This window comes from Algisphaera agarilytica (assembly GCF_014207595.1).
Classification (GTDB): domain Bacteria; phylum Planctomycetota; class Phycisphaerae; order Phycisphaerales; family Phycisphaeraceae; genus Algisphaera; species Algisphaera agarilytica.
Window position 1 is genome coordinate 3,712,578 of sequence record NZ_JACHGY010000001.1, and the last position, 56,454, is coordinate 3,769,031.

General features: G+C 61.5%; 53 protein-coding genes and 1 tRNA gene (2 of these 54 running past the window's edge). 31 read left to right on the forward strand and 23 right to left on the reverse strand.

Annotation, left to right across the window (positions count from 1 at the left end):
• The 11 genes in view from phnE to HNQ40_RS16125 are tightly spaced (at most 10 nt apart) and all read left to right on the forward strand, a layout consistent with a single transcriptional unit that may run on beyond the window.
• Window positions 1–672, forward strand: partial view of a phosphonate ABC transporter, permease protein PhnE gene (gene phnE, locus HNQ40_RS18670; protein ID WP_184678838.1) — the 3' portion only. It extends 366 nt beyond the left edge of the window; the window shows 672 of its 1,038 coding nt (coding positions 367–1,038); its start codon lies off the left edge, out of view; its stop codon occupies window positions 670–672.
• Between the two features lie 7 nt (window positions 673–679).
• Window positions 680–1,429, forward strand: coding sequence for an HAD family hydrolase (locus HNQ40_RS16080; RefSeq protein ID WP_184678839.1), 750 nt, complete (start codon window positions 680–682; stop codon window positions 1,427–1,429).
• The gene (gene phnF, locus HNQ40_RS16085; RefSeq protein ID WP_184678840.1) at window positions 1,426–2,175 is read left to right on the forward strand and encodes a phosphonate metabolism transcriptional regulator PhnF; all 750 of its coding nucleotides are present in this window, start codon (window positions 1,426–1,428) and stop codon (window positions 2,173–2,175) included. The genes HNQ40_RS16080 and phnF overlap by 4 nt, the downstream gene beginning before the upstream one ends.
• On the forward strand, window positions 2,172–2,684 hold the full coding sequence (gene phnG / locus HNQ40_RS16090; protein ID WP_184678841.1) for a phosphonate C-P lyase system protein PhnG: 513 nt from the start codon (window positions 2,172–2,174) through the stop codon (window positions 2,682–2,684). The genes phnF and phnG overlap by 4 nt, the downstream gene beginning before the upstream one ends.
• Window positions 2,684–3,274: a phosphonate C-P lyase system protein PhnH gene (gene phnH / locus HNQ40_RS16095; RefSeq protein WP_246403306.1), complete on the forward strand. Its 591-nt coding sequence runs from the start codon at window positions 2,684–2,686 to the stop codon at window positions 3,272–3,274. The genes phnG and phnH overlap by 1 nt, the downstream gene beginning before the upstream one ends.
• Window positions 3,271–4,482, forward strand: coding sequence for a carbon-phosphorus lyase complex subunit PhnI (locus tag HNQ40_RS16100; RefSeq protein ID WP_184678843.1), 1,212 nt, complete (start codon window positions 3,271–3,273; stop codon window positions 4,480–4,482). The genes phnH and HNQ40_RS16100 overlap by 4 nt, the downstream gene beginning before the upstream one ends.
• On the forward strand, window positions 4,479–5,393 hold the full coding sequence (locus tag HNQ40_RS16105) for an alpha-D-ribose 1-methylphosphonate 5-phosphate C-P-lyase PhnJ (protein ID WP_184678844.1): 915 nt from the start codon (window positions 4,479–4,481) through the stop codon (window positions 5,391–5,393). The genes HNQ40_RS16100 and HNQ40_RS16105 overlap by 4 nt, the downstream gene beginning before the upstream one ends.
• On the forward strand, window positions 5,390–6,310 hold the full coding sequence (locus HNQ40_RS16110; RefSeq protein ID WP_221435584.1) for an ATP-binding cassette domain-containing protein: 921 nt from the start codon (window positions 5,390–5,392) through the stop codon (window positions 6,308–6,310). The genes HNQ40_RS16105 and HNQ40_RS16110 overlap by 4 nt, the downstream gene beginning before the upstream one ends.
• Window positions 6,307–7,071: an ATP-binding cassette domain-containing protein gene (locus HNQ40_RS16115; protein ID WP_221435585.1), complete on the forward strand. Its 765-nt coding sequence runs from the start codon at window positions 6,307–6,309 to the stop codon at window positions 7,069–7,071. The genes HNQ40_RS16110 and HNQ40_RS16115 overlap by 4 nt, the downstream gene beginning before the upstream one ends.
• Before the next feature lie 10 nt (window positions 7,072–7,081).
• Window positions 7,082–8,236: an alpha-D-ribose 1-methylphosphonate 5-triphosphate diphosphatase gene (locus tag HNQ40_RS16120; RefSeq protein ID WP_184678845.1), complete on the forward strand. Its 1,155-nt coding sequence runs from the start codon at window positions 7,082–7,084 to the stop codon at window positions 8,234–8,236.
• Window positions 8,237–8,245: 9 nt separating this feature from the next.
• Window positions 8,246–9,031 (forward strand): metallophosphoesterase family protein, encoded by a 786-nt coding sequence (locus tag HNQ40_RS16125; protein WP_184678846.1) that lies wholly within the window; start codon window positions 8,246–8,248, stop codon window positions 9,029–9,031.
• 475 nt (window positions 9,032–9,506) lie between these two features.
• On the opposite strand, the gene HNQ40_RS16130 is transcribed toward HNQ40_RS16125, so the two are convergent.
• A complete protein-coding gene (locus HNQ40_RS16130) occupies window positions 9,507–10,049 on the reverse strand; it encodes a hypothetical protein (protein WP_184678847.1) in 543 nt (180 codons plus the stop codon).
• A 385-nt stretch (window positions 10,050–10,434) separates the two neighbouring features.
• Between HNQ40_RS16130 and HNQ40_RS16135 the strand changes: the two genes are divergently transcribed.
• The 3 genes from HNQ40_RS16135 (at window position 10,435) to HNQ40_RS16145 (ending at window position 12,801) form a co-directional block, all read left to right on the forward strand.
• Window positions 10,435–11,019 carry a plasmid mobilization protein gene (locus HNQ40_RS16135; protein ID WP_221435586.1) on the forward strand — a complete coding sequence of 195 codons (585 nt, stop codon included), beginning with the start codon at window positions 10,435–10,437 and terminating at the stop codon, window positions 11,017–11,019.
• Window positions 11,020–11,326: 307 nt separating this feature from the next.
• Window positions 11,327–11,539 (forward strand): hypothetical protein, encoded by a 213-nt coding sequence (locus HNQ40_RS16140; protein ID WP_184678849.1) that lies wholly within the window; start codon window positions 11,327–11,329, stop codon window positions 11,537–11,539.
• Window positions 11,540–11,649: 110 nt separating this feature from the next.
• Window positions 11,650–12,801 carry a hypothetical protein gene (locus HNQ40_RS16145; RefSeq protein WP_184678850.1) on the forward strand — a complete coding sequence of 384 codons (1,152 nt, stop codon included), beginning with the start codon at window positions 11,650–11,652 and terminating at the stop codon, window positions 12,799–12,801.
• A gap of 276 nt (window positions 12,802–13,077) precedes the next feature.
• Here the strand turns inward: HNQ40_RS16145 and HNQ40_RS16150 are convergent, their stop codons facing one another.
• The 4 genes from HNQ40_RS16150 to HNQ40_RS16165 all read right to left on the reverse strand — a co-directional run bounded on the left by HNQ40_RS16150 (window position 13,078) and on the right by HNQ40_RS16165 (window position 16,879).
• Complete coding sequence (locus HNQ40_RS16150) at window positions 13,078–13,842, reverse strand: hypothetical protein (protein ID WP_184678851.1); 765 nt, start codon at window positions 13,840–13,842, stop codon at window positions 13,078–13,080.
• The gene (locus HNQ40_RS16155; protein ID WP_184678852.1) at window positions 13,839–15,446 is read right to left on the reverse strand and encodes an RNA-directed DNA polymerase; all 1,608 of its coding nucleotides are present in this window, start codon (window positions 15,444–15,446) and stop codon (window positions 13,839–13,841) included. Before HNQ40_RS16155 ends, HNQ40_RS16150 begins: the two co-directional genes overlap by 4 nt.
• Window positions 15,418–16,665 (reverse strand): tyrosine-type recombinase/integrase, encoded by a 1,248-nt coding sequence (locus HNQ40_RS16160; protein WP_184678853.1) that lies wholly within the window; start codon window positions 16,663–16,665, stop codon window positions 15,418–15,420. Before HNQ40_RS16160 ends, HNQ40_RS16155 begins: the two co-directional genes overlap by 29 nt.
• 140 nt (window positions 16,666–16,805) lie before the next feature.
• Window positions 16,806–16,879, reverse strand: a tRNA-Met gene (locus HNQ40_RS16165).
• Between the two features lie 382 nt (window positions 16,880–17,261).
• On the opposite strand from HNQ40_RS16165, the gene groL (HNQ40_RS16170) reads away from it, so the two are divergent.
• From groL (HNQ40_RS16170) to HNQ40_RS16200, 7 genes are all read left to right on the forward strand, one after another.
• The gene (gene groL / locus HNQ40_RS16170; RefSeq protein WP_184678854.1) at window positions 17,262–18,956 is read left to right on the forward strand and encodes a chaperonin GroEL; all 1,695 of its coding nucleotides are present in this window, start codon (window positions 17,262–17,264) and stop codon (window positions 18,954–18,956) included.
• Window positions 18,957–19,052: 96 nt separating this feature from the next.
• Window positions 19,053–19,361 carry a co-chaperone GroES gene (gene groES / locus HNQ40_RS16175; RefSeq protein ID WP_184678855.1) on the forward strand — a complete coding sequence of 103 codons (309 nt, stop codon included), beginning with the start codon at window positions 19,053–19,055 and terminating at the stop codon, window positions 19,359–19,361.
• A gap of 122 nt (window positions 19,362–19,483) precedes the next feature.
• A complete protein-coding gene (gene groL / locus HNQ40_RS16180; RefSeq protein ID WP_184678856.1) occupies window positions 19,484–21,097 on the forward strand; it encodes a chaperonin GroEL in 1,614 nt (537 codons plus the stop codon).
• Between the two features lie 160 nt (window positions 21,098–21,257).
• Window positions 21,258–22,385, forward strand: coding sequence for a molecular chaperone DnaJ (gene dnaJ, locus HNQ40_RS16185; protein WP_184678857.1), 1,128 nt, complete (start codon window positions 21,258–21,260; stop codon window positions 22,383–22,385).
• Between the two features lie 15 nt (window positions 22,386–22,400).
• Window positions 22,401–23,009 (forward strand): nucleotide exchange factor GrpE, encoded by a 609-nt coding sequence (locus HNQ40_RS16190; protein ID WP_184678858.1) that lies wholly within the window; start codon window positions 22,401–22,403, stop codon window positions 23,007–23,009.
• 197 nt (window positions 23,010–23,206) lie between these two features.
• Complete coding sequence (locus HNQ40_RS16195) at window positions 23,207–23,569, forward strand: FmdB family zinc ribbon protein (RefSeq protein ID WP_184678859.1); 363 nt, start codon at window positions 23,207–23,209, stop codon at window positions 23,567–23,569.
• Window positions 23,569–24,117 (forward strand): hypothetical protein, encoded by a 549-nt coding sequence (locus tag HNQ40_RS16200; protein WP_184678860.1) that lies wholly within the window; start codon window positions 23,569–23,571, stop codon window positions 24,115–24,117. Before HNQ40_RS16195 ends, HNQ40_RS16200 begins: the two co-directional genes overlap by 1 nt.
• Before the next feature lie 9 nt (window positions 24,118–24,126).
• Here the strand turns inward: HNQ40_RS16200 and cysN are convergent, their stop codons facing one another.
• The 3 genes from cysN to cysD are packed head-to-tail and all read right to left on the reverse strand — an operon-like array spanning window position 24,127 to window position 27,416.
• Window positions 24,127–26,052, reverse strand: coding sequence for a sulfate adenylyltransferase subunit CysN (gene cysN, locus HNQ40_RS16205; protein ID WP_184678861.1), 1,926 nt, complete (start codon window positions 26,050–26,052; stop codon window positions 24,127–24,129).
• 31 nt (window positions 26,053–26,083) lie between these two features.
• Window positions 26,084–26,452, reverse strand: coding sequence for a four helix bundle protein (locus HNQ40_RS16210; protein ID WP_184678862.1), 369 nt, complete (start codon window positions 26,450–26,452; stop codon window positions 26,084–26,086).
• Between the two features lie 52 nt (window positions 26,453–26,504).
• Window positions 26,505–27,416, reverse strand: a complete 912-nt coding sequence (gene cysD / locus HNQ40_RS16215) for a sulfate adenylyltransferase subunit CysD (RefSeq protein ID WP_184678863.1) — start codon at window positions 27,414–27,416, stop codon at window positions 26,505–26,507.
• 316 nt (window positions 27,417–27,732) lie between these two features.
• Between cysD and gcvH the strand changes: the two genes are divergently transcribed.
• From gcvH to HNQ40_RS16250, 7 genes are all read left to right on the forward strand, one after another.
• Window positions 27,733–28,110, forward strand: a complete 378-nt coding sequence (gene gcvH / locus HNQ40_RS16220; protein WP_184678864.1) for a glycine cleavage system protein GcvH — start codon at window positions 27,733–27,735, stop codon at window positions 28,108–28,110.
• 92 nt (window positions 28,111–28,202) lie between these two features.
• A complete protein-coding gene (locus HNQ40_RS16225; protein WP_184678865.1) occupies window positions 28,203–29,144 on the forward strand; it encodes an amidohydrolase family protein in 942 nt (313 codons plus the stop codon).
• A 68-nt stretch (window positions 29,145–29,212) separates the two neighbouring features.
• Complete coding sequence (locus tag HNQ40_RS16230; RefSeq protein WP_184678866.1) at window positions 29,213–29,827, forward strand: hypothetical protein; 615 nt, start codon at window positions 29,213–29,215, stop codon at window positions 29,825–29,827.
• Window positions 29,827–31,620 (forward strand): alanine/glycine:cation symporter family protein, encoded by a 1,794-nt coding sequence (locus tag HNQ40_RS16235; protein WP_184678867.1) that lies wholly within the window; start codon window positions 29,827–29,829, stop codon window positions 31,618–31,620. Before HNQ40_RS16230 ends, HNQ40_RS16235 begins: the two co-directional genes overlap by 1 nt.
• 84 nt (window positions 31,621–31,704) lie before the next feature.
• Complete coding sequence (locus HNQ40_RS16240) at window positions 31,705–32,838, forward strand: undecaprenyl phosphate translocase family protein (RefSeq protein WP_184678868.1); 1,134 nt, start codon at window positions 31,705–31,707, stop codon at window positions 32,836–32,838.
• A 47-nt stretch (window positions 32,839–32,885) separates the two neighbouring features.
• Window positions 32,886–33,878 (forward strand): UDP-glucose 4-epimerase GalE, encoded by a 993-nt coding sequence (galE, locus tag HNQ40_RS16245; RefSeq protein WP_184678869.1) that lies wholly within the window; start codon window positions 32,886–32,888, stop codon window positions 33,876–33,878.
• 252 nt (window positions 33,879–34,130) lie between these two features.
• Window positions 34,131–36,572, forward strand: a complete 2,442-nt coding sequence (locus tag HNQ40_RS16250) for a bifunctional diguanylate cyclase/phosphodiesterase (protein WP_184678870.1) — start codon at window positions 34,131–34,133, stop codon at window positions 36,570–36,572.
• 6 nt (window positions 36,573–36,578) lie between these two features.
• Here the strand turns inward: HNQ40_RS16250 and HNQ40_RS16255 are convergent, their stop codons facing one another.
• From HNQ40_RS16255 to HNQ40_RS16285, 7 genes are all read right to left on the reverse strand, one after another.
• A complete protein-coding gene (locus tag HNQ40_RS16255) occupies window positions 36,579–36,737 on the reverse strand; it encodes a hypothetical protein (RefSeq protein WP_184678871.1) in 159 nt (52 codons plus the stop codon).
• A 69-nt stretch (window positions 36,738–36,806) separates the two neighbouring features.
• Complete coding sequence (gene mreD / locus HNQ40_RS16260; RefSeq protein WP_184678872.1) at window positions 36,807–37,361, reverse strand: rod shape-determining protein MreD; 555 nt, start codon at window positions 37,359–37,361, stop codon at window positions 36,807–36,809.
• Between the two features lie 18 nt (window positions 37,362–37,379).
• Entirely contained in the window at window positions 37,380–38,261 is an 882-nt protein-coding gene (gene mreC, locus HNQ40_RS16265; RefSeq protein ID WP_184678873.1) for a rod shape-determining protein MreC, read from the reverse strand.
• Between the two features lie 105 nt (window positions 38,262–38,366).
• Window positions 38,367–39,446 (reverse strand): rod shape-determining protein, encoded by a 1,080-nt coding sequence (locus HNQ40_RS16270; protein ID WP_315852780.1) that lies wholly within the window; start codon window positions 39,444–39,446, stop codon window positions 38,367–38,369.
• Between the two features lie 209 nt (window positions 39,447–39,655).
• Complete coding sequence (locus tag HNQ40_RS16275) at window positions 39,656–39,796, reverse strand: hypothetical protein (protein WP_184678874.1); 141 nt, start codon at window positions 39,794–39,796, stop codon at window positions 39,656–39,658.
• A gap of 73 nt (window positions 39,797–39,869) precedes the next feature.
• Window positions 39,870–40,709, reverse strand: coding sequence for a hypothetical protein (locus HNQ40_RS16280; RefSeq protein WP_184678875.1), 840 nt, complete (start codon window positions 40,707–40,709; stop codon window positions 39,870–39,872).
• Window positions 40,710–40,954: 245 nt separating this feature from the next.
• Window positions 40,955–41,941: a HEAT repeat domain-containing protein gene (locus HNQ40_RS16285; protein WP_221435587.1), complete on the reverse strand. Its 987-nt coding sequence runs from the start codon at window positions 41,939–41,941 to the stop codon at window positions 40,955–40,957.
• Window positions 41,942–42,070: 129 nt separating this feature from the next.
• On the opposite strand from HNQ40_RS16285, the gene trhA reads away from it, so the two are divergent.
• Entirely contained in the window at window positions 42,071–42,727 is a 657-nt protein-coding gene (gene trhA, locus HNQ40_RS16290) for a PAQR family membrane homeostasis protein TrhA (RefSeq protein ID WP_184678877.1), read from the forward strand.
• 15 nt (window positions 42,728–42,742) lie between these two features.
• Here the strand turns inward: trhA and HNQ40_RS16295 are convergent, their stop codons facing one another.
• The 3 genes from HNQ40_RS16295 to HNQ40_RS16305 all read right to left on the reverse strand — a co-directional run bounded on the left by HNQ40_RS16295 (window position 42,743) and on the right by HNQ40_RS16305 (window position 48,484).
• Complete coding sequence (locus HNQ40_RS16295) at window positions 42,743–46,780, reverse strand: tetratricopeptide repeat protein (RefSeq protein WP_184678878.1); 4,038 nt, start codon at window positions 46,778–46,780, stop codon at window positions 42,743–42,745.
• 61 nt (window positions 46,781–46,841) lie between these two features.
• Window positions 46,842–47,546, reverse strand: a complete 705-nt coding sequence (locus HNQ40_RS16300; protein WP_184678879.1) for an exosortase-associated EpsI family protein — start codon at window positions 47,544–47,546, stop codon at window positions 46,842–46,844.
• A gap of 11 nt (window positions 47,547–47,557) precedes the next feature.
• A complete protein-coding gene (locus HNQ40_RS16305; protein WP_184678880.1) occupies window positions 47,558–48,484 on the reverse strand; it encodes an exosortase/archaeosortase family protein in 927 nt (308 codons plus the stop codon).
• A 181-nt stretch (window positions 48,485–48,665) separates the two neighbouring features.
• Here HNQ40_RS16305 and HNQ40_RS16310 point away from each other — a divergent pair, with 181 nt between their 5' ends.
• Complete coding sequence (locus tag HNQ40_RS16310) at window positions 48,666–49,598, forward strand: RluA family pseudouridine synthase (RefSeq protein ID WP_184678881.1); 933 nt, start codon at window positions 48,666–48,668, stop codon at window positions 49,596–49,598.
• Window positions 49,599–49,624: 26 nt separating this feature from the next.
• On the opposite strand, the gene HNQ40_RS16315 is transcribed toward HNQ40_RS16310, so the two are convergent.
• Window positions 49,625–51,598, reverse strand: a complete 1,974-nt coding sequence (locus HNQ40_RS16315; RefSeq protein WP_221435588.1) for an FHA domain-containing protein — start codon at window positions 51,596–51,598, stop codon at window positions 49,625–49,627.
• Window positions 51,599–51,656: 58 nt separating this feature from the next.
• Window positions 51,657–52,415: a class I SAM-dependent methyltransferase gene (locus tag HNQ40_RS16320; protein WP_184678883.1), complete on the reverse strand. Its 759-nt coding sequence runs from the start codon at window positions 52,413–52,415 to the stop codon at window positions 51,657–51,659.
• A gap of 98 nt (window positions 52,416–52,513) precedes the next feature.
• Between HNQ40_RS16320 and HNQ40_RS16325 the strand changes: the two genes are divergently transcribed.
• Complete coding sequence (locus HNQ40_RS16325) at window positions 52,514–53,053, forward strand: glycine cleavage system protein R (protein WP_184678884.1); 540 nt, start codon at window positions 52,514–52,516, stop codon at window positions 53,051–53,053.
• A 36-nt stretch (window positions 53,054–53,089) separates the two neighbouring features.
• On the opposite strand, the gene HNQ40_RS16330 is transcribed toward HNQ40_RS16325, so the two are convergent.
• The 3 genes in view from HNQ40_RS16330 to HNQ40_RS16340 are tightly spaced (at most 36 nt apart) and all read right to left on the reverse strand, a layout consistent with a single transcriptional unit that may run on beyond the window.
• Window positions 53,090–53,461 (reverse strand): hypothetical protein, encoded by a 372-nt coding sequence (locus HNQ40_RS16330; protein WP_221435589.1) that lies wholly within the window; start codon window positions 53,459–53,461, stop codon window positions 53,090–53,092.
• Between the two features lie 36 nt (window positions 53,462–53,497).
• The gene (locus tag HNQ40_RS16335) at window positions 53,498–53,782 is read right to left on the reverse strand and encodes a hypothetical protein (protein WP_184678886.1); all 285 of its coding nucleotides are present in this window, start codon (window positions 53,780–53,782) and stop codon (window positions 53,498–53,500) included.
• On the reverse strand, window positions 53,779–56,454 hold the 3' portion of the coding sequence (locus HNQ40_RS16340) for an MGH1-like glycoside hydrolase domain-containing protein (protein WP_184678887.1). It continues 21 nt past the right edge of the window; only the last 2,676 of its 2,697 coding nucleotides appear in the window; the start codon falls outside the window, past its right edge; the stop codon is at window positions 53,779–53,781. Before HNQ40_RS16340 ends, HNQ40_RS16335 begins: the two co-directional genes overlap by 4 nt.

Consider the following 56,454-nt stretch of genomic DNA (forward strand, 5'->3'; position numbering starts at 1 on the left):
GACGCGATGCAGATGATCAACCACGAGGTGACTATCGAATACCTCGTTCAGCCTATCGGCTACCTCGGCCGGGTCGCCATGCTGATGATCGAGACGATCGAGATGGCGTTCTGGGGCACGGTGATCGCGGTGTTGGTGGCGATCCCACTAACGTTTTTTGGAGCCAAGAACTACACGCCGTGGATCGGTTTGTATCACCTTTCGCGGGGCATCTGCAGCTTCAATCGCGCTATGCCGGAGCTGATCACCGCGTTGTTCTTCGTGTTGATGTTCGGCTTTGGCCCGATCGCGGGTATGGTCGCGCTGGGGTTGCACACCAGCGGTTTGCTGGGCAAGTTTTTTGCGGATGACATCGAGAACGCCGACCCCGGGCCGCAGATGGCTTTGGCGTCGACCGGTGCGGGCAAGCTCAAGGTGATCCGCTTTGCGGTGTTGCCGCATGTGCTGCCGCAGTTTGTGGCCTACGTGCAGTACATCCTCGAACGCAACGTCCGCACCGCGACAGTGCTGGGCATCGTCGGAGCCGGGGGGATCGGGCTGGAACTCAAAGGCCGGTGGGACATGTTCGCCTACGGCCACGTCACCACGATCTTGCTGGCGATTTTCGTGACCGTTTACCTGCTCGAGTGTATGAGCCAGTATCTCCGTAAACGCCTGATTGATACCGACTGAACCGCTTATGAAGACTGCTCGCCTTGACTCTCTGGAAGAACGCTTGGTGCGTTGGCCCGCCGCCGCGGCCGAGCCTCGGCTGATCTTATTCGATATCGATCGCACGTTGCTCGACACCTGTGGCGGGAACCGTCGGGCGATGGAACGCGCGGGACGCACCGTGTTTGGCGAGCGTTTTGATCTCGAAGGGATCGACCGGTCGGGCCGGCTGGACTCGCACATCTTGATGGATGCGGCTTACCGGCTCGGCCAACACTTACTTGCCGAGCAGTTCAATCAGTTCCGGACGCAGTATGCGATCGAACTGGAAAGCGAACTGGACGGCCAACGCGTCATGCCCGGAGCGGTGGCTTGGGTTAAGCGGTTAGCGGAAATCGAAAACGTGACGCTAGGACTGGTGACCGGCAACTTCGCCAGTGCGGCGGCGGTGAAGATCCCCGCCATCGGCCTGGACTTCTCGGTGTTCAAAGCCAACGGCTTCGGGGGCACCGGTGAACGCCGGGCCGATCTGGTCGGCATTGCCCGGCTACGCTGCCCCCAAGCCAAGATCGAGTCGACGCTGATCATCGGCGACACGCCCCGCGACATCGAGTGTGCCCGGGCCAACGGCTGCCCGAGTCTGATCGTGGCGACCGGGGATTATGATGCGGATCAATTGCGTGAAGCGGGGGCTGAGGATGTGGTCAGCGACCTGACCTCACCCGAGGCCACGCGATTCATGAACCTGTTCTTGCGGGGCAAGGAGGCCGACGCATGACCAAGAAATCTGCCGTAAACCTCAGCGCGAACGAAGACGCCCCACAGAAGCAGGCGCGCTACGAAGCGATCGCAGCGATCCTCCGGGAAGAAATCATCGCGGATCACAAGCCGGGCGACTTTCTGGAGACCGAGTCGAGCTTTGCGGAGCGGTTCGGGGTGAACCGCCACACCATCCGTCGGGCGATCGATGAATTGGTATCTGAGGATCTGGTTTGGCGTCAGCAGGGTCGGGGGACGTTGGTGCTTCAGCCGCCGATGGATTACCAGATCCACAGCCAGACCCGGTTTACCGAAACCGTGACATCGCTGGGGCATCAGGCCCGATCGATCGTCATCGGGCGTAGGATGACCGCGGCGTCCGAGGGCGTGGCTCGTTGGTTGAAGATCGAGCCGCTCAGCCGGGTGGTTCAGCTCGATGCACTGCGATTGGTCAACGATCAGCCGGTGTTGCTGACCACACACTTCTTTGCCGCCGATCCTTACGAGCCGCTGTACTTGGAATACGACGGCGGGTCGTTGCACGGTGCGTTACGCGAAAAATTCGGCGTCGAACTCAAGCGTATGGAAAGCCTAATCACCGCGCGTCTGCCGATGGACGAAGACGCGATGGCTCTGCGGCTGTCGCCCAAGCAGCCGATCTTGCGGGTCAAGAGCCTGAACGTCGAGGTGAGCAGTGGCCAGCCGGTGGAGTATGTGATCTCGCGTTTCCGGGCCGATAGTGTGCAGTTGAAAGTAGAGCCGTGACCCAAGCCAGCACCACTTCAATCGATGGATCGATCGACCGTTCGCGTTGGGCGGCGGCGTTGTTGCGTGTCGAGGAATCACGCGTCATCGCGTTGGCTGAGACCTTGGCGGAACGGCACGGGGTACGCATGAAACGTGTGCCTAAGTCGGGGCTGGCGATGATGCGGCTGCGCGACTCGGTGCAGAGCCAGGCGTTTAACCTCGGCGAGATCCCGCTGTCGTCGGCCCACGTTGTGTTCAACGGGCCGAACGGCACCGAACACGAAGGGGGTTGCCAGATCATGCGCGACCATGAGGCGTTGGCGGTGGCGATCGCGGTGTGTGACGGCGTGTTGGCGGCGGAAGTGGAGGGGACTTCGGAAGTTGCATCGCTGGTCTGCGAGGGCGCAGCGGTATCCCGGGAGGATGCGGCGGTGCGTCGCGGGATGCGTGAGCGCAGCCGGGTGTCGTTTGCGTTGATGAACCAGCAAGACGAATCCGGCAGCGCGGAAGGCGGGGCCGACGCGTGATGACGCTCGATCCGATCTGGCAGCCACCTCTCCAGCAACGTGTCTATCGCGCGCTGCTCGAGGCCCATAGCTTCCCCGGACGGGTGATTGATTTGCCTGTCGAACTGGGCGATCAACCCGCCACGCTGGCGGTGTTGGCGACGCTGCTGGATACCAGTACGTCGTTCTGTGATGCGGACGGCCTGATCAGTCCCGAGGACCAGCTGCGTCTCGAAGCTCCGTCGGCCACGGCCGATGACGCCGACTTTGTGTTGTTCCAGGCCGACTTGGCTCCGCCCGATGGGTTTAAGCCTCGTCTCGGCGATGTGTATCACCCGCACGAAGGGGCAACGCTCGTGTTGGGCGGCCGTTCTATCGTTGAAGGGCACACCCGTTTCGAGTTGTCGGGCCCGGGTGTAGAGTCCACGCAACCCCTGAATCTCACTGGTTTCGACACGGCCTGGTTCGCCCAACGCGAGCAGTGGATCTCGGCCTACCCCACCGGGGTCGACCTGATCCTTTGCGACGCGTCACGCATCACAGCCATACCTCGGACCACGATGATGCGGTCGCTTATCGAAGCTCCCTCAACAGAAGGGGGGCGGGCATGAGTTACGTGGCCATCAAGGGCGGCGAGAACGCCATCCGCGAAGCGGCCGAGCTGTTGCAGGTGCTGCGTACACGCGGCAGCACGGAAGGGCAACCGCCGCTCTCACCTCAAGCCATCGAGCGCCAGCTCCACTTTCTGCACAGCCAGGTGATGAGCGAAGGCGGGCTCTACGACACGCAGCTCGCGTCGTTGGCGGTGAAGCAATCGCTGGGCGATCCGATGGAGGCGGCTTTTCTGTTACGTGCTTCCCGCTCGACCCGGCCGCGCATCGCCAACACGCCGGTGATCGACACCCGCAAGATGCGGCTGATCCGGCGGATCAGCTCGGCGTTCAAGGACATCCCTGGAGGCCAGATGCTTGGCCCCACGCCCGACTACACCCAGCGATTGTTCAACTGGGAGTTACTCGATGAATCGGGTGAGTCGTTCCGCAACAAGCTGATGCAATGGACTGACGGGCTTGATGTGGATTCAACGGAGTCGGCCGAGGAGTCGCCTCTGCCCAAGGTCCTGGATTTCCTGCGGGAGCAGGGCTTGGTCGATGACGCTCCCGAACCCTGTGATGAACCGTTCGACATCACCCGCGAGCCGTTGGTGTTTCCGGTCGATCGCTCGGCGGCACTGGCTACGATGACCCGCGGACAGCAGGGCGGTATCGTCGCACTCGCCTACTCGAACATGCGGGGATACGGTGATGTCCACCCGACCATCGCCGAGCTGCGCGTGGGCTACGTGCCCGTCGAGCTGCCGCACCCCGTCACAGGCGAACCCACCGAGGCGGGCGAGGTGTTGATCACCGAATGCGAAGTCATCGCGATGTATGAGCGATCCGACGAAGCCTCGACCCAGCGCACCGGCGTCGGCGACACCGTCGAGATCGACCCGGAAGCCCCGCCGCGTTTTACCCTCGGCTACGGCGCCTGCTTCGGGCACAACGAAGCCAAAGCCATCGCCATGGCCATCCTCGACCGCTCGTTGCAGAAGGGCATGCGTGACGGTCCCTCCAACCCTTCGGAGGACCCCGAGTTTGTGCTGCTGCACATCGACGGCATCGACGCCATGGGCTTCACCGTCCACTACAAGATGCCGCACTACGTGACGTTCGCCTCTGACCTGGATCGACTCCGCAAGACCCAGCAACAACACGCCGACAAAAAGCAGTCGACTGAAACCGAGTCGCCTGTTGCGGAGGAGGTGGCCTCGCCATGAGTTTGGCTGAACTCCAATCCCCGCAGCACCGCGAACACACCTTCGGCCTGATCGACGAGACGGCCAAGCGTGAGATCCGCCGAGCGACGCTGAAGGCGGTGTGTGTGCCGGGCTACCAGGTCCCGTTCGCGTCGCGCGAGATGCCGTTGGCCCGCGGGTTCGGCACGGGGGGGTTGCAGCTTACGCTCTCGATGATCGGCGAAGACGACACACTCAAGATCATCGACCAGGGCTCGGATGAATCGGTCAACGCCTGCAACATGCGTGACCTGATCACCCGCGTCTGCCCGGGGGTTGAGCCGACGTTCAAGACCGAAGACGCCAGCATCGTCCAGACCCGCCACCGTATCCCCGAGACGCCGATGCGCGAAGACCAGACGCTAGTGTTTCAGGTACCTTACCCCGACGCGTTGGTCGTGGTCGAGGCCAACGAAGCCCGACGGGTGCAGATGCACGGCGAGGCCGACTACGCCCGCCTGTTCGTCAAGCTCTACGAAGACATCGTGCAATACGACGAGATCACCCTCAGCCACCGCTACCCAACCCGTATCCACGGCCACTACATCATCGACCCGTCGCCGATCCCACGCTACGACGTGCCCAAGCTGCACCAATCCAAACAGCTCAACCTTTTCGGGGCCGGACGGGAGAAGAAGATTTACGCCGTCCCGCCGTACACCGACGCCAAGCCGTTGGAGTTCCAGGACGTCAATTTCCGCGTGGAAGACCACCTCGACGATGGCGGCCGTCGCTTGGTCTGCTGCAAGTGCGGCGCGGACAACACGTTCCTCGATGAACTGGTGCTGACTGATGGCAGCCGGGCTTATGCCTGCAGCGACACCGAGTATTGCCGCCGGATGGTACAACAGGCCAAGGCCGCATCTCAGACGGCGAGAGGTGGTGTTTCATGATCCGTTCGATCCCAGTGCCGACCGATGTCGAGCAAGGCCTGCCGCCTGTGCTTGAAGTCGATGGGTTAACCAAGGTCTACGGCCCGATTGGCCCACGCACCCTGGAACACACCGGCCCCGACGCGCCGGGCGGCGGCACGAATATTTGCCCCGACACCGGCAGCGTCGTAGCGCTCAACAACGTTTCGCTTAAGCTCTACCCCGGGCAGATCCTCGCGGTCATCGGCGAGTCGGGCAGCGGCAAGTCCACACTGCTCAAAACGCTCTACCTCGACGAGCCGCCCACCGATGGCTCCGCCTTGTTCCGCGACCCCGGCTTGCCCGGCAACACCTGGGACCAGGCCCACGACCTGTTTCTCTACAACCCCGCCCAGGCCCGCCGCCTCCGCGACCGCCATATCGGCATCGTGCGGCAGAACCCCAAGCTGGAGTTGAATTTCAACATCTCGGCGGGTGGCAACATCGCTGAACGCGTCCTTGCCGCGAACGCCGCTGAGTTGCAGGGGCATCCGCACTACGGCGATATCCGGCAACGCGCTCTGGAGTTGCTCAGCGAAACCCAAGTCCCCACCGCCCGCATCGACGAACGACCCGGCAACTTCTCAGGCGGCATGCAGCAACGCGTCCAGATCGCCAAGGCCCTGGCCATCCAGCCGCCGGTGCTTCTGCTCGATGAGATCACCACCGGCCTCGACCTGTCGGTGCAGGCCCGCATCATCGACCTCATCCTCGATCTGCACGACCGCCTCCAACCCGCAATCCTTCTGGTGACCCACGACATCAGCGTCGTCCGCACCCTCGCCAGTCAAACCATCGTGATGCGTTACGGCCAGATCGTCGAGCAAGGCCTCACCGATCAGGTCCTCGAAGACCCTCAGCACCCCTACACGCAGGAGCTGGTGAACGCCGCGCTATGATGCCCACCGACGTCTACCAAGACCCCGAGCCCGTTCTCGAAGTCCGGAGCCTGGCCAAGCGATTCACCCTTCACGAACGTCAGCGCACCATCCAGGCGTTCGAGGGACTTTCGTTCACCGCCCACACCCACCACCTCGCCGCGATGGTCGGTGCGTCGGGTAGCGGTAAGTCCTCAGCACTCAAGTGCATCTACCGTACCTACGTCTCCGACCAGGGCGCGATCCTCTATCGGGCGCATGACGGACGGACGGTTGACCTTACCACGGCCGACGAGCAGACCGTCCTCGACCTCCGTAAGGGCGAGATCCGCTTCGTCAGTCAGTTCTTGAAGTCTTTGCCCCGCAAGACCGCGTTGCAGGTCGTGGCCCGCCCGCTGGTCGAGCAAGGCATCGAATACGAGCAAGCGATGCAACACGCCCGGGAAGCGCTAGAGCGTGTAAACCTCCCCGCCCGGCTGCATGAACTCCCGCCCTCCACGTTCTCCGGCGGCGAACGCCAACTGGTCAACCTCGCCCGTGCATTGGTCGTGCGTCCACGGCTTTTGTTGCTGGATGAGCCGACCGCCAGCCTCGACCCCCGCTCGACCGACCGTATGGTCGAGATCATCCGCTCTCTCAAGCAGGAACCCATCGCCATCCTCGCGGTGTTCCACAACCCGCAGATCGTTCAGTCACTCGCTGACTCCACCATCGAGATCGCGGGCGGGATCACCTGGGACCATGCGGCCAAAGCCGTGTCCGAACAAGCCGCCCTGGATTAATCGCCACGATATGAGCCGTACCACCCTCATCCATCACGCCCGCTTGGTGCTGCCCGACCAAGTCATCGACGACGGCTCGCTGTTGATCGAAGACTCCACCATCGCTTCGATCTGCCCCGACTCCGATGTTGCCGACGAACACATCGATGCCCGCGGGCAGGTGCTGATGCCCGGCATGATCGACCTGCACTCCGACGCGATCGAATCCGAGATCGAGCCCCGCCCCGGCGTCATGTTGCCCACAACGTTTGCCATCCAGCAGATCGACCGCAGCAGCGCTGCGTTGGGCCTCACCACGGTGTACCACTCGCTGTCGTTTTCTGGCAAAGAGCTCGGCCTCCGCAACGATGAGCTAGCCGCCAGCGTCGCAAGGGCGGTTCACGCATACGCCCAAACGCTTCACCCTTGCATCGATAACCGGGTCCACGCCCGCTACGAAGTCACGAACGACGCCGCGATCTCGGTGCTGCAGGAGTTGTTGGCCGAGGAAGTGTTGTCGTTGCTCTCGCTGATGGACCACACGCCCGGCCAAGGCCAGTTCCAAACCATGGAGTCTTACCACAATTACCTGGCCAAGCGCTACGCCTACGACACCGAAGCCCTAGGCACGGTGATTGCCGAGAAGCTGACCGCCGCGGACGGCGCCTGGGAAAGGGCCACGCAACTGGTCGAGGCTGCCAAGCAGCACGACGTCCCGTTGGCTAGCCACGACGACGACTCCGCCAGCCGGGTGCAGATGATGATCGACCTCGGCGTCAGTCTCTGCGAGTTCCCGATCAATGCCGAGGCGGGCGAGGCCATCAAAGAATTCGGCGAACACGCCCTCGTCGGTTCGCCCAACGTCTTCCGTGGCGGGAGCCAATCCTCGGGGATGCGGGCGATCGACGCCATCGAAGCCGGCCACGCCGACTGCCTCTGTAGCGACTACGTCCCCAGCACGATGCTCCCCGCGGTGTGGCGGGTGTGTGACGAGCTAGGCCACTCGCTGCCCGAAGCGGTGCGGTTGGTCACCCTCAACCCCGCCGAAGCCGTGGACCTCCACGACCGTGGCCTGCTCGCCCCGGGCCTCCGGGCTGACCTGCTGCTCGTGAATGAAGACGGCGAATACCCATCCGTTACCCGCACCTGGTCCCGGGGCCGGTGCACGTTCCGATCCGATGCGTAGATTATTGTCGTGACCACCCCCGACCCCAGCCCGCTCAAGATCGGCCTCGTCACCGACATCCATTACGCCGATACCGCCGCTAACGAAAAACGCGATACGCGTGCCTCCCTGCACCGTGTCCGCCAAGCCATAGGCGACTTTCAGACACACGACGTCGATGTCGTCGTCTGCCTCGGCGACCTCATCCATTCCGGGCCGGACGTTGAGGCTGAACGTTCATATATGCAGACGATCGTTGCGGAGCTACGGCGCGTTGATCGACCGATCTACTTTTGCCTCGGTAACCACTGCGTGGATCGTTTAACCAAAGCCGAAGCACTTGAAATCATCGGACAGCCCACCGCCACGTTCGAAGCCATCCATAAAGGCATCCGCATCTTAGGTCTGGATACCTGTTTTAACCCCGAGGGCTCGTCGTACGGCCGGCTCAATAGCGATTGGCGAGTTGCCGTGCTTCCCGAAGCTGAACTGGACAAACTCGAACAATCCATATCGAAGAACACTTCCCCTACACTTCTCTTCTCCCACCATCGTCTGGACGCGAACGACGATTGGTCACTTCGTAACGCGGAGGAAGTCCGCCGCAGGATTGGCCCCCACAAGCATCTCTCTTATGCCGTGCAAGGCCATGCCCACCTCGCCGATTTTCGATCGATCGGGCATCAGGGTTTCCTTACGCTGATGCCGATGGTTTACTCTGACCCCAAGCTCAATGCATACTCAATTCTGACCGTAATGTCGTCTCAGAGTATTGCACTGCAAGGTTTCGGTAATCAGACTTCTTGGAATCCATAGACAAAGCCGGCTCTATGGCTCATCAAGAACCAAAGGGCTTTGGTCTCGACTTTCCCTTTACGGTTCAACAACCGTTACTGCTGGGTATCGGCTGCAATATCAGGGTAGGTCCACGGACAAATGAACAGCTGAGCCGAGACTTGTAAATGCCAGGTTAAAGGGACATCTTTACGATGGAAAAATTTGTGAATCTATGAAAAAAGACCAGCCCAGAGGGACTAGTCTTGTGTAGGAAATAGCGGGGAGTGGATTCGAACCACTGACCTCCGGGTTATGAGTGGAATTCACCCGAATAGCTAAGTCGTTGGGATGTCCGTAACTGCAAGCAACCTCAACGGGTTACAACCGCCGAGCTGGTGCCCAATTATACCATTATTCCCATGTTTTTCAGGGTACAGGGGCCAGCTTAGGGTACAAATTTCGGTCCCTAAAAAGGCCTACCTCCGGTGTATTGCCCCGACGAAACTGACAGAGATTAATGGGAGGTGGGAGTTATGCTCGTTTGTTCTATCACGGTATTGGGCTCAGGTATGTCCGGTTGATTTGGGGTGAATGCAACAAGAGTAAGCCCGATTAATCCGATGGCGATTGCCAGCGTATACCACGGCCCCCAAAGCTGGGACTGTTCTTTCGCATTGATTGTTAGATCAGGTGCATATGCTCCGTCTTTAGTGAATCCCAAAGCTTCATTGATGTTCTTCAGAGTGTCCCTTGCTTCGATACGGCGCTTCGCGCTAAAGTGCAACAAGATGGCGCCGGATGCGCAGAGGATGGCAACCAAGCATACTAATAGTGTCAGCGTGACCCCGTTGCTGATGGGGCTTGTCGCTAGCCAACTTCCCACCGCAACTTGGATAGTTATTACGCCAGAGAAAATTTTCAAGTCAAGGGCTGTCATGTACCTGAGCAGCTCAACATGATCCTCGTAGCGCATCTTTAACGCATCGAACTTCTGCTCCGCGGTAAGTTCCATTGCTTTTGGATTGTTTTGCATCTTGGATTCCATGTCTTTAGTCATAGGGCATTCATCAAAGGAGCTTGCGCTAGAGCCCGTCAATTCACTCGAGGTTTAGCTGTACTAAGCGGGCACGCAAGGAACATAAATTCTGAATAGATGAACTGGAGAAGGGGGCTTGGTTGCCGCTTTCCACGTCTGCACCACTTTCAGGGTGCGCTTTCTGCGTGTGAGTGCCCATGAACGATGTAGTGGCTCAAATCGGGGGAGCCCGGTTTTTAGCAATCAGCCAAGTGATTCCCCTGTTAAACAGTCTATGAGGCTTTGCCTGCCATTGATGCGAAACATCTCGTCGCAATTACCACACTGGCGGTGAAAGCCATTTCGGACGATTTGCTATCCGAGAAATGCGATATTCCACTTGAACTGCAATGTAATGCATTGTAATATGTTGCAACTCAAGGAGCTCCTAATGGAAAAGACAGAAAATCGTACAGCCAGTTACAGCACCAGATTTAGCCCCCAGCAGCGTGATGTCATTGATGAAGCTGCGAAACTTTCAGGGTGTTCGGCAGCCAAGTTCATTCGAGAAGCTGCGGTGGCCCGGGCTACCGACACTGTGAACGCCTCCGAGGAAGCTGGAGCTGTTCTCAAGCGCCTGGCAGCATTAGTTGTGGAACAGCTGCAGAATCCGGGAGTTCGTGAGTTCTGGCATGATGGGCCGCCTGAAGTGACGAACACAGTGAAGGAGGAATGGAGGTGGGACAGTTTTGCTGGTGAGGATGGCTACGTGGAGAGGCGGTACCGCGAAGAGACGTTAGTGCAAGCGGGGTTTCGAAAAGAAGACGTCCAGCCTCTTTACCTGGCCGACGAAGACCTTTCGCAGATCGAGCTCGCGCTAGACTGCGCAGGGACTGAGTTTGTCGGCATGCTGTTGGATGCTTGGAAAAAACCGCGAAGAAACCAGATTGCTTTTGCACCTCGGATACGGAAGAGCAACTTGGCGGGGACTGAGGAGGATAGTGATGCCTAGCGATAAGGAGTATCGGGTATTTGATTTTGGTAGGTATGGGCAGGCGTTGGCCTTAACGCGTGGCGAACGTTTAATCAATGTGGTGGCTATTGAATCTAGCACAAAGACCAATAGCATCAGAACTGGAAAAGCATCTGCGGATTTAAGAGATCGAGTTTCTAAAGCTTTGCGAAGTCGCTGAGCAACTTAATCTAGCCCACCGCAAGCTGTCTTGATTGATCGCCAGCCATGGGCCTTGAAGGTGCAGTAAGCACCAGAAAGGACAGCCATGGCTGTTGTTGTAGTTAGTGGGAATCGGTGGCATCGGATGCTGCCAACCCGTGTCACGCGTAGTTTGCGTTGGCGGTATACCGTCACGCAGCAATCGGATGGGCGATGGATCGGTGCGGTCTACGCGCCCCATGTCGGGAATCAGTTCCTAGGGCCATTCGATGATGTCGTCGAACTCTTAACCCGTGCGGGCGGCATCGTCCGTGACGATGTGCTGATCCGTCAGTTGGAGAACGGGGGTGTGAAGTGAGTAGCCCTAAAGACAAACATCCTCATTCAGATGGTGAGCCGGGCGGAGACGGGGGCGGGGGGCCCCGCGATTCTCGCGGGGGGCCGACACCGGCACCGTACGGCTCCAGCATGGGGGACGCTGTAACACCCCATGCTCTAATTACAGATGAAGGTCCCAAAGACTGGCGGTTCCTACTGGCTGGTTTCGATACGCTCGACCTGGGGCTCTACGTCGCGTGGGATGACGACTGGTGGGAAGGGATCATTAAGAACCTGAATTACTACCAAGCCGAAGCTCGGATGGGCAAGCCTGCGGTGTGGAAGGATACAGAAGCTGGTCCGTGCCTCATCCTGCCTCGCGGCAAGGGGGCCAATTACAAATGGCACCTCCAGTTCCCCGATATGCACATCTTCATTGCCCCGTTCGACAAACCCAAGAACCTCCCGAACGTCTACGTCAGTCCGACGGCGAAGTCGCTGTGGCTCCGCGGTGTGGATCAGGTCGTTGAGTCGGTCGTCAACCTCATTCAAGAAATGCACGGTCAGGTCTGCCAAGTCCAAGTCAGCCGAGTGGACCTAGCTGCCGACTTCTACATCGAGTCTGGCATAACTCTGGACTTCTTGCGGTCTCACCGCGTCAGTCGGACTCGCTCGACAAACCACTACGAGAACGACGGTGTACTAGAGACCTTCTATCTCGGCCGTAAGTCAGCGCCGATCCAAGCTCGCATATACGACAAACTCAAGAAGACCCTCAAGAGTCCAGAGTCTGCCTTCTTTCTCGCCCTGTGGGGCGGGCCTGTGCAGGCGTGGCGCGTTGAGTTCCAGCTACGGCGGGCCTTATTACGGCAGATGGGTATCAACTCCATCGACGACCTGAAGCAACAAGCCGGTGGACTGTGGATCTATCTGACCGAGCAATGGTTCTCGCTTCGGCTACCGGACAACGCCAACTCCAAGCGACGCACGGTTCACCTCTGGTGGCACCACGTTCAGCGGGTGGCGGACCTATTCGGCCCGGCCTGCGCGATCTCGCGGGATGCTTTAGACATTCCCAAGGTCCCGGCCGACTGGTATGTCGCTCGCATTGCTGGCTGCATGGCTCCTTTGGCAGCCCGGTTGGGCATATCCGATTTAGACGAAGCCATACGCTACATGCTCGCAGATGTTCGAGCCAAGCTGGGCGAGAAGGACTGGGACGAAGAATATGCTCGACAGCGCATCCGTATGCAGGAGAATCCGGACAGCCCGGGGATCGGGGGCAGTGATGTCCCGTTCTAAATCCAAAATAAAGCCAAATGAGATATCAGTTTATCTGTCACCGAATGAACTCGCACAGAGGTGGCGTTGTTCTCGGTCAAGCGTAGATCGCATTACAAGCCGAGCATGTCTTACGCGCTTCTATTTGGGGGAAGGACGAAATGGAATCCTACGGTATCTAAGAGAGGAGGTTGAAGCTTATGAATTAAGCAGGCGTACTTAGTTTTGTAGCGCAATCCGCTTGCAATCCAATTCTTTAATATGCCGCCCCGGTTATGCAAGTCCGCCGGGGCGGTCCTAAAATCGGGACTCGCCGATCTGAACATCATTCAAAAATAAAAAATCGCGAAATGTATATGAGAGTTCGACTATGGACTTGTCTCCAGAAAGAGATCTAAGCAAGCTTTGCGTAGGGAATTCGTAAACAAATCCCAATCTTGTATTTAGAAACGCGACGTTTTCCCATGTATCACCATCACGCATGAAACGCAGAAGTATGTAGGTAACAACTTGACGGATGTCCTTTGAAGTTAAGTTGCGGTTGACAGCTTTGACTTCAACAAGGAAATGGCTTGTGGCTAAATCAATTTGTACCGGGGACAGAAAGCCCGCACCAGGCAGATTCAGAGCATATCTGGCAGTTGCTGAATCGGCGAGGCTGGCTCTGTAGACCTCCTGCCGATATGCCAAGCGCATCGCTTCGCGTACTTCCAGGGAAGAAAGTCCATCCGAGAAATCTACGATCTCGGTGGAAAAACGCTTGGCTGATTCAATTGCAAGAGATGATGCTGTGCCGAGCATTTCCGGGTCATTGACCACGTCGGCTACATGCACAAATTGTTCGTAGGCGATACGCGCTATGTGGTAGCCTGTTTCAGCTATAACGGCGGGGTCGCGTGTTTCAGCTGACATCTCAACAGGCCCCAAAGGTTTGCCATCCTCAATGAGAGCTCGCTGGGAATCACATGTGTTGATTACATGAACTACAGACGGCGTAAGCATCGGCAAGAGTTCATTCCAAAAACTCTTGAATTTTTGACTGAGTAATCTTTCGTCAATCATACTGTTATGCCTGCCGTGTCCGGACGACTGCTGAACCAATCACGTATTAGTAATTCTTTGGAATTCCAACTCCACTTCGAATTTTTTCTCCAATGGCTGCCCTCATCGGTCAAGGCATAAGACGAAATGATTACAGCCCCGCGTTCCCAAGATGTTAAATCTGAGAAGCGTGCCCGCAAGCTTGTGAGCCAATAATCCCGCTTCCATTTTGCCATCGCAAGAATTATGAGGCGGCGGACCAAAGGGTTGCTATGCGTGTTATATATCGAAACTAAGAATTGCTCTTTCTTATCGGTATAGTCGAAGGCCAAGCACTGTATGAAGTACATTAGATGCAAGTCTACGTCTAATTGCGGAAGCTTAGCATCAATTAAATCATGCAGAAGAATGTCGATTTGATTTCTCTGAGTATTCGATAAGTTCGGAATAGTTGATCTTACAACGCGAAGCACTGTCGATAAGACTGGGCTTAGCGTCGATAAGTTGTTTCGGTCTAGGATTGTCTGCAATGCGCCAGTTTGCAACGTATTGTTAGGCAGTAATCGTACTGCGTTAAGCGCTTGCTTTGTGACACTTGTATCCACTACGGTTTTATTGAGTTCACGTGCAAGAATGCTAAGAATGTCAATTTCGTTTATTGCTGAGCGTAGATTCTCGTAGTCTTCTTCCGCGGTCGGGGAGTAAGGGTCAAACCGAATTGATATGTTAAGTAGCTTGTCTTCGTCAGTAATGATAGATGTGGCGCGAGACTGATCGAATGGGCGCGACATCTCGATAAATTCTGCTTGTGTAAGTATTCGCGTCTTCGATTTCTGTAGCGCCAAGCCTTCCAGCTTTAGTTTGTCCGACAAAAACTTAATTGTCCCATAAGCTTCGGCATCAGAATCGCAAAAGAACGTGAAGTCATCTGCATAGCGAGCGTAACTTCGATTTAGATCGACAGCTAGATGTTGGTCTATGTTAACAAGCGACAGCTCGGCAAGAATACGGGATGCTGGTCCGCCAACAGGCAGTCCATATGAGAAGCCGTTAGAAAATATCGCAAGAAGTTTCAGTATCTGTGTTTTTGTGTCGCTGTTGATACCCAACCGCTGTAGTAAGTTCTCGATCCTATGGTGCGATATTCGAGGGTAGAAATCGGCTATATCGGTCACCAGTACAACCGCATGGTCCCGCGCTAGTTGGAGGCAGTGCTCCTTGTATTGCCGCCAAGAAACATCAGAAAATATTTTACTGTCACCGTCATTCCAGGCGTATCTATATGAGTACACTTGGGCATTGGTGATTGGAGAGCGCGCTGATTCAACTTCATCGGCTATGGATAGCACTAACGCGAGATAGTAGGCATTCCAGTACGGATCGATTTGAGTGGTCCACCGAAATCCTGTGTAGCCTACTTGCGATAATGCTTGGATGAATCTGGGTGGATCGTCGGAAATCGCGCGGTCAAAATCTGCAAACATGCCTTCTAATATTGCAGCACATTCATTTTCTTTTTCGTGAAAAATGTCCTTCTCATATGAGAAAGGAAACACATCTGTATCCCCATATTTCCCTATATTTTTAATTGAACGTTTAGCTGCTTCTGCGAATAGCAATGGCATTGCTCATCTCTGTTTGGGGGTGGAGGTTCTTAGGTGATAAGCCTGGAAATTCAATTTCGCTCAGCATCGTTTCGGGCGCAAGACTTGCATAATGTCGGCGACATATCTCGGGCGAATTACCCATAAGCGAACTCACTTTGAACAGGCTTACACCGTTTTGGGCAAGCTGGCTGCCGAAAGTATGCCGGTAATCCAAACAACCCCATTGAAGGCTTAGATCTTTGTTCACTCGCCGCAAGTCCCGCGAAAACCCATCCCCATCCCACCAGCACCCCATCGGTGATGGGAAAAACCACCCCCGGAAGCTGTCGGAGGTCTTGGGTGAGTGGGTTGCGGGTGGTGAGTAGCGGTCGAGGAAGGATCGCAACGCGCGGCTGATCGGCACCACCCGATTGACTTTCGTCTTGGGCTCCCAGAATCGTCCGTCGATGGTTTTTGCTCGTAGCCGGATCAAGCCGTGCCCCCCATGTCTTCTGGAAAGGTCTACATCGTCTAGTGTAAGCCAAAGCAGCTCTTCACGCCGTAATCCTGCGTAGATGAGGGTCGCAACCATCTTCTGCATCTGGGGTTTGAAGCGCAGAGCATCGAGCTGTTCGTCGATCTGGGTAAGGCTGAGGTAGCGGATTTGCGGGGCGTGCTCCCGGTGTCGTTCGACCTTGGTGGCGGGGTTGATGTTGCCCGGCATCCGGATGATGCCTTGATCCATCGACCAGTTGAACAGGCGGCAGACGATCTCCCGGTAGCGGTTGGCCGTCTTCGGGGCGAGCCCACGGCTACGGACGTGGCTGTCGATGAACTGCTGGATGTCGGCGGTGGTGATGGCCTCGAAGTGGTTCGCCTCGATGATGCGGGCCCGCCGCCGTCGATCGCCACCTTCCTTGACGGGGCGTTTGCGGGTCTTGGCCGACGGGTTGCGACTGGTGATGCGTACCGCCTCGCAGCATTCCCCGAATGCTTCTCTTAAGTAGTAGACGTCGGTCTGGGCTGACTTGGCGGTCTTAACGGTGCGGATGTGCTCGACATATTGCTCGACCACCTTACCGATGGGCGTGCGGGTCGGCAGGGGGTTGCCGTTGCCCTGGGCTTGGGTGTTCTCGATCTCGCGTAGCTTGGCTTTTGCGATCTGGAGCGAGTCGGTTTTCAGGGTGCGGCGGACTTGTCGGCCACCGATGTAGAGCTGAGCGTAGTAGATGCCGTTGCGTTTCTTGAGCGATGCCATAGGTGATCTCCGGGCTGTGGGGGACAGGTTCCGGCGAGTCCTAAGGTTTGGCGGGTAGGGGTCAGAACGGGGTACATACTGCCCATGTTTACCAACAAAAAAAGGACTCGCATTGCTGCAAGTCCTTTCATCAAAACGAATAGCGGGGAGTGGATTCGAACCACTGACCTCCGGGTTATGAGCCCGACGAGCTACCAGGCTGCTCTACCCCGCAATCTGGGTCGATGACTATAGACATCGGCTACTGCAGTGTCAAATCTTCGTGAATCTCACCCGTGGGCCGGTCGACTCGCCCGCCGTATTGGGGAAAACCGGGTAGGCAGGGACTGACAGACATCGAAAGGGGGGGCTGTCAGAGTGACAGCCCCCGCGGCCTGATCTCGCCGAAGATCGCTGTTTAGGGGGCTTTGCGGACTGATTTTCGGGGTTTCTGTGCTTGGAAGACTATCCGCGATTGGCACAGGGCTTGCCATATGTATATGGATATCTCCGCGCTCCGGCTCGGAGCTGACTTCGTAGGTGAATGAACAGCCTCGGCATGTCGCCGCAGCGGCGCCACGATTTGGACCCTCATTTTTGAAACTGGAGTGATACGAATGGCCGTGAAGGACCTGACGTTTGAATCTGAAGCACGGGCAAGCCTGCTCGCGGGAGTTGAGAAGCTCGCCGCGGCGGTGAAGAGCACCCTCGGCCCCCGCGGCCGGAACGCGGTGATCGACAAGAGCTGGGGCGGCCCGACCGTCACCAAGGACGGCGTGACCGTCGCCGAGGAGATCGACCTGGTCGACAAAGCCGAGAACATGGGCGCTCAGCTCGTGAAGGAAGCCGCCAGCCAGACCTCGGACAAGGCCGGCGACGGCACCACGACCTCGACCGTGCTCGCCGAGGCCCTCTTTAAGGAAGGCCTGCGTCAGGTCACCGCTGGCGTGGACGCCAACGCCCTGGTCCGCGGCATGAAGAAGGCTGTGCTCGCCGCCACCGAAGAAATCCAGAAACAAGCCAAGCCCATCAAGGGCAAGGGTGACATCACCAACGTCGCCACCATCTCGGCCAACAACGACCCCGAAATCGGCAAGATCATGGCCGACGCCATGGAGAAGGTCGGCCAGGACGGCGTCATCACCGTCGAAGAAGGCAAAGCCCTGGACACCTACGTTGACGTCGTCGAAGGCATGCAGTTTGACCGCGGCTACCTCTCGCCGAACTTCATCACCAACCCCGATGACATGCTCGTCGAGCTCGATAAGGCTCTGATCCTGGTCTACGAAGACAAGATCAGCAGCATCCAGAAGCTCGTGCCCCTGCTGGAAAAAGTTCAGGGCGCGAAGAAGCCGCTTTTCATCATCGCTGAAGACATCGAAGGCGAAGCCCTCTCGACCCTGGTCATCAACAAGCTGCGTGGCGTCCTGAACGTCTGTGCGGTGAAGGCCCCCGGCTACGGCGATCGCCGCAAGGCCATGCTCGGCGACATCGCCGCGCTGACCGGCGCCGAGCCCATCATGAAGGACCTGGGCGTTGATCTCGACACCGTTGAGCTCTCGCAGCTCGGCATGGCCAAGAAGATCACAGTTGACGCCGACAACACCACCGTCATCGAAGGTGCGGGCAAGTCTTCGGACATCCAGGGCCGTATCGCCCAGATTCGCAACGAGATCGCCACCACCACCTCCGACTACGACCGCGAGAAGCTGCAAGAGCGTCTCGCCAAGCTGGCCGGCGGCGTCGCCCAGATCAATGTGGGTGCTGCTTCGGAAGCCGAACTGAAAGAAAAGAAAGCCCGCGTCGAAGACGCCCTCCACGCGACCCGCGCTGCGGTCGAAGAAGGCATCGTCCCCGGCGGCGGCATCAGCTTCATCCGTGCCCTCAAGGCCCTGGACAAGGTCGAAACCGTTGGCGAAGAATCGGCCGGCGTCGATACCGTCCGCAAGGCCCTGACCGTGCCGCTGTTCACCATCGCCGAGAACGCCGGTGAGCGTGGCAGCGTGGTCGTCGCCAAGGTTGCTTCCCAGAAGGGCAGCAACGGCTTCGACGCCCTGAAGCTGGACTACGTCGACCTCGTTGAGGCTGGTGTCATCACCCCCGCCAAGGTCGACCGCACCGCGTTGGAAAACGCGATGAGCGTGGCCACCCTGCTGCTGACCTGTGACTGCGTGGTCTCCGAGGCCCCGGTTGAAGAAGCCGCCGGTGCCGGTGGCGACCACCACGACATGGGTGGTATGGGCGGCATGGGCGGCGGCATGCCCGGCATGGGCGGAATGGGTGGCATGGGCGGTATGCCCGGCATGATGTAAAGCCGCTTGCGGCTTAGCCCGTTCCATCCGGTCAACAGACCGTTTCTTTGTAATCACACACGAATTTAAAACAACCACTCACTGGAGTAGAAACCCATGGCCACCGCCACCAAAACCAGCATCAAACCGCTCGACGACCGTGTCCTCGTGAAGCCCACCGAGGCCGAGGAAAAAACCGCTTCGGGCATCTACCTGCCCGAAGGCGCCAAGGAAAAGCCCCAAACCGGCAAGATCGTCGCCGCGGGCCCCGGCAAGCTCAACGATGACGGCAGCCGCAACAAGCTCACCGTCAAGAAGGGCGACACCGTCCTCTACGGCAAATATGCCGGCACCGAGATCGATGTCGACGGCGTCACCCACATGATCATGCGTGAGTCCGAGTTGCTCGGCGTCATGGAGAAGTAAGACCCCGCGGCATCTGCCGTGTTCCACTGGTCTGCTAACTGGTCTGCGTCCAGACCAGACCACCAAAACCAGACCACTTTCAGACCAGAACCCAACCACCCCAACCACGGAGCCACCCCAAGATGGCCAAGAAGCAAATGATTTTCGGTGCCGAAGCGCAAGCCGAACTGAAGAAAGGCCTGCAGCAACTCGCCGCGGCCGTGAAAGTCACCATGGGCCCGACCGGCCGCAACGTTGTCATGCAGAAATCCTTCGGCGGCCCCTCGGTCACCAAGGACGGCGTGAGCGTCGCCAAGGAAGTCGAGCTCGAAAGCCCCTTCCAGAACATGGGCGCCAAGATGGTCGTCGAGGTCGCCAAGAAGACCGCCGACAAGGCCGGCGACGGCACCACCACCGCCACCGTCCTCGCCGAAGCGATCTACAACGAAGGCCTCCGCCACGTCGCCTCCGGCGCCAACGCCATGGCCCTCCAGCGTGGTATCAACGCTGCGGCCGAAGCCGCAGCCGAAGCCATCCAGGCCCTCGCCACCAAGTGCAAGGGCAAGGACGACCTCCAGGCCGTCGCCACCGTCTCGGCCAACCACGACGCCGAGATCGGCAGCCTCATCGCCGAAGCCATCCACAAAGTCGGCAAGGACGGCGTGGTCGAAGTCGAAGAAGGCAAGTCCGCCGACACCACCCTCGACTACGTCGAAGGCATGCAGTTCGACAAGGGCTACCTCTCGCCGTACTTCATGACCGACCCCGCCTCGCAGGAGTGCGTGCTGGAAGATCCCCTGATCCTGGTCCACGAAAAGAAGATCAGCAACCTGCCCGACCTGCTGCCCCTGCTCAACAAGGTGGCCATGGCGCAGAAGCCGCTGCTCATCATCGCGGAAGACGTGGAAAACGAAGCGCTCGCCGCGCTCGTCGTGAACCGTCTGCGTGGTGTGCTCAAAGTAGCCGCCGTCAAAGCCCCCGGCTTCGGCGACCGCCGCAAGGCCCTGCTCGGCGACATCGCCACCGTCACCGGTGCAACCTTCGTCAGCGAAGACCTGGGCGTTCAACTCGAAACCCTCGAGATCGAATCGCTGGGTACCGCGAAGAAGATCACCGTCGACAAGGACAACACCACCATCATCGAAGGTGCCGGCAAGAAGAAGGACATCAACGGCCGGATCGATCAGCTCCGCTCGCAGATCGAAAAGACCACCAGTGACTACGACCGCGAGAAGCTCCAGGAGCGCCTGGCCAAGCTCACCGGCGGCGTCGCCATGATCCGCGTCGGTGCCACCACCGAAACCGCGATGAAAGAACGCAAGGACCGTGTCGACGACGCCCTGGCCGCGACCAAGGCCGCTGCCCAAGAGGGCTACGTCCCCGGCGGCGGCGTGTCGTTCGTGCGTGCGATCGAAGCCGTGGAAGCCAAGCGTAAGTCCGCCAAGGGCGACGCGAAGATCGGCTTCGACATCGTGGCGGCCGCCCTCGAGGCCCCGCTGCGTCAGATCGTGGAAAACGCTGGCGAAGACGGCTACGTCGTCGTCGAGCAGGTCCGTGCCGCCAAGGGCAACAAGGGCTACAACGCCGCCACCGGCGAGCACGTGGACCTGGTCAAGGCCGGCATCATCGACCCGGCTCTGGTCAGCCGCACCGCGCTGCAGAACGCCGCGTCGGTCTCGGGCCTGATGCTCACCACCAACGTGCTGATCAGCGACTTCGATGAAGACGCCGAAGCCATCGCGGGTGCGGTCCACTAACCGACCCGCCCGCAGCCCCGACCCTCGAAGCCCAGGGGCGACCGTCTCTGGGTTTCTTTCGTAGGGTGGACACCGCCCACCAGACCAACCGCAGCCCTTGTCGTTGTCACGGTGGGCCGTGCCCACTCTACAGAACCATTGCCCCTCCTCGAATTTTCTTATGGCCACCCAGCGCGACTACTACGAAATCCTCAGCGTCGAGCGCACCGCCAGCGGCGACGAGATCAAACGCTCGTACCGCAAGCTGGCCATGAAGTACCACCCGGACCGCAACCCGGACGACGCCGAGGCCGAGGCAAAGTTTAAAGAGTGCGCCGAGGCGTACGAGGTCCTTTCCGACAGCGAGAAGCGTCAACGCTACGACCAATTCGGCCACGCCGGGCTGAAAGGCCAAGCCGGCCACGACTTCAGCCACATGAACGCCGGGGACATCTTCTCGATGTTCGAGGACATCTTCGGCGGCGGCATGGGCGGCGGACGTGGCCGTCGTCGCGGTCCCGGCGGCGCACAACGCGGCTACGACCTCGAGACGCAGACCGAGATTACGCTCAACGAAGCCTTCACGGGCACCACCACGGATATCGAATTCACCCGCCAGGACGTCTGCGACACCTGCAACGGCACCGGCGGCAAGCCCGGCACGGAACCGTCCACCTGCACGATGTGTGGCGGGGCGGGGCAAGTTCAGCAAGCGGGCCTCGGCGGTATGTTCCGCATGGTCAACACTTGCCCCAACTGCAAAGGTGCCGGGAAGATCTATCTCGATAAATGCACCTCCTGCCGTGGCAGCGGCCGGGTCGCCAAGAAACGCAAGTTGTCGATCAAAATCCCCGCGGGCATCCACGACGGTCAGGCTATCCGCGTTTCCGGTGAAGGCGAGCCCGGCAGCGGCGGCGGCCCGCAAGGCGACCTGCACGTGGTCGTCCGCATCGCGGATCACGAGTTGTTCACCCGCGAAGACGATCACCTGATCATGAAGATGCCCGTCAGTTTCACGCAGGCGGCGCTCGGCGCCAAGGTCAGCGTCCCCACCCTTGACGGCGAGACCGAACTCACCATCAAGCCCGGCACCCAACACGGCGAGCTCTTCCGCGTCCGCGGCGAAGGCATGCCCGACCTCCGCTCCGGCCGCCGGGGCGACCTGATTGTCGCGCTGCTGCTCGAAGTCCCCACCAAGCTCACCAGCCGTCAAGAAGAACTGCTCCGTGAATACGCCGAGAGCGAAGACCACGACGTCCTCCCGGAAAACAAGGGTTTCTGGGGCAAGATCAAAGAACACCTGGGCTAACGCCCGAACCAAACCATGAGCGAAAACATCCACCCCAACGATGATCTGAACGCGGCCGAAGACTCGGCCGAGGTGAACGAGTTCGACCTGACTCCCGAAGGTGACGAGCCGACGCTGGCCGACTTCGATCCCGAAGCCGCCGAGGCCGAGGCCGAGGCGCAAGAGGTCATCGATGAAGAGTTTGCCGCCCTGCAAAAAGAACGCGACGAGCTTGAAGCCAAGCTGATGCGCACCGCCGCTGATTACCAGAACTTCGTCCGCCGATCGCAACTCAACATCGACGCGACCAAGCAGGAGACGCTGATGAAGGTCGCCAAGGCCCTGGTTGGCGTGATGGACAACTTCGACCGTGCCCTCGAGCTCGACCCCGAAACGACGTCAGCGGGAGACGTACAGAAGGGGGCCGCCACCATCCAGGCCGCGCTGCTCCAGGCCCTCGAAGGTTTCGGCATGAAGAAGGTCACCGTCGAGCCCGGCGATGAATTCGACCCCAACCTCCACGAGGCCCTGATGCGTCAGCCCTCGGAAGACATCGAATCGAACCACGTCGCCGCCCAGTTCATGCCGGGTTATATCCTCAACGATCAACCCGTCCGCCCCGCACAGGTCAGCGTGGCGGAGTGAGTTCCCGAGAAGGTCTTGTTATTCAGGGCTTCAATCGCAACAAGCGTCGTAACCACGCGGCCAGCCGAAGGATGCCTAGAAACTTCAAGACCCGGAACAGCCGCCACATATGCATCGCTTTCATGCGAAATATCCTACGAAAAACAGCCGCCCCCGGAGTGGCTTCCGAGCGAGCAAAAGCCTAGGGATTCCCCGCCATGCCCACCTACGACTACGTCTGCGATGCGTGTGACCACGCCTTCGAAGAGTTTCAATTGATGACCGCCGAGGTGCTCAAGAAGTGCCCTGCTTGCGGCAAAATGAAGCTCCGCCGTCTGATCGGCACCGGTGCCGGTGTGATCTTCAAAGGCGCGGGTTTCTACGAAACCGACTACCGCTCCGACAGCTACCAAAAGGACGCGAAGGCCGACAAGCCCAGCGAGACTAAGAGCGATAGTAAGTCTTCCGACTCGGAAAAATCGAAATCCCAATCAACAGACGGCAAACCAAAAACGGATTCAACATCTCAGTCTAGCTCACTATCCGGCAAGAAATCTAATAAAAATAAATCCGTCGACTGATGCAGACTCCAGGAGAAGAAATCGTTGGTGAGTATCTTCGCAACCTCAGAGGTTGCGATTTCATTCAATATAACCTTCAAACGACACAAACCCAGGGCGAGATTGATGTCATCGGGATCAACATGGCCGAGCGACATCTTTATGTTTGCGAGGTGGCAATCCACCTATCCACTGGCTTGCAATACACGAAAAATAAACGCCCCGACAATGTCGATCGTTTCGTCGCGAAGTTCACGAAAGATATCCAGTACGCCCGTATGGCCTTTCCTGATTACGAGCATACCTTCATGCTTTGGTCGCCGATCGTGAAAACCTCGAAGAATCCTGTCTACAACCAAATGGTCCACATAGCCGATATCAATAAAAAAATTCACGTCGATTTCGGGGTTGAGCTTCAATTGATCGTCAATCAAGACTTCCAAGACTGTATGTCTGAACTTCGCCGTTTTGCCGGGACGCAGACTGCCGCATTCACGTCACCGATCATGCGTATGTTGCAAATTGAGGAGCGTTTGGCGAAGCATTTGAAGAAAACGCTGCCGAATTGAATCTCGGTATTACTGCAGTACGCCTTGCTCACGCAGCAGCACCATGATCTTCTCGACGCATTCGTCGATCGACAGATCGTTGGTCGCCAAACGGAGCGCCGGGGACTCGGGAGCCTCATACGGCGCGGCCATGTCGCTGAACGCGGCCATGTTCGAGCCTTCTTCCTTGGCGCGTTCCTTGCAGACGTCTTCGGGGGCATCGGTGAATATCTCGAAGAACCGGTCTTCGCCGACGATCTCCTTGGCCGTCGCGCGGTCATCAGCCGAAGGCGAAAGGAACGCACACACCGTGATCAGGCCCGCGTGGTTCGCGGTCTTGGCGAGCTCTGCGGCACGGCGGAGGTTCTCGGCACGGTCGGCATCACTAAAGGTCAGGTCGGACGATAAGCCCAAGCGGGTGTTGCGGCCGTCGATCGCCAGGGGCGTATAGCCTTCGTCGAAGAGGCGACGCTCCAGGGCGTAGGCGACGGGCGACTTGCCCGAGCCGGTGAGGCCGGTGATCCAGACGGTGGCGGGTTGCTGCTTGAGGCGGGTCGCGCGCTCTTCGTCAGAGATCAGCGAAGAGTGCTGACGGGCTTCGGTCGCCAGCGACTGGGCCAACTGCTCACGAGCCACTTGCTTGGCCGTGGTCGACTGGTCGAGGATCATGCCCGCGGCGATGGTGTTGTTGGTCAGGCGGTCGATGACGATGAAGCCGCCGGTGCCGCGGTTCTTCTTGTACGGGTCGAACGCGATGGGGCGGGCGAGTTCGATGACGACCCGCCCGATCTCGTTGAGTTCGAGGGTGGGGGCGTTGTCGTCTTTGTGCAACGTGTTGACGTCCATGCGGTAACGAAGGTCGGAGATCACGCCGGGGGTTTGACGGGTGGTTTGCTTGATGAGGTACTGCCCGCCGGGTTTCATGGCGTCTTCGCTCATCCAGACCAACATCGCTTCGAAGGCCTGAGCGACCTGCGGCTGGTTGTTCACGTGGACGAGCATGTCGCCACGGCTGACGTCGACTTCGTCTTCGAGCGTGATCGTGGGCGACATCGGGGCGAAGGCTTCGTCAACCTCGCCGTCGAACGTGACGATCGATTTCACTTTCGAGGTCTTGCGCGAGGGCAGGACCATGACTTCGTCGCCGGGGCGGACGATACCCGAGGCGAGCGTGCCCGCGAAGCCGCGGAAGTCGAGGTTGGGGCGGTTGACGTACTGAACAGGGAACCGCAGGTCGATGAGGTTGCGGTCGCTGCCGATGTAGACGGTTTCGAGCAGGTGCATCAGCGTGCCGCCGTCGTACCAGGGCGTGTGCTCGCTGGCGTTGACGACGTTGTCGCCGTTAAGGGCGGACATGGGCACGAAGCGGATGTCGGGCAGGTCGAGCTTGGCCGAGAACGCGGCGTATTCCTGCTTGATCTCGTTGAAGCGGTCCTCGGAAAAGTCCACGAGGTCCATCTTGTTCACCGCGACAATCACGTGCTTGATGCCCAAGAGCGACGCGATAAACGAGTGGCGGCGGGTCTGGGTCTGCACGCCGTGGCGGGCGTCGATCAGGATGATCGCCAGGTCGGCGGTCGAGGCGCCGGTGGCCATGTTGCGGGTGTACTGCTCGTGGCCAGGGGTGTCGGCGATGATGAACTTACGCTTGGTCGTCGAGAAGTAGCGGTAGGCCACGTCGATGGTGATACCTTGCTCGCGCTCGGCCTTAAGGCCGTCGGTCAGCAGGGCGGGGTCGAACGTGCCCCCGGTCGTGCCGAACTTCTTGGAGTCGACCTCGAGCGACGCGAGCTGGTCTTCGTAAACCATCTTCGAGTCGTAGAGCAGTCGGCCGATGAGGGTCGACTTGCCGTCATCCACGGACCCGCAGGTCAGGAAGCGCAGCAGCTCTTTCTGTTCGTGCTGCTTGAGGTAAGCGTTGATGTCGGTGGCGATCAGTTCGCTTTGGTGGCTCATGGTGTAGGCGCTAGGGGTTAGGCGCTAGGCGCTAGGTGGTGGTTTGGGACTGGATCAGTCGGGTCAGGAGTTTTCCGACATCCTGGGTTAAGGTCCATGCGGGTTTGATCTGGTCTCTTGATTGCTGGTTGCAGCGGACGGTGAGTTCAATCTGGGTTTCGAGTTCGGCGAGTGAGCCTCGGGCGTATCTCAGATGTTTGGCGTAGTCTTTTCCGGCTCCTCTGCCGTAGCCCTCAGCAATGTTGGAGGGGATGGAGACGGCAGCTCGTTGCATCTGCGATATCAGGCCAAAACGTTCGGATTCGGGCAACTCCATGCAGAGCTTGTATACGGCCTCACAAAGCTCCATCGATTTCTGCCAGGCAATCAGCCCCCGATACCCATGCGTCTCATCGCCCATGACAACCCCCGAAAAACGACCGAGCGCCTAGCGCCGAATCCCTAGCGCCTATTTAGTAGTACCCCTGCTTCTTCTTCTCTTCCATGCCGGCACCGGGGTCTTTGTCGACGGTGCGGCCTTCGCGTTCGCTGCGGGTGGCGAGCAACATTTCCTGGATGATCAGGGGCAGGTCGCGGGCTTCGCTGCGGGTGGCGCCCGAGAGCGGGTAGTCGCCGAGGGTGCGGAAGCGGACCCATTCTTTCTTGGCGGTCTTGCGCAGGTCTTCGGGCATCCGGTCGTCGTCGACGGCGATCAGGTTGCCTTCAAACTCCACGACCTCGCGTTCCTCGGCGAAGTAGGCCGGGACGAGCTGGATGTTCTCGAGGTGGATGTACTGCCAGATGTCCAGCTCGGTCCAGTTGGACAGCGGGAAGGCGCGGATCTGTTCGCCCTTCTGGACGTTGGCGTTGTAGGTATTCCACAGCTCGGGACGCTGGTTCTTGGGGTCCCAGGAGTGGTTGCTGTCACGGAAGGAGTAGACCCGTTCTTTGGCGCGGGACTTTTCTTCGTCGCGGCGGCCGCCGCCGAACGCGGCGTCGAAGTCGTACTTGTCGAGGGCCTGGCGGAGGGCGCCGAGGTTCATCACGTCGGTGAAGACCTTGCTGCCGTCTTTGAAGGGGTCGACGCCTTGCTTGAGGCCTTCCTCGTTGATGTGGACGAGGCATTCCATGCCCAGCTCGCCGACGATGTAGTCGTCGCGGAAGGTGTACATCGACTGAAAGTTCCAGGTCGTGTCGATCTGCAGCAGCGGGAAGGGCGGTTTATCGGGGTAGAACGCCTTGCGGGCCAGGTGGAGCATCACGCAAGAGTCTTTGCCGATGGAGAACAGCATCACCGGGTTGTCAAACTCGGCGACGACCTCACGGATGATATGGATGCTCTCGGCTTCGAGCTGCTTGAGGTGGGTAAGGTTGTGGGATTCCAACGCGGAGGGCCTCCTGATCGGGGGGCGGGTTTCGCTAGGGCTTGGCGTTCCTCGCCGCAATTCGGCCCTAAGACGACACCATAGCCTACTCGGCAAACACGGGCCAACGCATGACCGCCGATCCGGAAATAGCGGCCGATCCTGCTGCGGGTCGTGACGCCTCGGCAGGTCGATTCGCCCGATAACCGCAAGGCGGCTTGGCGGAGCGGCCGCAATGGGCTGCCCTGCTCAGACAGGGGGCCAATGTTTGAATCTTGCGGGCACCGCCGCCGGGGTTTACGATCCCCCAAGCCTTGCTGAACCCTGGAGTAGTGACATGCCCTCACCCGACGACCGCCGATATCTGGACTCTCACGAATGGCACAAGCCCGATGGCGACCTGATTGCCGTCGGCATCAGCCAATTCGCGGTCGATGAACTGACCGACATCACCTACCTGGAGGTCTCGGTCGACTCCGGCCCCATCGAGGCGGGCGACACGTTCGGCGAGATCGAGTCGGTCAAGGCCACCAGCGACCTGTACTGCGGCATCGCGGGCGAGGTCGTGGAGGTCAATCAGGCGGTTGTGGATAACCCGGCCCTGGTCAACGACGACCCGTTCGGCGAGGCGTGGATCATCAAGGTCAAACCTTCCGACGCGGCACAGCTCGAATCACTCAAATCCGCAGCGGATTACGACGCGGATCACGGGTGAACCCGGTAACGCGCATGGTTTGGCGGCGAGCGGTGCGGCCGGTAACATGTTTCTAATCCTTGTCTGCCCGGCTTTCGGAAACGACCCGAGTCATGATTGTCGATCTGCATACCCGCATCTGGGACTCCGTCGAAGCTCTGGGGGCATCTGCGGCACAGACCTACCGCCGACGCCGAGGCGAGCCCTGGGAACACACCCACGCGTCTGAGCAGGCTCACGCCCAGGCGATGGCTCCGGTTGAATATGCCGCGATACTCGGGTTTGAGAGCGGGTTGCTCGAAGCCTCGATCGACGCCGAGCGGGTGCATCAGGCGGTCCAGACCCACCCGGGCAAGTACGTCGGCTTCGTCGGCATCGACCCGACACTGGATAAACCCATCGCCAAACTCGAAGCCGCGCTCGATCTGGGGCTGGTGGGGGTGACGGTCAGTCCCGCCGCGGCGGGCTTCCACCCGGCCGACACCCGGGCCATGGATCTTTATGAGGCCTGTGAGTCGCGCGGCGTGCCGATCATCATCGAATCCAACGCGATGATCTCCCAGGACTCAAAGCTCGAGTTCGCCATCCCGTACCTGCTGGACGAGGTGGCCCGGAGCTTCCCCAAGCTGAAGCTGGTGCTCAGTTCGTTCGGCCTGCCGTGGATCGACCAGTGCGTCACGCTCATGGCCAAACACCCCAACATCTACGCCGACGTCTCGGGACTCGTGATCCAGTCGTGGCAGCTCTACAACGCGATGGTGCAGGCTTTCCAGGCCGGGGTGATGAACCAGGTGCTGTTCGGCAGCGGCTTCCCCTTCGGCAACCCGGAGCAGGCGATCGTCACGCTGTACTCGGTCAACGTCACGTCTCAGGGCACGCCGCTGCCCAGCGTGCCCCGCGAGCAGCTGCGCACCGTCGTCGAACGTGACACCCTGGCGGAGTTGGGCATTGCCAAGCCCACGGGTGACGCCAAGCCCGCCGAGCCGACCGAAGAGCCGCCCAGCGAATTCGAGAAGATCGCGATCGCTCAAGACCAACAGGACCCGCCCAAGTGAGCACGGAACCGCTCCCGCCCAATCGATTCTGCCGGTGGACCGGCGTGCCCTTGGTTGGGGTGGTAATGATGGCGTTACTGGTCGGCCTACTGGCCGGATGCTCGCGGCCGCTGGTCGATGGTGACGCCGAGCTTCAGATCTCCAGCCGAGAGACCGAGGGCCGTGAAGGCACGAAACTGTCGGGCGAGTTCACCCAGGCCTATTACCGGTTCACCGACCAGAACACTGTCACCGTCGTACTGCTGCAAGGGCCCGATGACGCTCCGGAGCGGGTTGCCTCGCTGGAGATGTTTTGGAAAGCCCGTGCGGGCCTGACGCCGATCGACCGGACCGCGACCAATGCATTGGTGCGTTTCTACGAGTTCCGCGACACCGCGGCCGAGCCCAACACCGTCGGCGTCTACGCCGGTGCGGGGTTTATCCGCCTGCACGACAACCCGAGCGTGGGCACGATTGACGGCAACCTCTGGGATGCCGACCTCCGGCTAACCGACCGCTCAACCGATTTCACCGACCGCCTGGGCCGCGCGGTCTTCGCGGGTTCGTTCACCGCCCAACGCGACGATGCGCGGGTCACCTCGATCCTGCGTGAACTCAACCAGCAACTCGAAGAACGGCTGGGCTACCCGCGGCTGGTCTTACACGATCCCCCCTCGAACCATCTCATGTCTTGGAGCCATTGATGATCCACGCCCCCAACCGCCAGACTCGCCCCCTGAAAGTGTGGGGGCTGCTTCTCTCGATGCTTCTGGTGATGGGTGTTGGTTTCTCGGCCCAGGCCCAAGACGCCGCCGAACTAACCCCTCCGGCGGTGGCTGAAACCACCGGGGCCGTGGCCGAAGAGGCTGAGCAAGTCGCGCAAGACGCGGCGGAAGCGGCTGATGCGTCGGCCGCCGATGGCTCGACCGACGCCACTGCTTCAGCTGATGAAGAACCCCCTTCGTTGGGTGATCGTCTGGACTCGATCCTCAATCCCATCAACGGGGCGATCTTTACCACCCTGTTTTTCGATGTCAGCTTCGGCCTGTTTGGCGAAGACGTGAAACTGCCGTTCCTTGTTGTTTGGCTGGGTTTCGGGGCGATGTTCTACACCGTGTACCACGGCTTCATCAATATCCGGGGCTTCCGCCACGCCTGGCAGATCGTACGCGGCAAGTGGGCGGGGTCGGCCGACGACGGCGACATCCCGCCGTTTCGTGCGCTGACGTCGGCGCTCTCGGCCACGGTCGGGCTGGGCAATATCGCGGGTGTCGCCATTGCGATGGTGGTCGGCGGGCCCGGGGCGTTGTTCTGGATGATGGTGCTCGGCCTGTTTGGCATGACCAGTAAGTTCCACGAGACCACGCTGGCACAGATGTTCCGCGTCAAGAACGACGACGGCTCGATGTCGGGCGGGCCGATGTACTTCCTCGACCGCGGCCTCAAGCAGATCAACCCCAATCTCGAGCCGCTGGGCAAAACGCTCGCGGTGGTATTCGCGATCTTCCTGATGGGTGCGGCGCTCGGTGGCGGCAACATGTTCCAGGCGAATCAGAGCTTCGAGGCCTGCTTCGATCAGTTTGTGCAACCCTTCCTCGCCGATGAAAACGTCGAAACCGCAAGACGCGCGGGCAGCGTGGGATTTGGCATCGTGATGGCCGCGATGGTGTCGGTGGTGATCATCGGCGGGATCGGCCGGATCGGGGCGGCGACCTCGATCATCGTGCCGGTGATGGCGACGGTTTATGTCGCCGCGTGCAGCTTTATCATCGTGACGAATGCCGAGCAACTTCCTTCACTCATCGGATTGATCTTCCAGGAGGCGTGGGCCCCCGAGGCGGGGCTGGGAGGTGTGCTCGGGGCGATGATGGTGGGCTTTCAACGCGCCGCCTTCTCCAGCGAGGCGGGCATCGGCAGCTCGGCCGTCGCCCACTCGGCGGCGAAAGTGGATGAACCCATCCGGGAGGGCTTCGTGGCGTCGCTTGAGCCGTTCATCGACACCATCGTCATCTGCTTTATGACCGGCATGGTGGTGTTGATCACCGGGACTTACCAGGACTTTGAACCCAACGCCGCCGGGGCCGCGGTGACCCTGGCCGCCTTCGAGTCGCGCCCGATTATGGAGACGCTGCAGTTCCCGAAGATCCTGACGATCAGCATCGTCCTCTTCGCGTTCTCCACCATGATCTCCTGGTGCTACTACGGCGAACGGGCTTGGGGCTACCTCTTCGGCATCAAGAGTGTGATCGTGTTCCGGCTCGTGTTTGTGGTGTGCGTGTTCGTCGGCTCGGTGGCGTCGCTGGGCTCGGTGATCGACTCGGCCGACGCGATGCTGCTGGCTTGCGGCCTGCCCAACATCCTGGGCGGAATCATCCTCGCGCCGCTCGTGAAGAAACGCCTCAAGGCCTATTGGCTGCGGTACTGCAGCGGCGAGATGAAGCCCGGCGAGGTCGTCGCAAAAATACCGAGCGACGATGGGCCCGGCGCGAACATCTAATCGGGCAGTTGGCAGGTATTCGTCAGGCGGCGGGTCGTCATTCACTCATGAATACCTCGCGAATCTGGCCGATATTACCCGTGTATGAATACGGCCAACCCCAACGCAGAGACCTATAACTCGTCCGAAGTCACCCAAACGGATTCGGCCAATCTAACCGTACTCGCCGTGCGCGGCGGCGTGGGTGGGGTGCTGATGGGGTTGGCGAACCTTGTGCCGGGGATCAGCGGGGGGACCATGCTGCTGGCGGCGGGGGTGTATCCCCGGTTCATCGCGGCGATCGGCGAGGTGACCACGCTCAAGTTCCGCAAGGCGTCGGTTGTCGTGCTGGGCAGCGTGGTGCTGGCGGCGTTGGCGGCGATTGTGCTGCTGGCCGGGCCGGTGAAAGAACTGGTGGTGAATCAGCGGTGGGTGATGTACAGCCTGTTCATCGGGCTGACGCTCGGCGGGGTGCCGGTGGTGTGGCGGCTGATCACAGCAAACGGACGCAAGGCTGATGCCTCGGTCTGGATCGCGGCGGTCGTCGGATTTATCGCGATGGCGGCTCTGGCGGTCTACCAATCCGCGGGCGGCGGGAGCGACGTCGAACGCACCGGGTTCGTCTTCATGCTGCTCGCCGGAGTGGCGGGGGCGTCGGCGATGATCCTGCCGGGCGTCAGCGGCGGGTACCTGCTGCTGGTACTGGGCGTGTACGTGCCGATCCTCGCGGGGGTCGATGCGTTCAAGGACGGGCTGAAGACCCAGGACATGGAAGTGCTCACGAGCGTCGGCCTCGCGGTCGTGCTGCCCGTCGGGCTCGGCGTGTTGCTGGGCGTGGTGGGGGTGAGCAACCTGCTCAAGTGGCTGCTCGAACGCTTCGAGAAGGCGACCCTGGGCGTGCTGCTCGGCTTGCTGCTCGGTGCGGTGGTGGGGCTGTGGCCCTTCCAGGCGTCGGTCGAGCCCAAGGAAGGCGACACGATCAAGGCCCAGGTCGTGACCCATGCGGTGCCGACGGTGTGGGAAGACGATGAACCGCAGCCGACCGAAGCGACGTGGATCTTCGCCGAGTCTGGCGAGGCCGTGGACGCCGAGGATCTGCCCACCGCATTCTTCAAGCCCAACGCCACGCAGATCGGCGGGGCGGCGGGGTTGATCCTGCTCGGTCTCGCGGTGACGCTCTTGGTCGACCGACTGGGGAGGGAAAAGCCCGAGAAACCCGTGGGGCAATCCGAGGGATAATCCGCTACTCTGTGCGGCTCCTAAAGGTTCTACACGGGAGTCACCACATGAATGTCCTCGTCACCGGCGGTGCCGGCTACATCGGATCACACGCCGTCCAACGCCTCCTCGCCGACGGTAATACCGTCGTCGTCATGGACAACCTCTTCCGCGGCCACCGCGCTGCGGTGCCTGCCGAGGCCACGTTTGTGCAGGGCGACCTCCACGACTACGACCTCATCGTCAAGACGCTGAAAGACCACGCCATCGAGTGTGTGATTAACTTCGCCGCCTGGACCTACGTCGGCGAATCAGTCGAGCAGCCGCTGGGCTACTACCACAACAACACCGCAGGCGTGCTGACCCTGCTGCGGGCGATGGCCGAGGCGGGCGTGAACAAGATCGTCCACTCCTCGACCGCCGCGACCTACGGCGAACCCGACGAGATGCCCATCACCGAGGACACGCCCCAAGCGCCCATCAACCCCTACGGCATGTCCAAGTACATGGTCGAGCAGATCCTCCGCGACACCGCCAACGCCAACCCCGAATTCGCCTTCGCCTGCCCCCGCTACTTCAATGTGGCGGGCTGCGACCCCGAGGGACGCATCGGGGAAGACCACAGCCCCGAGACCCACCTCATCCCCGTTCTCCTTGAAGCCGCCACCGGCAAACGCGAGAAGGCCTACATCTTCGGCACCGACTACCCCACGCCCGACGGCACCTGCATCCGCGACTACGTCCACGTGGTGGACTTGATCGACGCCCACGTCCTGCTGATGAACGCCCTGAAGCCCGGCCAGCAGCTTTTCTACAACCTGGGCATCGGCAACGGCATGTCGGTCCGCGAGATCGTCGACGCGGTCAAGAAGGTCACCGGCGTCGATTTCACCGTCGAGATCGGCGACCGCCGCGCGGGCGACCCCCCGTCGCTCTACGCCGACCCGAAGAAGATCAAGGAAGAGCTCGGCTGGGAAGCCAAGATCACCGACACCGAGACGATGGTGGCCGATGCCTACAAGTGGTTCAAAGCAAATCCCGAAGGCTACGGTGATGGCTGAGAATTGAACGCTGACGCGATTTGAGTTGAATTGAGTCTCTAGGAAATCGCCGCTGACTTCCTGGAGTCACCCCAAAGAGACCACCCGCCGAACGAGGTGCCACAAGCAACACCGGTTTTATCGGCCGATGCTGGCCGTCGCGAGCTATCTCATGCGTTAATGCCCGACTACGTAATTACCGAAAAACCAGAGAGGGTTTATTGGGATAGGAGCAGGCCTTCATGACTGAGGCCCAGGAGGAAACGAGCTGGCATGTGGAGCCGACAGAAGATCTCAGATTCAGCCGCTTCCTCGTCTGGTCCGCCCACGACTGAAGCCCGCCAGTACGGTTCAATCAAGCCCGCGTTCGCCATGGTGGCGATCCTCATCGGCGGGGTTTTCTTTACGTGGTGGACGGTTCAAAACACCGACCGAGAGATGCGTCAGGACCGGCTCGCGCACGCACGCTTGGCAACGATGGCCATCAACGTCGAGCGTGTCAAAGCGCTAAGCGGAACCGAAGCCGACCTCGAATCAGATGACTACTTGAGGCTTAAGGAGCAGTTCGCCGCGGTCCGGGCCGCCGATCCCAAGTGCCGTTTCGTCTACCTCATGGGGCGTAACGAGGACGGCAGCGTCTTCTTTTTTGCCGACAGCGAACCCGCGGGATCCGAAGACGAATCACCGGCCGGTCAGATATACGAAGAGATCTCCGACGAGTATCTCAACGCCTTCGATACCGTGACGGCCTTGGTCGAGGGACCGGTCACCGACCGCTGGGGGACGTGGGTGTCGGCCTTGGTCCCACTAGTCGACCCGGACAATGGCGAACTCATCGCGATGCTGGGCACGGATGTCGATGCGGGCAATTGGAATCAAGCCGTTGCGGCCAAAGCGGCGCTCCCCGCCGGGCTTTTCGCCCTGGCCGGTGTGATCGCGTTTTTCTACATCCGACTTCGCCACTCGGATGCGCTAATCCGTGAACACCAGGTGGCGCTCAATCTCGAGCGGGACCAGTACCAATCCCTTGTGGGCAACATCCCGGGCGCTACCTACCGTTGCGCAGCTGACGACGATTGGACGATCTTTTTCATCAGCAATCAGATCGAGCAGATCACCGGCTACCCAGCCAGCGATTTCATCAACAACGCGGTGAGAACGTACGAGAGCATCATCCATCGAGAGGATGCGGAGGCGGTGTCGCGTAGTGTTGCTGAAGCGACCGCCGCAGAGAGACCTTACGAAATCGAGTATCGGATCTGCCATCGCAACGGAGGCACCCACTGGGTATACGAGAAAGGGCGATGCGTTATCGATCCCCACGGAGGGCCCGAGTGCCTGGATGGCTTTATCCTGGACGTGACCGAGCGTAAACTGGCCGAGGAGCATCTCGCACTCGCCGCGACCACCGACAAGTTGACGGGCCTACCCAACCGCACGTTGTTCTTGGACCGCCTAGATCGCAGGCTCAAACAATCAAAACGAGACTGCAGCAAATTCGCGGTGTTGTTCTTCGATTTCGATCGATTCAAGGTCGTGAATGACAGTCTGGGCCACGAAGTGGGTGACGCGCTGCTCTGCAACATCGCCCGTATCTTCGAGCGGGAACTACGCGAGTCAGACACGGTAGCCCGGTTCGGAGGCGATGAGTTTGTGGTCCTTCTGGGTTCATTGACCAACGATGTCGATGCTGAGGCCAAAGCCAAACGGCTACTCGAAGTATTCGCTGACCCACACAGCATCAACGGCCACCATATCGTATCTACGGCCAGTATCGGTCTCGTGACGAATGCCCACGCCTACAGCTCGGGCGCTGATATGATCCGCGACGCAGACGTTGCGATGTATCGGGCGAAAGCCAACGGCAAAGGGCAGGTCGCTACTTTCGATTTTGACATGCGCAGAGACGCGGTTGACCGTCAAGAACTCGAGGCCGATATGCGCGACGCGATCAGCAACGACCAGTTTTTGCTCTTGTTTCAGCCCATCATCGATTTATCGACGGGTCAAACCAATGGTTTTGAGTCGCTGGTGCGGTGGGGTCATCCCGAGCGTGGAATGATTGGCCCAGAAGTGTTCATCCCCATCGCTGAGGAAACCGGCTTGATTATCGAACTCGGCAGGTGGGTTGCTCGAAACGCCGCCCGACAGATCGGGGAATGGAATCAGGGGCGGTCAGACGGTGAGCATTTGTTCGTGAATATCAACCTCTCCAAGAGAGAGCTTCTCGATTCACGCATCTGCGAATCGCTGGTTCAATACCGACGAGAGTTCGCACTTGAGCCTCAGGACCTACGTCTTGAGATCACCGAGACCACGATCGCCGACCTGCGTTCCGACTTGCTCCCGATGCTCCATAAACTGCGTGATCAAGGCTTCAGTATCTCCATGGACGACTTCGGTACGGGTTTGTCTTCTCTGGGTGCGCTCCATAACTATCCTATCGATTGCCTGAAGATCGACAAGTCGTTCATATTGCGGTTGGATACAGACCGCTCGCTATTGGCAGTGGTGTCCGCAATTACTTCGATGACGCAGAGCCTCGGGATCCCCGTGGTGGCGGAGGGCATCGAGTCCAAAGAGACTGTGGTTGCGCTTCAGTCGATTGGTTGCCGATGGGGGCAGGGATTTTTCTTCGCCGAGCCGCTGCCTGAATCTCACGTAGAGGCCTATCTGCTTGATGAGAACGATCATCAGCAGACTAACGCTGCATAGCGGAAGCTACATCCAGCGGCTGAATCCCTGCCAGGCCATCAGTGCGGTCCCCGCGAGGATGAAGGCGAGGATGACCCACGCCACAAACTTGCCGCCGCGGCCCATGCGGGGTTGCCAGCTCTCGTAGCCGGGGGGTGGCGGGTCGTCGTCGCGGAGTTTGGTCATGATGGGACGATTGTACTTCAAGCCGCTTGCAGCTTAGCGGGGAGGATCGCAGCGCTAAAATGCAAGCGGCTAAAAGACCCGTTCGTTCTTGGATCGGCCGGTGAAGCCCCAGAGCTTTCGGCTGCTCTGCAGCACAAGCCCGACGGGCACCGCGACCGCGGCGGTGTAGACCAGTTCCTGCAAGCGCCGCCAGAGCTGCTCGGTGGTGCTCCAGTCCAGCCCCTGGTTCGCCAGCCAAGGCAAACCACGCAGCGCGTAGATCAGTGTCTCGACCAGCGCCGCAAACCCGCCCACGGCAAAGACCATCAGCACGATCGTGATCGTCGACTCGCGGAACAGCAGGTTGCGTAGCTGTAGCACCGCATAAGCGCCGACGAGATAACCCACGGCGTGCGGGCCGAGGATCACGCCCTGGTCCTTCAACGGCCCCGGCAACGTGTCCAGCAGCAGTCCCACGATCAGCATCGCCCAAGGCACAGCCGCCTTGCGGGCCGACACACCGACGAAGACCGCGAGGATCAGCAGCAGGTTCGGCGTTGCGTCGCCCACCGTCCACAGCGGCTCCAACCCCGCCTGCAGGGCGAAAAAGATGTAGGCCGTGATGGAGAAAACGATCCAGTTCAAAGCGGGTCTCGGTCGGGGTCAGTTCCCGGGCGCGTCCTCATCGGCCTTGGGCAGCAGCACCGCGACCTCTTTGCGGTAAGGCGTGTCCAGCACGGCGGCGCGGATCCAGAGCTGGTCGAGCAACTCGGGGTCGGGGGTGTACGGGGCTTTGCGTTCGACGATGCCCAGCAGTCGGCCGCGGGCGTCGCTGTAGTTCACCGCGTCGGCGAGGACAACCACCGCACCGGCGCGAAGCAGCGAATCTTTGGGGACCTCGGCCACGAAGTAGTCGGGGTCGTTTTCGCTTCGACGGACCCGGATGTTTTCTTCGGGCGCGACCAGGCCGGGCTGGTTGATGCGGACCTGAAGCCCGCCGTCGTGGGACGTGACCAGCTCGACATCGGCACTCGACGGCCCGACGGGATCGACCACCCGCCCCACAAGGACGGTTTCATACACCACGGTCATGCCGGGCTGGATGCCTTGGCGCGACCCGCGGTTGAGCGTGATGACCTGCCTCGGCCCGGGGTTGCGGTAGCCGGTGACCTTGGCGGTGAGCGGACGGGTTTCGGGGGCGTCGATGGCCTGGACGCCTTCGATGAGCTCGAGGCGCTGCTTCAGTTCCTGGTATTCCTGCTTGAGGCGTTCGATTTCGACCAGCGCCAGGCCGTAGGCGCGGCGGAGTTCATCTTCGGTTTTGGGGACGCCGGGGTGGGCGAAGTCGGACGAATCCTCGCGCTCGGCGATCTTCGTCGCGGTGCTGTAGACGGGCCCACGCAGCGGCAGGCTGGCGAAGTTCACGACGGGCGCAAGCACATTGCCCGCCAGGCTGGCGATGGACGAGGGCAGTTGGCTGTTGAGGATCAGCGCCGCGGTGATGAGCAGGAGCAGACGCTGCGAGCTGAGGAGGGGGGAAGCCATGAGGAACCAGATTTATGATTGATGATTTTTGATTGATGATCTGAAAACCATGAGACGGTGTCGAAAATCACCATTCATCAATCATAAATCAGCAATGAAAACGTCTTACATGTCGTCCATGTCGTTTTCCATGGTCGACTTCCATTCCTCGAGGTGCTCGAGGTAGATGGCGGTGCCACGGGCGACGCAGGTGAGCGGGTCCTCGGCGATGCGGCAGTCCAGGCCGGTGGCGTTGGAGATCACCACGTCGATGCCGCGGAGCAGAGCGCCACCGCCCGCGAGGACGATGCCGTTGTCCACGAGGTCGGCGGCGAGCTCGGGCTCGCAGCGCTCGAGGGTGCGGGTCACGGTCTCGATGATCGAAGAGAGCGGCTCCTGAAGAGCTTCGCGGATTTCTTCGGAGGTGATGACGGTCTTGCGGGGCAGGCCGGAGATCATGTCCCGGCCGCGGACTTCCATGTTGGTCTCTTCGCCGTCGGGCGCGGCCGAGCCGATCTGGATCTTGATCTTCTCGGCGGTCTGCTCGCCGATCATCAGGTTGTAGGCCTTCTTCATGTGGTTGATGATGGCCTCGTCGAGGTCGTCACCCGCCACGCGGACCGATTCGCACTGAGCGATATCGGCCAGCGACATGATGGCAACCTCGGTGGTGCCGCCGCCGATGTCGACGATCATCGACGCGGTCGCCTCGACGATGGGCAGGTTCGCTCCGATACCGGCGGCCATGGGCTCCTCGACGAGGTAGACCCGGCGGGCCCCGGCACGCTCGGCCGAGTCGAGTACGGCCCGCTTCTCGACGGCGGTGATGCCCGAGGGCACGGCGATGACGACACGGGGTTTCACGAACGGCCGCTTGCCGTTGACCTTGCGGATGAAGTAGCCGAGCATCGCCTCGGTGATCTCGAAGTCGGAGATCACGCCGTCCTTGAGCGGGCGGATGGCGGTGATGCTGCCGGGCGTCTTGCCGAGCATCTCTTTGGCGACCCAGCCCACGGCGTTGCCGTTCTGCAGGACCTGGTTGGTGTTGCGCTTGACCGCGACCACGGACGGCTCGTTGAGCACGATGCCCTCGCCCCGGACGCACACCAGGGTGTTGCACGTGCCCAGGTCGATGCCCATGTCGACGCTGAAGAAGCTCAGGAGGTTATCGAAGATCAATGGTGGTTCGTTTCCGGGATCGGTCAAGCCCGCGGGGTGTCAGCCCTTAGGGTATTGCCGCGATTGTAGCGAAACACGACGGCGGCGTCGTCGGTTGGCTGGCCTTCTGAAGTATCGTCGAACTACGGTCATCGGCCACAAAATTATTCGGACTATCGGCGATTCACGGGGGCAAGAAAAAACCCACGCCGCTTGGGCGTGGGTTGGAGTTGATTGGGTTGGGGCCGGTGCGGTGATCAACCGAAGGGGTTGACGCTGCCGGTGACGGCCTGGAGCCGCATCCAGGTGTAGCCCACGCCGATGAGCAGGGCGACAAAGGCGACGAAGGCCAGGACGGTAAAGATGTTGTTTCCGGGGCCGGAGCTGTTGTCTGCCATAATGCGTTTGCTTTCGAGAGCGGGCCGGGGGCCGGTGTTGTTTGTGGGGGAGGGGGACCGTGGGGCGAACGAATCAGTAGGTGATGCCGGTCATGGCGTTGTCGCCGACCACGACGTCCAGGGTGGAAGAATCGATCCGGGCCACGCTGACGGTTTCATCCACCGACATCACGGTGGCGGTGCCAACGTACTGGTCGCCGTTGCGGAAGATGACGAACTTGGTGTTGGGGCTGATGGAGTCGTTGGAGCCGACGTTCAGCGAAGCGAAGGTGATTTCGTCGACCTTTTCGAGGCCGGTCACGCTGGCTTGGACTTGCTCTTCGAGGAAGCCGGGGCCGGCAGCCACATCAGAGCTCGATCCGCCACCGGCGAGTTGCTCTTGGAGGTCGACGATCTTCTCGCCCTGCAGACGCACGGTGCGGGTCAGGCCGGTGACCTGAGCGGCGAGGTCGTTGTTGGCCTGCACCAGTTGGGCGGCTTCCTTCTTGAGCTTGACGTTTTCGGATTGGCTGGTGCTGACCAGGGCGTTGCGGTCTTCGAGCAGCTGGGTGAGCTGGTCTTGGGTGGCCGACATCAGCGAGATGGTGTTGACGTGCTTGTCGACCTGGCTGGTGGCTTCCTTGAGCTGGGCTTCGAGGGTGGCCTTCTCTTGGGTCTTTTCGGTGACTTCGGTGCGAAGCGCGATGATCGTGTCGTCTTTGCTGCTGTCGCTCTGAGCCAGCTTGGCCTTGAGGGTTTCGTTCTCACCACCGACGCGGCTGGCGGCGGCGTTGGCGACCTGGACCTGGGTCTTGAGGGACGAGATCTCTTCGTTGAGGTCATCGGTGTTGGCGACGAAAGGAACAACCAACGCGACCAGAACGATCGAGAGGATAGTCACGAGCAACACGAGGGCTTTGGTCAGTGGGCTCAAGGTGGGAGTCCTCAAAAAATAAGTGGGAGCGGGGGAGGGGGCAGAATACGACACGCCGCCACGCGGAAGCTGTGGGGGAACATAATTACAACCCAACGCCGTAGGCTTGTCAACCAATTCTGAACAGTCACCCGAGACCGGGCCGGGCCGATAAGTCGCGGCCCCATCGTTGTTTGGTTCAGAACCGGCCGGTTCCCCGGGGCTCGGGCAGCCCGCGCATCGCCGAGTGCCCGCGTTTCAGTGCGTTAACGGTGCAGGGATTCGAGGATCGCGGCGGCGGCCGAGATGCGGACCCGGTCGTTGGGGTCGTCCATCAGCCCGACGAGTTGGCCAACCGCCTCGGGGTCCGAATCGGCCTGGGCCAGGGCGAACGCGGCCTGAGAACGCACAGTGGCCACGGGATGCTGGGCCGCCTCGAAGATCACCGGCAGCCCCTCCAGCGACCCCATCCGGGCCAGCGACTCGGCTGCGGCCAGCCGCAGCTCGATGGGGTTCTTCGCCAGGAAGCCGATGAGGTTGCCTTCCATGCCCCGGTCCAGCGCCTTGCCGAGCATGAGCGTCGCGAGGATCCGCACCTCGTCGTGGCTGGAATAGGCGGCGCCGCGCAGGGCCTTGAGGCTGTCGTCGTGGCCGAGATTCAACAGCGATTCGGTGATCTGCAGCCGAACCAGTTCGCGTTCGATCGGGCGGGCGCGGTCCATCGGGGCCTCGCTGGCGTCGAGCAGCACAGGGATGACTTGCGGGTCCTCCATCCAGCCGAACAGCATCGCGGCGTTGGAGCGGGTCCCGATGTTGTCGTCCCAGAGCATGGCGGCCAGCCGACCGAGATCGACCTCTTCGCCGCAGCGGGCCGCGGCAAAGAGGGCGGCGGCCTTCACGTAGTCGGGCTGGGTGATGTCGCGGGCCATGGTCGCGGCTTGAGGGCCCAGGGCTTCGAGTTGCAACCGGCCGGCCGTGGCCAACGCGGCGTAACGCACCCCGGGGTTCTCATCGTCCAGAGCCAGTGTGACCATCGGCAGGGCTCGGTCGGGCATCGCCTTAGCCGCTTCGATGGCGTGGGAACGCAGCAGCGGGTCTTCGGACCGGGCTGAGTCCAACAGAATCTGCACCGCACGGGGCTCGGCGTCCTCGATAGGGCCGGCCGCCACGGGGAGCGATACCAGCGTGGTCACGCAAACCAGCAGCATGGAGACAAGGAGGCACGGCCTGATCGGAGTGGGAATTGAATTCATGGTTCAGCAGCGTTTTGGAACGGAGATCGGAGTCATACGCCCCAGCCCCCATGGAGGGTCGCGCGGGGTGGGGCGGGGTGTTCCGGGCTATCATACTCTCGTCTCATCAAGTCCCCGATCGATCAGCCCATGCAAAACCCTGCCGTCGAATCCGACCCCACCCGGGGCGAAGAATGGGCCAATGTCGCCACCCATGGCTTCGGCCTTGCTGCGGCCCTCACGGCGGCGACGCTGCTGATTGTGTTTGCCGGGCTGGGCGGCGAGCCGTGGCGGATTGTGACGCTCAGCGTCTTCGGGGCCACGCTCATCGCGGTCTACGGCATCTCGACCCTTTACCACCTCATCCAGCACCCGCCTAGCAAACGGGTCTTGCGCAAGCTCGACCACGCGGCGATCTTCCTGCTGATTGCCGGGACGTACACGCCGCTGATGCTGGTCACCCTCGGCGGGGGTTGGGGCTGGAGCCTCTTCGGCGTCGTCTGGGGATTAGCCGCGGCGGGGCTGACGCTGAAGCTGGTCTGCTTTGATCGCTTCGGCTGGACCCAGCTGGGGCTCAAGCTGACCATGGGCTGGCTGGTGGTGATCGCCATCGGCCCGGCCATCGCCGCGATGTCCACGCCCGGACTGCTCTGGGTGATCGCGGGCGGGCTGGCCTATTCGGTCGGCGTGGTCTTCTTCCTCTGGGAAGGGCTCAAGTACAACCACGCGGTCTGGCACCTGTTTGTCCTGGCGGGCAGCACCTGTCACGTCATGGCGATGGTCACCGACGTCCTGCCCCGCGGCTAATCACGGCGGACCGTCTTACTCGACGATCGCCAACTCGTTCAGACGCGTCCGCCACAGCGGGTTGCCGGGGTCGAGCTCGATCGCCCGCTTGATCGCTTCCCGCGCTTCCTCGACCCGGCCGGCTCGGTGCAGCACGTAGGCCAGCGTGTCGTGGAAGTTCGGTTCGCCGGGCACCTGGTCGACCGCGCGGCGAGCCAGTTCAACGGCTTCGTTCAGATCGCCGCCGTGGTCGGTGATGAGCATCGCCAGGTTGTTGCTGGCACCGGCCAAGCTCTCATCCAACTCTAGCGCTCGTCGGTAAGCCTGCTCCGCGGCGGAGTAGTCCTGGTCGAGCTCAGCCGCGCTACCCACGAAGAACCAAAGCTCGCCCGACTCGCCCGGGGTCTTGGTCAACGTTTCGCCCATCGCACGCCCCTTGTCGCGGAACGGCGTGTAGCTGTCACGCATGCCCAGCGACCACCAGGCCTGAGCCAAGGCGGCTCGCTCGCTCCAGGCGTCGGCAGGAATCGCCGACTCCACGGTCTCCAGCCATTGAGAGGCCTCGCGGGTGCTCGATAGTTTCAGCACGGCCGCATCCAGCCAGACCAATCGCCAGGCCGGATCCGACTCCAGCAGCGGTTCGAGCAGTTGCCGGGCGTCTTTGCCACGCCCCGTAGCAGCCCAGGCCAGCCCCATTTCCATCGTCAGGTTCGGCCGAGCGGAGGGGTTGGCCCGCACGGACTCGGCGTAAGGTGCCAAGCCCTGCGCCGCGGCGTCGGGCCGTCCCAGCTCACGGTTGGCCCGGGCGGCCAACACGTCGATTTCCCAAGTGCTTTGGGGCGACAGCGCAGCCCAGGCCTCGGTGGAGATGAGCGCTTCACGCCACTGAGCGGTGGCGGCGTACGACTCCGCCAAAAGGCGGGCTGATTGCGCCGAGTCCGGGAAGCGTTCACGGGCCGCTTCCGCTCGCGGCAGGGCGAATGCGTCTCGCCCCGCTTCAAATTCCAGACTCACCGACAACACCCAAAGCGATTCAAACTCAGGCGAGGCTTCGGCCAAAGCGACCAAACGATCCGCCAACGCGTCGGGAGAAATCTTGCCCGCGTGCCCCTGATCCAGAGCATCGAGCGCCTGCACCGCTGCCTCGCGGTGCTCGTCTTCGTTGAGGATCGCCAAGCCCATCGCCATCGCACCCGGGACCTCAGCGATCCGGGTGATGATCGGAGCGTGTTGGGAGAACGCCGCGAAGCCTTCAGCCTCGGACAGCTCGGACGACGCGGTTTGGGCGGCGTCGATCGCATCGGCGGAACGGCCAACCCGCAGACGGTGGATAACCAACTGCTCCCAGGCCTCGGCGTCCTTCGGGGAAACTTCGATCAGAGCCAACCAGGCCGCGTCGGCGGTGGCATCGTCACCAAACACCGCGTGGTGTTCGGCCGCTATACGCAGCTGAGCAGCGGGGGCAAGCCCCAGATCGCTGAGCCGCTCCAACGCGGATTCCGCTTTCGCGAATTGGCCCGATTGAGCGTATAGGTCGGCCGCCAACGCCACCGAAGCGGGATAGGGCGATTCGACCAAGGTCTCGACCAGTTCCATAGCCTTCGACTGCTGGCGGGTCTGCATGTACAGCTGAGCCAGCGTGAACACATCGCGGTCCTCGGCTTGATCGGCCTCCAACAAACGAGCCAACACGCCCGCAGCGGAGGCGAAATCGCCTTGGTCGATCATGAGTTGAGCGGCACGGCGCTGAGCGTGAGACGAGGAATCGTCGAGCGATGCAGCGAGCCGTGCGGTTTCGAGGGCGATCTCTTCCGAACCGTCGTCACGTTGGGCCAAAGCCAACTCGGCACGGGCGTCCGCGTTGTCGGGGGACAGGGTGACCGCTTGATTCAGCAGCGAGATCGCCAGGCGGGGGTTGCCCAGCAAACGTTGGGCACGGCCACGCAGCGCCAAAGCCTCGGTCGAGTTCGGCTGCAAACGGATCGCAGCGTCGAGCAACGCGTCGGCTTCTTCTGCAACCGCCACCGGGTCTTCCGAACCCAGCAGCCAGCGGGCTTGCTCAATTCGCCAGAGCGGATCGTTTTCACCGGTCAATGCTTGCAGTCGTTCGATCGCATCCTTGATGGCGACCCGATCTTGCCATGCGGCGGCGCTGCCAAGCTGAGCCAGTTGGGCCTGCAGGTTGTCGGCATGTGTTTCGCCCAGCGTCGACCACGCCATCGTCGACTCGGGGCCGCCGATCTGCTCGAGCAACCGTGCTCGGTTGACGTCCCATTCGACGCCACCGGCCTCGGGTCGCGCCGCATCATACAGCTCGAGAGCGGCGTCGTATTGGCCCGAGTCGAGCAGGCGTTGGGCCTGGATCAGCGTGATCGCCAGGGTTTGGCCGTAGCGTTTGACGTAGGCGGCTTGGGCTTCGCCTTCCAGGTCGAGGCCGTACTGCTGAGCCGCGTCGATGAGGATGAGCATCGCCGGGGCACTCAGGGGCGGTTCGACCGCCAACGCTTCGCGCATCGCCTTATGGGCTTCGGCTTTTTTGCCGGTGCCCGCGAGGACCGCGATTTTCAGAGCCATGGTGCGCGGCTCGCCGGGCTGGGCTTGCTGCACGGTGTCGATTAGGTCAAGCACGTCTTGCTGCTGCGCCGCGCTGAGGGCGGCGGGGTTGTAGGCCATGGCCTGGGCGAGCAAGATCCCGCCCTCGGTGGCACGCGGCTGACGCTGCACCGCCGCCGAGGCGTAGCTCCAGGCTTCCAGGGCATCGCCTTCCTGAAGGTACAGCGAGGCCAGCCCCAGATACGGCTTGGCCCACGAAGGACGCTGGCTCAGGGCCGACTCGTACCGGCTGATCGCCTGGTCGGTCTGACCTGTCCGCGCAAACGCCTCGGCCACCACGAAGTCCACATACGGGTTGTACAGCCCGGCGTCGTTCGCCTCACGCGCTGCGGCAAAGACGGCGTCATAGCCCGCCAATTCCACGTTCATGGCCGCGGTCAGCAGGCCCGCCGTGGCCTGATTGACACGCCCGGCCGCCGACTCGAAACCGCGGACGACTTCTTCGGCCTCGGCTTGGTGTTGGATGCTATGAAGTAGCAGGGTTTGGAGGATGCGTTGCGCGGGGTTCGGGCTTTCAAGCGTCTCGATCAGAGCCAACGCTTCATCGCCGTGACCGGCTTCGAAGCGGCGGCGGATCAACTCCTCCGTGGGAAGCGTCGCATCGGATTCAGCGTGCAACTTTTCAAGATAGGTGAGCACATCTTCAAACATCCCCGCCTTATCCATCAACGCGACTTGTTGCGTCACGAACTCGGCATCCGCGGGAGTCTTCTGAGCCAGATCGCTCAGGATCGCGGCGGCGGGTTCGGTTTCGTCCGCCAGCAGGTGGGCGTAGGCCTGGACCTGGGCGAATGCTGGGCGATTCGGGTCCGACTGCATCAGGGCGCGGGCGTAGTCGAGCAGGGCGGTTTCGGGTTGACCCATGCGTTTCATCACATCCAGCGCAGAGCGGTGGACCAGCACGTCATCCGGATGCGTTTGCACCCACTGACGGGTCGCGGTCAGCGCCTGCTGGTTGCGGCCGATCGAGCTCAGCAAGACCGCACGAGCCCGCAGGGAAATCTCGTGATCCGGATCCGAACGCAGCACGCGCTCGGCGATGTCGATGCCTTCCTGCTCGACCCCGCCGGGGAACTCGGTGAACACGGGCAGGAGCATTTCGGCGGCGCCGCGGTGGTTGGGGTCGTTCGCCAGGACAGCCCGCAAGCCGGTCACGGCGTTGAGCAGCATCGCCGGGTCGCCCTCGGAGAGCTTGAGTTGGGTGCTGGCCAGCGCGAAGGTCGACTCGGTGTCGGCCAGGCCGTTGGCCACGTAAGGCCCGAGCTCAGCGATGACTTGGGCGTGGTCTCCGGCGGCAAAGGCGGCCAGCCCAGCGTCGCGGCGCGGATCAGTCGTCGGCTGGCTCGATGCGTCGCTGACCATGGCATAACGCACACCCACACCCGCGACCAGCAGGAACATGACCCCGAAGATCAGGGTGAGGCGGAAGCGGCGGCGACGACGGCGGGCAGACAGGCTCATGCGAGACTCCGGAGTTTCAAGGCAAACAAGTCGTTGGATTCAATCATCAAAAAGACCACGCTCAGCGGGTCTGGTCGTCCGCGATCGCTTGGATCAGCGGCCAATGCGGGGCGAGCAGTTCGGCGAAGATCGCGTCGCGCTCGGCCTGGGTGTACGAACCATCGGTCACCACCTGGACCTGGGCCGCGCCGAGCGAACGACGCTGCGGGTCGGCCCCGGCGTCGCGGACACTGGCCATGTCCGGCACCATCCCGGCACCCGGAACGATCAGGAAGTTGGCGACAACCATGCGTTGCAGCCCTTCGGTGGTTTCGCGGTCAAAGGTGTATTCGATGCCCCGGATGTCCGAGCCCTCGGCAGTCAGCGGTGCCCACGTGCGCGGCACGGTTTCGATTTGCGTGTACCCCGCGGCTTTGTAGCAGTTGGGCGGCCAGTGGCCGGACAGGTCGCGGGCGTCCATACACTGCACCACGAGCACCGAGGCGTAGCGGTTGCCCGCGTGGTCTCCGAACTCACGGCTGAGCATCGCGTTGGGGCGGAGCAGTTGGACCGCGGCGGCGGGCACGTCGATCGGACGGCTTTCCCAAGGGCCAAACGCGGTCGGCGCGTTCTCGCTCAGGTCCAACACCTTGGCGTGGTACGGCACGGCGTCTGCGGCGGTGGGGAAGCCCGCGTAAGCGATCCCCATGCCCACCAGCATCGCGCTGGCCAGCGCGGGGGCGAGCAGGCGGATCCATTTGGGTTGGGTGGGGGAGGGTTTGGTCATGAGATAGCAACTCAAACGGCGGGCGGAGCGGACAAATTCTTCGAGGACGGCGCGGCTTGCCGGATCGGCACCTCCGCCCACTGCATCAGGCGAACAATGCCCATGAGCACAAAGAACATCACCACGAGCATCCCCCAAGCCGCCATGTCATGGAACGTGCCGCCCCATTCGGGGAACTGCCCTTCGATAAACACCGTCGGCACAATCCGCAGCACATTGCAAGCCACTGCGATGACGGGGCACAGCACCAAGATGAACACACATACGCTGGGGCGTAGTTTCATGATCAAGACAAAGGCGTAGGTCACCAAAACCTGCCCAAAGATCATCCGCATCCCGTTGCATGCCTCAGCGACCAGCATGTCCCGGCCGTTGTAGGTCAGCACGCTGCCGCTGCGTTCGACCGGCATGCCGAGGAGTTGGAAAACAAACTCACTGGCCGTGGCGGTGTAGGTCTGCATCGGGATCGCGATCTGTTGGCGGATCATCCCGGGCACGGGGATCAGGAAGACCAGCAACAGCAGCACTGGAAGCATCGCGCGCACGAGCCGGGGCCCCGCCACGGTGGCGAAGGCGCCGACGACAACGAGCACCGATCCGCCGTGCCACATGGCTTGTTGGAGGTTGAAAAAGCCGTAGAGCGAGATCGCCCAGCCGACGGCGATCAGCGCCGGGCCCAACAGGGAGTAGGTCGGGGTGATTTTCGAGAGCGCCTTCTTCCGGCCGTGAACCAACCAGGCGAACAAAGGCAGCACCAGCCAGACCTGGCTCGCTTCCTCATCCCGCAGCGCGATGTACAGGATGTCGTTCCACGCCCGCAGCCCGGCCCACACCGCGATCAGCCCAAGCAGCGCGCCCAACACGATGCGGCGCGTGTCCCAACCTGGGACGGCGTGGCTTGCGGCGAGCGGGTTGTTGCCTTGCGGCGCGGAGGCCATGGCGAGATTCCCTGGGTCCGATGACGGGCGTCGGCACGATGCGGATGGCCCGATAACACGCGGCGGTGGAGCCGGTGCCTATCGATGTATCGGCGGTTTGGGTGGGGCAACTTGGGGCGAATCCGCGGGGATTCCGGCCGGGCCGCACTGCCGGATCGACACGATGCGGTAGGCTGTTTGGATGAGCCAGGACGTCCCACCAGCCGCCTCGGGGGAAGCGTGGCCCCAACGCCTCGATATGGCGGTGGCGGCTGTCGCGGGCGTCTCGCGGAGGCGGGCCCAGAGGCTGATCGCCGACGGTGTGGTCACGCTCAACGGCAGGGTGGCGAAATCCGGGGACAAAGGGCGCATGATTGGCCCGCAGGACCGCGTCTTGGTGACGGCCGAGGTCGGGCGAGTCCTTCCGCAGCCTGAGATGCCGCTGGTGGTTCTGGGTGAAGGCGACGGGTGGGTGGCGGTCGACAAGCCCGCCGGGGTGCCGGTACATCCGCTGCGGGAAGGAGAGGCCGGAACGCTGCTCAACGCGGTGGCGGGGCGGTACCCCCAAGTGCAGGGTGTGGGTGCTTCAGGCGATGAAGGTGGCTTGAAGTCGGGCGTCGTGCATCGGCTCGATGTCGAAACGTCGGGCGTACTGCTCTTCGCCCTCGACGAGGAACGATGGCAGCGTTTCCGCCAGGCTTTTTCCAACCACACCGCCGACAAACGCTACACCGCGATCGTGTCGGGCCACCCGCCGGAGCACGGCGAGGTGGACCTACGTCTGGCCGTCACCCAACACAAGCCCGCGCGGGTCCAGGCGGTCCCCGATGACCCGTCCCACCCGCACCACAGCGACTCCCGCCGGTGCACGCTGAGTTGGAACGTTACGCAAAGACTCGCCGCAGCGTCACAGCTCGACATCCAACTCGGCACCGGGTTTCTGCACCAGATCCGTGCGACGTTTGCGCACCTGGGCCACCCCGTCCTCGGCGACCCGGTTTACGGACCGACATCATCGCCCCACGAAACGAAAGCCTCGCGGATGCTGCTGCATGCAACATCGCTCCGCATCGAAGGCATCGAAGTCGAAAGCCCGTTGCCGGAAGCTTTTCTGGATGTTGGGTCGCAGCCGTAGGCCGGGTATGGCCGAAAGAGGATGCGTTATTCGGGGATGCGAGACGCGTTGACGTTAACCGAGTTTTCTTCCTCGCCGCCGGGAACACTCAGGACGCGTTCGGCATCGCCTTGGCCGCGGGCGACACGCTGGGCTTTTTCCTGCATCTGCATGCGGTTGGCCAAGTCGTCCATCAGGTACCAGTCACGCCAAGTCTCGTGGCCCGCAGCGACGGCGTCGGCGGGGTCGAGCGTCCGGCCCGAGGTGCGTTGGCCGGTGAGCGGGTCGCGGGTGACGCCGATGGCGACGGGCTTGCCGGATTCGAAGGCGAGCTTGTAGGCGGTTTCGGTCTTGGTCAGGCGGATGTCTTCGCGGGAGCGGTCGATCTTCTCGCCGTTGGCCTTGCCCACGGCGGCGACGACTTCACGCTGAATCATCCGACGCAGTTGGTTGGCGTCGGTGATCGACTTGCCGCGAAGCTCGGCCATGGTCTGGTCGAGCAGGGCGGCGACGGTTTCTTGCGTCGCGTCGGTGCCTAGCTGAGCCAGGGCTTCGTCGAACATGGCGCGGTTGTCGTAGGGCTGCTGCTTGAGCGAGGCGAGGATGGCGTCGAGCTTCTTGTCGTTTTCAGACAGGGCTTCGACCTGCACGAGCAGTTGGCCCAAGAGCGGATCGTTGGCCGCGGCGAGGGCGGCATCGCCCTGTTCCTTCGAGGCCTTGATCAATTGGGCGAGCTGCTCTTGAATCAGCTCCGAGTCCCGGCGGTCTTCCAGCTGCTCGGCCAGCTCGGCGAGCTGGCTGTTGACCGCGGCGAAGGCTTCGCTGGTATCGGTCGGCATGGCCGACTTCACTTCGGCAATCGCCGCCAGAACCGTCTGGGTTTCACCCGAGGAATCCAGGGCTTCGATGCGGGCTAGCACATCCTCCAGCATCGACTTGACCTGGGTGGTCCCGGCGTACTCGGCGGGGCGGGCTTCGATCAGGCGGCGGAGCTCGGCGAGCTCGCCCGCCATGGCGGTGGTGTCGACGGGCGCAGAGGTCGTGGCGTCGAGCCGAGCCACGATGCTGTTGAGGGCTTTGAGCGTCAGGCTGTCGTTGGTCGAGGCGGCCGCGGCGATCTGTTCGACCGTCGGACGGGCCGCGAACATCTCACGGAACTGAGAAGCCAAGGACTCGGCATCTCCGCCACGCTGCTCCAGCATCGCCAGGGCGGCGTCCACCTTCGTATTCAGGGTGTCGTCCGCGCCTTGCTCTTCGATGGCTTGGGCCAGGGCGGTCAGCGGTTCGACCATATCGGGCTGAGCGTCGAGGGTGGCGAGTATCGCGTCGAGCTTGGGCATCAGCCGCTCGGTCTGCGGGCCGAAGGCGTTGATCATGGCTTCGACGTTGCGCTCGTGCTCGGTGCGGGCATCGAGTGCCATGCGGATTTCATTGCGGAGCTGGCGCTGCGTAGGGTTCTCTTCGCCCAGCGCAACGATCTGCGTTTCGAGCTCGGCGGTTCCGCGGTTGGCGTTGATCAGCGAGACCACATTCAACCCGATCAAAACCGCAGCGGCGGCGGCGGTCGCAAAGGCCAGATGCTTGGGCTTGATGCGATTGAACACCGAGGCGTTGGCCGCGTTGAGCGGCAGTTGGAGCGAGGCTTGCTCAAGGTGCTCGGCCGACATACGGGCCAGGACCATGACGGTCCGACCGACCTGGATGTAGTCGCCGTCCTTGAGCGGCTGGACATCGTCGATCTCTTTGTGGTTGCGGTGGGTGCCGTGCTTGGATTCGAGGTCCTGCAGGTACCAGCGGCCGCCGTCGCACCAGATGCGGGCGTGGCGACGCGAGACTTTGACGTCGTTGAACTGCAGGTCTGCGCCTTCGCGGCCGAGAACCACATCGCGATCATCAAACAGTTCGTAGATACGGCCCTTGTCCGGTCCGCCAGCGACAATCAGGATCAGCACAATCAGGTCCTCACAGGGGGCACGAACATCGAGAAACGACACCGCGAACACGGCTCGCCAAGGCCTCATAATGTAAGTCCGCCGATAATTTTACGCAATAGAAGAGATGCGCCCTACTGACCGAGATTCACCGCTTCGCGACGAGGTAGGCGACCCAGTCTTCGGCCGCCGGAAGACGCTTCGCCGGGCCGATCCGGCCGTTTTTCGCCTCGGACCACACCTCCACTTGCCCGAACCCTGCTTTGGAGAGCAGACCCCGCAGTTCGGGGAGCGTCCACAGCCGCCAGTCGTAGCGAAAGGCCGACCGGATCGTATGGCCGTCGCCCAGCGTGAAGTGGATCCGGCAGTCGATCCGGTGGGTGATCGGATCGAACGCCCGCTGCTCCCACTGGTAGGTGAACCCGTCGGCCGGGCGGGTCTGGGTTCCCAGCCGCTGAGCCCCCGGGCCGCCGAAGACATCCATGACGAAAACACCGCCGGGGCGGAGGCCCTTGCGGGCGTGGCGCAGGTAGCCGAGCAGGGCGGATTCGTCGTGGTAGATGAACGTGCTGAAGTTCAGGGCCGCGGTGAGGTCGACTTTGGGAGACGCGATCTGCATCACGTCCGCCTCGACCAGGTGCAGGTCCTCGATGTGGGCGTGGCGACGCTGGGCCCAGCGGAGGGTCGGGCCGTGGAGCTCAACGGCCATGGCCTGTCGCTCGGGGTGACTTTCGCACCAGGACGCCGCCACCGAGCACGTCCCCGCAAAGTCTTCGCGCAGGAGCCACGCCGATTCCCCGCCGTTCATCGCTTCGTAAATCCGCCCTAGCAACGCCGCCTCGGCCCACGGCTGCTGCACCGCGTGCTCGTAAATTTCCAACCGGTGAGGACGTTTTGCCTTGCTCATACAGTCAACATATCACCCTGCCCGATACACTGTGTAATGACTCACAGGTTTCGGTTTCTCTCCTGGCGCCTAGCGCCCAACCCCTAGCGCCAACCCACATGACCTCTCTCATCCTCACCGTCGTCGGCCCCGACCGCCCGGGCCTGGTCAAAGCCCTCTCCGATGTGGTCGCTCGCCACGACGCCAATTGGCTCGAGGGCGAGATGGCGCAGCTCGCCGGGCAATTTGCAGGCATCGTCCACGTCCAGGCGCCTATCGAGTCGGTCGAAGCGCTCAGCGCGGATTTGGACGGACTGAAAGCCCAGAAGCTGTACGTCCACGTGACGCATAGCCCCGAGGCCGACTCCGCCGACCTCCGCGGCACCCGCCTGTACGAGCTCGAACTCATCGGGTTGGACCGCCCGGGCATCGTGCGTGACCTGGCCAAGGCGTTGGCCACCCGCAGCATCAATGTCGCGAAGCTCAAGACCCTGACCGAAAGCGCCCCGATGTCCGGCGAGCTCATGTTCAAAGCGACCGCCAGCCTCCACGCCCCCGAGGACACGTCGCACGACGATCTGCACGACGCCCTCGACCAACTCGCCGACGATCTGGACCTGGACCTGTCGCTCAACGTGGCCACGCCACAAGCGGGCTGAAGCCCGGGGCGATCTGCCCTCGATGGTTGCCGCGCGTTAGTGCGAAAGTGACGCCGACGCGTCGAGCACCGTGACGTTGTAGGTCTTGCCGGACTCGGCGAAGTGCTTGGGAAAATCTTCGTCGTCGCCGCGTTCGCGTTTCCAGGTGATGTGGACCAGTTTCAGCGTCCCGCCGGGCGAGACGACCGCCAGCGTGCGGCCGTTGTATTTCCAGTCGTCGTCGTCCTCGTCCTCGCTGGAGATTTCTTCGACAACGTAGTTCCCGCCGACTCCGGCCTGGGCGTAGACGGGCGCGGTTTGACGCACATTGAGCCCCACCACCAAACCCATGGTCATCGTCGCCGCCAACATGAAGAGAACGGATATCCGGTTGTTCATCGTGGTCTCCTGAAAGAGGGAAGAATCCAATCACTAGCACGAAAGGCTTGCTCAACCGACAGCGTACTACACCGTCGGCTCCTCTTCGACGGGAACCTCGCTCGGGGCGTGCTTTTCCAGGCTAAAGGGGAACCGCCGCCCGACGATTCCCCCCGCTATCGCCCCGGCGAACGCGAGCACCAGCCACAGCCACATCGTTAAACCAAAACACGCCATGCTCACCCCGAGCGACATGCCGAACAGGGTGCCTAGGAAGATGCCGACGCCGACGCCGATCGAGTGTTCCGCGACGGTAAAGCTCTCCCCCAGGGCCTTGCGCTCGCTGCGAGTTCGACCCGGCCGCCTGGTCACGCCATGTCCTCGATGCACCGGGCCACCAGCGCCGTCCACCCGGTCTGGTGAGAGGCGCCCAGCCCGCGGCCGGTGTCGCCGTGGAAGTACTCGTAGAACAACACCCGGCCCTCTTCGTCCGGCGGGCACAACTTAATCAACCGGCGCTCGATCTCCTGGGCGACCTTGTCGAGCGTGACGTAGTTCCCCGAGCCGGTGGGGCATTCGACGGTGAACGACTCGCCGTAGAAGTAGTGGTAGCGCTGCAGCGATTCGAGGATGAGGTAGTTGATGGGGAACCACACGGGCCCGCGCCAGTTCGAGTTGCCGCCGAACATGCGGGTGTCGGATTCGCCGGGGGTGTACTTGACCGACATCTTCTCGCCGTCGAGGTCGAGTTCGTAGGGATGCTTCTCGTGGTATTTCGATACCGAGCGGATGCCGTAGGGCCCGAAGAACTCGTCTTCGTCGAGCATGTATTTCAACACGCGGCGGAGGCGTTCACGCGAGGGCATCGCCAGGAGCAGCATGTCGGAGCGGGTGGTTTCGTTGTCCTGGTCGTTGGCCATGAACGCGATGCGTTTGGCCAGGTCGCCGCGGTACTTGAGGAACCACTCCATCCGGCGTTTGAACCCGGGCAGGCGGTCGATGCGTTCCTGCTTGAAGGTCTCGACCGCGATCAGTGGCATCAGCCCGACCAGCGAGCGGATACGGATCGGCTCGGACTCGCCCTTGGTGATGAGCTGGTCGTAGTAGATGCCGTCTTTCTCGTCCCACAGGCCGTCCTGGCCGATGTCGTTGATCGCGTCGGCGATCGAGACGAAGTGCTCGAAGAATTTGCTGGCCATGTCGGCGTAGGCCATGGAGTGGGGCGAGTTGTCGTCGTCCGCGAGCTCCATCGCCATCGAGAGCATGATGTTGCAGTAGAACGCCATCCACGCCGTCGCGTCCGATTGGACGAGCTGTCGCCCTCCGGGCAGCTTCTGGCTGCGGTCGAACACCCCGATGTTATCGAGCCCCAGGAAGCCACCCGCGAACAGGTGGTTGCCGTTGGGGTCCTTGCGGTTGACCCACCAGGTGAAGTTCAGCAGCAGCTTCTGGAAGCAGGATGCGAGGAACAACCGGTCGCGCTTGCCCCGCGCCGCGGTCATTTTGTAGACCCGCCACACCGCCCAGGCGTGCACCGGCGGGTTCACATCACCGAACGCGAACTCGTAGGCGGGGATCTGACCGTTGGGGTGCATGTACCACTCGCGCAGGAACTTGTCGAGCTGCCGCTTGGCGAAGTCGGCGTCGATCCGGCAGAACGGCAGCATGTGGAACGCCGTGTCCCACGCCGCGAACCACGGGTACTCCCACTTGTCGGGCATCGACAGGATGTCCCGGGCAAACAGGTGCGGCCAGTCGTGGTTGCGGCCGGTCTGGCGCTGCTCGGGCGGCGTGCGCATGTCCGGGTCGCCGTTGAGCCAGGCGTCGATGATGTAGTGGTAGAACTGCTTGGTCCAAAGCAGGCCCGCATAGGCCTGGCGCGAGACCAACCGCTGCTCGTCGCTGAGCGTTTGGGGGATCACGATGTCGTAGAACTGCTCGGCGTCTCGCACCCGCGCATCGAACACCACGTCGAACGCTTCGGGAGACAGCTCCTCATCCAGCATGGTGTGGCGAGGCGTGTCGCTGGGGTAGAGGCGCAGCGTCAGCGTCTTGCTCTCGCCGGGGGCGAGGTTGAGCTTGTAGTGGGCCGCGGCTTTGGTGCCGTACTGCTGCGGGTTGATCGCGCCTTTTTCGCCGTCGACGATGTGGCGGTGGAACGCGTCTTTGTGGAAGCGGGTGCGGTTGCGCTCGCCGAAGAGGCGTTCGTGGTTGGTGTGGTTTTCGGTGAAGAGCATCTCCGGCAGCTCGCCGGTTTCCGGATTCGGCCCGGCGACCCAGGTGTACTTGCCCAGCGTCTCGTGCTCGGTCTTCACGGCCTGCACCTTGCGCACGCTCATCGCCTTGCCCGGACGCGGCACCATGCGCATGTCCGGCCGCATGTGGCAGCCTTCGTGCTCACAGCCCCACACCCACGTGTTGCGGAACCACAGCGTCGGCAGCACGTGCAGCTTCGCCGCCTCGGGGCCGCGGTTGGTCAACGTGATCCGCATCAGCAGGTCATCGATGTCGGCCTTTGCGTACTCGGCCTGGACCTCGAAGAAACGGTTCTCGTCAAACGCCCCGGTGTCTTCGAGCTCGTACTCGAGGTCTTTTTTGGTCCGCTTGAGGCTTTCCTTGACCAGTTCGTCGTAGGGATACGCCGATTGGGGGTAGCGGTACATCGCCTTGGCGTAGCTGTGGGTGGGGGTGGAGTCGAGGTAGTAGTACGACTCTTTCACATCCTCGCCGTGGTTGCCTTGGTGCCCGGTCAGGCCGAACAGGCGTTCTTTGAGAATGACGTCCTTCTCGTTCCACAGCGCCAGCGCAAAGCACATCCGGCACTCGCGGTCGGTGAAGCCCAGCAGGCCGTCTTCGCCCCAGCGGTAGGCCCGGCTGCGGGCGTGGTCGTGGGGGAAGTAGTCCCAGACGTTGCCGTCGGACGAGTAGTCTTCGCGGACCGTCGCCCATTGGCGTTCGGAGAGGTATGGACCCCAGCGTTTCCAGTTTTTTTCTCTTGCCCGGTCTTCGCGCAGCCGTCGGTGTTCGGGCGTATCCGCGTTCGG

Bases quoted from the DNA above. Each gene is read 5' to 3' on its own strand.
- HNQ40_RS16080 (WP_184678839.1), top strand. From the start codon at position 680: ATGAAGACTGCTCGCCTTGACTCTCTGGAAGAACGCTTGGTGCGTTGG.
- phnF (WP_184678840.1), top strand. From the start codon at position 1,426: ATGACCAAGAAATCTGCCGTAAACCTCAGCGCGAACGAAGACGCCCCA.
- phnH (WP_246403306.1), top strand. From the start codon at position 2,684: ATGACGCTCGATCCGATCTGGCAGCCACCTCTCCAGCAACGTGTCTAT.
- HNQ40_RS16100 (WP_184678843.1), top strand. From the start codon at position 3,271: ATGAGTTACGTGGCCATCAAGGGCGGCGAGAACGCCATCCGCGAAGCG.
- HNQ40_RS16105 (WP_184678844.1), top strand. From the start codon at position 4,479: ATGAGTTTGGCTGAACTCCAATCCCCGCAGCACCGCGAACACACCTTC.
- HNQ40_RS16110 (WP_221435584.1), top strand. From the start codon at position 5,390: ATGATCCGTTCGATCCCAGTGCCGACCGATGTCGAGCAAGGCCTGCCG.
- HNQ40_RS16115 (WP_221435585.1), top strand. From the start codon at position 6,307: ATGATGCCCACCGACGTCTACCAAGACCCCGAGCCCGTTCTCGAAGTC.
- HNQ40_RS16120 (WP_184678845.1), top strand. From the start codon at position 7,082: ATGAGCCGTACCACCCTCATCCATCACGCCCGCTTGGTGCTGCCCGAC.
- HNQ40_RS16130 (WP_184678847.1), bottom strand. From the start codon at position 10,049: ATGACTAAAGACATGGAATCCAAGATGCAAAACAATCCAAAAGCAATG.
- HNQ40_RS16135 (WP_221435586.1), top strand. From the start codon at position 10,435: ATGTTGCAACTCAAGGAGCTCCTAATGGAAAAGACAGAAAATCGTACA.
- HNQ40_RS16140 (WP_184678849.1), top strand. From the start codon at position 11,327: ATGCTGCCAACCCGTGTCACGCGTAGTTTGCGTTGGCGGTATACCGTC.
- HNQ40_RS16145 (WP_184678850.1), top strand. From the start codon at position 11,650: ATGGGGGACGCTGTAACACCCCATGCTCTAATTACAGATGAAGGTCCC.
- HNQ40_RS16150 (WP_184678851.1), bottom strand. From the start codon at position 13,842: ATGATTGACGAAAGATTACTCAGTCAAAAATTCAAGAGTTTTTGGAAT.
- HNQ40_RS16155 (WP_184678852.1), bottom strand. From the start codon at position 15,446: ATGCCATTGCTATTCGCAGAAGCAGCTAAACGTTCAATTAAAAATATA.
- HNQ40_RS16160 (WP_184678853.1), bottom strand. From the start codon at position 16,665: ATGGCATCGCTCAAGAAACGCAACGGCATCTACTACGCTCAGCTCTAC.
- groL (WP_184678854.1), top strand. From the start codon at position 17,262: ATGGCCGTGAAGGACCTGACGTTTGAATCTGAAGCACGGGCAAGCCTG.
- groES (WP_184678855.1), top strand. From the start codon at position 19,053: ATGGCCACCGCCACCAAAACCAGCATCAAACCGCTCGACGACCGTGTC.
- groL (WP_184678856.1), top strand. From the start codon at position 19,484: ATGGCCAAGAAGCAAATGATTTTCGGTGCCGAAGCGCAAGCCGAACTG.
- dnaJ (WP_184678857.1), top strand. From the start codon at position 21,258: ATGGCCACCCAGCGCGACTACTACGAAATCCTCAGCGTCGAGCGCACC.
- HNQ40_RS16190 (WP_184678858.1), top strand. From the start codon at position 22,401: ATGAGCGAAAACATCCACCCCAACGATGATCTGAACGCGGCCGAAGAC.
- HNQ40_RS16195 (WP_184678859.1), top strand. From the start codon at position 23,207: ATGCCCACCTACGACTACGTCTGCGATGCGTGTGACCACGCCTTCGAA.
- HNQ40_RS16200 (WP_184678860.1), top strand. From the start codon at position 23,569: ATGCAGACTCCAGGAGAAGAAATCGTTGGTGAGTATCTTCGCAACCTC.
- cysN (WP_184678861.1), bottom strand. From the start codon at position 26,052: ATGAGCCACCAAAGCGAACTGATCGCCACCGACATCAACGCTTACCTC.
- HNQ40_RS16210 (WP_184678862.1), bottom strand. From the start codon at position 26,452: ATGGGCGATGAGACGCATGGGTATCGGGGGCTGATTGCCTGGCAGAAA.
- gcvH (WP_184678864.1), top strand. From the start codon at position 27,733: ATGCCCTCACCCGACGACCGCCGATATCTGGACTCTCACGAATGGCAC.
- HNQ40_RS16225 (WP_184678865.1), top strand. From the start codon at position 28,203: ATGATTGTCGATCTGCATACCCGCATCTGGGACTCCGTCGAAGCTCTG.
- HNQ40_RS16230 (WP_184678866.1), top strand. From the start codon at position 29,213: ATGGCGTTACTGGTCGGCCTACTGGCCGGATGCTCGCGGCCGCTGGTC.
- HNQ40_RS16235 (WP_184678867.1), top strand. From the start codon at position 29,827: ATGATCCACGCCCCCAACCGCCAGACTCGCCCCCTGAAAGTGTGGGGG.
- HNQ40_RS16240 (WP_184678868.1), top strand. From the start codon at position 31,705: ATGAATACGGCCAACCCCAACGCAGAGACCTATAACTCGTCCGAAGTC.
- galE (WP_184678869.1), top strand. From the start codon at position 32,886: ATGAATGTCCTCGTCACCGGCGGTGCCGGCTACATCGGATCACACGCC.
- HNQ40_RS16250 (WP_184678870.1), top strand. From the start codon at position 34,131: ATGTGGAGCCGACAGAAGATCTCAGATTCAGCCGCTTCCTCGTCTGGT.
- HNQ40_RS16255 (WP_184678871.1), bottom strand. From the start codon at position 36,737: ATGACCAAACTCCGCGACGACGACCCGCCACCCCCCGGCTACGAGAGC.
- mreC (WP_184678873.1), bottom strand. From the start codon at position 38,261: ATGGCTTCCCCCCTCCTCAGCTCGCAGCGTCTGCTCCTGCTCATCACC.
- HNQ40_RS16275 (WP_184678874.1), bottom strand. From the start codon at position 39,796: ATGGCAGACAACAGCTCCGGCCCCGGAAACAACATCTTTACCGTCCTG.
- HNQ40_RS16285 (WP_221435587.1), bottom strand. From the start codon at position 41,941: ATGAATTCAATTCCCACTCCGATCAGGCCGTGCCTCCTTGTCTCCATG.
- trhA (WP_184678877.1), top strand. From the start codon at position 42,071: ATGCAAAACCCTGCCGTCGAATCCGACCCCACCCGGGGCGAAGAATGG.
- HNQ40_RS16295 (WP_184678878.1), bottom strand. From the start codon at position 46,780: ATGAGCCTGTCTGCCCGCCGTCGTCGCCGCCGCTTCCGCCTCACCCTG.
- HNQ40_RS16300 (WP_184678879.1), bottom strand. From the start codon at position 47,546: ATGACCAAACCCTCCCCCACCCAACCCAAATGGATCCGCCTGCTCGCC.
- HNQ40_RS16305 (WP_184678880.1), bottom strand. From the start codon at position 48,484: ATGGCCTCCGCGCCGCAAGGCAACAACCCGCTCGCCGCAAGCCACGCC.
- HNQ40_RS16310 (WP_184678881.1), top strand. From the start codon at position 48,666: ATGAGCCAGGACGTCCCACCAGCCGCCTCGGGGGAAGCGTGGCCCCAA.
- HNQ40_RS16315 (WP_221435588.1), bottom strand. From the start codon at position 51,598: ATGAGGCCTTGGCGAGCCGTGTTCGCGGTGTCGTTTCTCGATGTTCGT.
- HNQ40_RS16320 (WP_184678883.1), bottom strand. From the start codon at position 52,415: ATGAGCAAGGCAAAACGTCCTCACCGGTTGGAAATTTACGAGCACGCG.
- HNQ40_RS16325 (WP_184678884.1), top strand. From the start codon at position 52,514: ATGACCTCTCTCATCCTCACCGTCGTCGGCCCCGACCGCCCGGGCCTG.